This window comes from Streptomyces sp. NPDC088387, from assembly GCF_044753385.1.
Taxonomy (GTDB): domain Bacteria; phylum Actinomycetota; class Actinomycetes; order Streptomycetales; family Streptomycetaceae; genus Streptomyces.
Window position 1 is genome coordinate 646,055 of record NZ_JBIVNC010000002.1, and the last position, 57,671, is coordinate 703,725.

44 protein-coding genes and 2 pseudogenes (2 of these 46 running past the window's edge) are annotated in these 57,671 nt (G+C 72.3%); 27 read left to right on the forward strand and 19 right to left on the reverse strand.

Going from position 1 to position 57,671, the window contains the following annotated elements:
* Together ACIQAC_RS07395 and ACIQAC_RS07400 are read left to right on the forward strand one after the other, a co-directional pair.
* Window positions 1-455, forward strand: partial view of a toxin-antitoxin system, toxin component gene (locus tag ACIQAC_RS07395; RefSeq protein ID WP_402188209.1) — the 3' portion only. Its footprint begins 67 nt before the window's first position; 455 of the gene's 522 nt are visible here — the last part of the coding sequence; the start codon falls outside the window, past its left edge; it ends in the stop codon at window positions 453-455.
* Window positions 456-647: 192 nt separating this feature from the next.
* On the forward strand, window positions 648-887 hold the full coding sequence (locus tag ACIQAC_RS07400; RefSeq protein ID WP_402187907.1) for a hypothetical protein: 240 nt from the start codon (window positions 648-650) through the stop codon (window positions 885-887).
* Window positions 888-1,461: 574 nt separating this feature from the next.
* On the opposite strand, the gene ACIQAC_RS07405 is transcribed toward ACIQAC_RS07400, so the two are convergent.
* A complete protein-coding gene (locus ACIQAC_RS07405) occupies window positions 1,462-2,142 on the reverse strand; it encodes a 4'-phosphopantetheinyl transferase (protein WP_402187909.1) in 681 nt (226 codons plus the stop codon).
* On the reverse strand, window positions 2,139-2,999 hold the full coding sequence (locus tag ACIQAC_RS07410; protein ID WP_402187910.1) for a metallophosphoesterase family protein: 861 nt from the start codon (window positions 2,997-2,999) through the stop codon (window positions 2,139-2,141). The genes ACIQAC_RS07405 and ACIQAC_RS07410 overlap by 4 nt, the downstream gene beginning before the upstream one ends.
* 327 nt (window positions 3,000-3,326) lie before the next feature.
* On the opposite strand from ACIQAC_RS07410, the gene ACIQAC_RS07415 reads away from it, so the two are divergent.
* Entirely contained in the window at window positions 3,327-4,469 is a 1,143-nt protein-coding gene (locus ACIQAC_RS07415) for an ATP-grasp domain-containing protein (RefSeq protein WP_402187911.1), read from the forward strand.
* 70 nt (window positions 4,470-4,539) lie between these two features.
* On the forward strand, window positions 4,540-6,222 hold the full coding sequence (locus ACIQAC_RS07420; RefSeq protein WP_402187913.1) for a carbohydrate binding domain-containing protein: 1,683 nt from the start codon (window positions 4,540-4,542) through the stop codon (window positions 6,220-6,222).
* A 49-nt stretch (window positions 6,223-6,271) separates the two neighbouring features.
* Here the strand turns inward: ACIQAC_RS07420 and ACIQAC_RS07425 are convergent, their stop codons facing one another.
* The 4 genes from ACIQAC_RS07425 to ACIQAC_RS07440 form a co-directional block, all read right to left on the reverse strand.
* A complete protein-coding gene (locus ACIQAC_RS07425) occupies window positions 6,272-7,129 on the reverse strand; it encodes a sulfotransferase family protein (protein WP_402187915.1) in 858 nt (285 codons plus the stop codon).
* 170 nt (window positions 7,130-7,299) lie between these two features.
* A complete protein-coding gene (locus ACIQAC_RS07430) occupies window positions 7,300-10,356 on the reverse strand; it encodes an alpha-mannosidase (RefSeq protein WP_402187917.1) in 3,057 nt (1,018 codons plus the stop codon).
* Window positions 10,357-10,578: 222 nt separating this feature from the next.
* A complete protein-coding gene (locus tag ACIQAC_RS07435) occupies window positions 10,579-11,919 on the reverse strand; it encodes a 6-phospho-beta-glucosidase (protein WP_402187919.1) in 1,341 nt (446 codons plus the stop codon).
* Window positions 11,916-12,713 carry a DeoR/GlpR family DNA-binding transcription regulator gene (locus ACIQAC_RS07440; RefSeq protein ID WP_402187920.1) on the reverse strand — a complete coding sequence of 266 codons (798 nt, stop codon included), beginning with the start codon at window positions 12,711-12,713 and terminating at the stop codon, window positions 11,916-11,918. Before ACIQAC_RS07440 ends, ACIQAC_RS07435 begins: the two co-directional genes overlap by 4 nt.
* A 128-nt stretch (window positions 12,714-12,841) precedes the next feature.
* On the opposite strand from ACIQAC_RS07440, the gene ACIQAC_RS07445 reads away from it, so the two are divergent.
* The 7 genes from ACIQAC_RS07445 (at window position 12,842) to ACIQAC_RS07475 (ending at window position 23,793) form a co-directional block, all read left to right on the forward strand.
* Entirely contained in the window at window positions 12,842-13,894 is a 1,053-nt protein-coding gene (locus tag ACIQAC_RS07445) for a carbohydrate kinase family protein (RefSeq protein ID WP_402187922.1), read from the forward strand.
* Between the two features lie 189 nt (window positions 13,895-14,083).
* The gene (locus ACIQAC_RS07450; protein WP_402187924.1) at window positions 14,084-15,370 is read left to right on the forward strand and encodes an ABC transporter substrate-binding protein; all 1,287 of its coding nucleotides are present in this window, start codon (window positions 14,084-14,086) and stop codon (window positions 15,368-15,370) included.
* A complete protein-coding gene (locus ACIQAC_RS07455) occupies window positions 15,370-16,326 on the forward strand; it encodes a carbohydrate ABC transporter permease (protein ID WP_402187926.1) in 957 nt (318 codons plus the stop codon). Before ACIQAC_RS07450 ends, ACIQAC_RS07455 begins: the two co-directional genes overlap by 1 nt.
* 15 nt (window positions 16,327-16,341) lie before the next feature.
* Window positions 16,342-17,181 carry a carbohydrate ABC transporter permease gene (locus tag ACIQAC_RS07460; protein ID WP_402187928.1) on the forward strand — a complete coding sequence of 280 codons (840 nt, stop codon included), beginning with the start codon at window positions 16,342-16,344 and terminating at the stop codon, window positions 17,179-17,181.
* Window positions 17,178-20,105, forward strand: coding sequence for a glycoside hydrolase family 2 TIM barrel-domain containing protein (locus ACIQAC_RS07465; RefSeq protein WP_402187930.1), 2,928 nt, complete (start codon window positions 17,178-17,180; stop codon window positions 20,103-20,105). Before ACIQAC_RS07460 ends, ACIQAC_RS07465 begins: the two co-directional genes overlap by 4 nt.
* Window positions 20,106-20,198: 93 nt before the next feature.
* A complete protein-coding gene (locus ACIQAC_RS07470; protein ID WP_402187932.1) occupies window positions 20,199-22,058 on the forward strand; it encodes a LamG-like jellyroll fold domain-containing protein in 1,860 nt (619 codons plus the stop codon).
* Window positions 22,059-22,110: 52 nt separating this feature from the next.
* Window positions 22,111-23,793 (forward strand): PHP domain-containing protein, encoded by a 1,683-nt coding sequence (locus ACIQAC_RS07475; RefSeq protein WP_402187934.1) that lies wholly within the window; start codon window positions 22,111-22,113, stop codon window positions 23,791-23,793.
* A 133-nt stretch (window positions 23,794-23,926) separates the two neighbouring features.
* Here ACIQAC_RS07475 and ACIQAC_RS07480 read toward each other — a convergent pair whose 3' ends face one another.
* Complete coding sequence (locus ACIQAC_RS07480) at window positions 23,927-24,340, reverse strand: VOC family protein (protein WP_402187936.1); 414 nt, start codon at window positions 24,338-24,340, stop codon at window positions 23,927-23,929.
* A gap of 360 nt (window positions 24,341-24,700) precedes the next feature.
* On the opposite strand from ACIQAC_RS07480, the gene ACIQAC_RS07485 reads away from it, so the two are divergent.
* On the forward strand, window positions 24,701-26,104 hold the full coding sequence (locus ACIQAC_RS07485) for a glycoside hydrolase family 16 protein (RefSeq protein ID WP_402187938.1): 1,404 nt from the start codon (window positions 24,701-24,703) through the stop codon (window positions 26,102-26,104).
* 152 nt (window positions 26,105-26,256) lie between these two features.
* Window positions 26,257-26,706, forward strand: coding sequence for a hypothetical protein (locus ACIQAC_RS07490; RefSeq protein WP_402187940.1), 450 nt, complete (start codon window positions 26,257-26,259; stop codon window positions 26,704-26,706).
* Window positions 26,707-26,805: 99 nt separating this feature from the next.
* Here ACIQAC_RS07490 and ACIQAC_RS07495 read toward each other — a convergent pair whose 3' ends face one another.
* Window positions 26,806-27,699 carry a helix-turn-helix domain-containing protein gene (locus ACIQAC_RS07495; RefSeq protein WP_402187941.1) on the reverse strand — a complete coding sequence of 298 codons (894 nt, stop codon included), beginning with the start codon at window positions 27,697-27,699 and terminating at the stop codon, window positions 26,806-26,808.
* A 170-nt stretch (window positions 27,700-27,869) separates the two neighbouring features.
* Between ACIQAC_RS07495 and tkt the strand changes: the two are divergent.
* From tkt to ACIQAC_RS07540, 9 genes and pseudogenes are all read left to right on the forward strand, one after another.
* Window positions 27,870-29,939, forward strand: a pseudogene (tkt, locus tag ACIQAC_RS07500) (transketolase); the annotation flags it as partial.
* An 88-nt stretch (window positions 29,940-30,027) separates the two neighbouring features.
* Window positions 30,028-31,197, forward strand: coding sequence for a transaldolase (gene tal, locus ACIQAC_RS07505; RefSeq protein ID WP_402187943.1), 1,170 nt, complete (start codon window positions 30,028-30,030; stop codon window positions 31,195-31,197).
* Entirely contained in the window at window positions 31,194-32,921 is a 1,728-nt protein-coding gene (gene zwf, locus ACIQAC_RS07510; protein WP_402187945.1) for a glucose-6-phosphate dehydrogenase, read from the forward strand. Before tal ends, zwf begins: the two co-directional genes overlap by 4 nt.
* A complete protein-coding gene (opcA, locus tag ACIQAC_RS07515) occupies window positions 32,918-33,844 on the forward strand; it encodes a glucose-6-phosphate dehydrogenase assembly protein OpcA (RefSeq protein WP_402187946.1) in 927 nt (308 codons plus the stop codon). Before zwf ends, opcA begins: the two co-directional genes overlap by 4 nt.
* Window positions 33,844-35,505 (forward strand): glucose-6-phosphate isomerase, encoded by a 1,662-nt coding sequence (gene pgi / locus ACIQAC_RS07520; RefSeq protein ID WP_402187948.1) that lies wholly within the window; start codon window positions 33,844-33,846, stop codon window positions 35,503-35,505. The genes opcA and pgi overlap by 1 nt, the downstream gene beginning before the upstream one ends.
* Window positions 35,506-35,511: 6 nt before the next feature.
* Window positions 35,512-36,387 carry a phosphogluconate dehydrogenase (NAD(+)-dependent, decarboxylating) gene (gene gnd / locus ACIQAC_RS07525; RefSeq protein WP_402187949.1) on the forward strand — a complete coding sequence of 292 codons (876 nt, stop codon included), beginning with the start codon at window positions 35,512-35,514 and terminating at the stop codon, window positions 36,385-36,387.
* A gap of 7 nt (window positions 36,388-36,394) precedes the next feature.
* A complete protein-coding gene (locus ACIQAC_RS07530; protein ID WP_402187950.1) occupies window positions 36,395-37,000 on the forward strand; it encodes a histidine phosphatase family protein in 606 nt (201 codons plus the stop codon).
* Between the two features lie 116 nt (window positions 37,001-37,116).
* Window positions 37,117-38,583, forward strand: coding sequence for a membrane-associated oxidoreductase (locus ACIQAC_RS07535; RefSeq protein WP_402187951.1), 1,467 nt, complete (start codon window positions 37,117-37,119; stop codon window positions 38,581-38,583).
* Between the two features lie 158 nt (window positions 38,584-38,741).
* Complete coding sequence (locus ACIQAC_RS07540) at window positions 38,742-40,451, forward strand: hypothetical protein (protein WP_402187952.1); 1,710 nt, start codon at window positions 38,742-38,744, stop codon at window positions 40,449-40,451.
* Window positions 40,452-40,491: 40 nt separating this feature from the next.
* Here the strand turns inward: ACIQAC_RS07540 and ACIQAC_RS07545 are convergent, their stop codons facing one another.
* A complete protein-coding gene (locus tag ACIQAC_RS07545; RefSeq protein ID WP_402187953.1) occupies window positions 40,492-42,585 on the reverse strand; it encodes a tetratricopeptide repeat protein in 2,094 nt (697 codons plus the stop codon).
* 267 nt (window positions 42,586-42,852) lie between these two features.
* On the opposite strand from ACIQAC_RS07545, the gene ACIQAC_RS07550 reads away from it, so the two are divergent.
* From ACIQAC_RS07550 to ACIQAC_RS07560, 3 genes are all read left to right on the forward strand, one after another.
* On the forward strand, window positions 42,853-43,440 hold the full coding sequence (locus ACIQAC_RS07550; RefSeq protein ID WP_402187954.1) for a TetR/AcrR family transcriptional regulator: 588 nt from the start codon (window positions 42,853-42,855) through the stop codon (window positions 43,438-43,440).
* A complete protein-coding gene (locus ACIQAC_RS07555) occupies window positions 43,437-44,804 on the forward strand; it encodes an MFS transporter (RefSeq protein WP_402187955.1) in 1,368 nt (455 codons plus the stop codon). Before ACIQAC_RS07550 ends, ACIQAC_RS07555 begins: the two co-directional genes overlap by 4 nt.
* Window positions 44,805-44,873: 69 nt before the next feature.
* A complete protein-coding gene (locus ACIQAC_RS07560; RefSeq protein WP_402187957.1) occupies window positions 44,874-46,106 on the forward strand; it encodes a serine hydrolase domain-containing protein in 1,233 nt (410 codons plus the stop codon).
* 6 nt (window positions 46,107-46,112) lie between these two features.
* Here the strand turns inward: ACIQAC_RS07560 and ACIQAC_RS07565 are convergent, their stop codons facing one another.
* The 4 genes from ACIQAC_RS07565 to ribA all read right to left on the reverse strand — a co-directional run bounded on the left by ACIQAC_RS07565 (window position 46,113) and on the right by ribA (window position 50,216).
* The gene (locus ACIQAC_RS07565; protein WP_402187958.1) at window positions 46,113-47,267 is read right to left on the reverse strand and encodes a saccharopine dehydrogenase family protein; all 1,155 of its coding nucleotides are present in this window, start codon (window positions 47,265-47,267) and stop codon (window positions 46,113-46,115) included.
* A complete protein-coding gene (locus tag ACIQAC_RS07570; protein ID WP_402187959.1) occupies window positions 47,260-48,321 on the reverse strand; it encodes a saccharopine dehydrogenase in 1,062 nt (353 codons plus the stop codon). Before ACIQAC_RS07570 ends, ACIQAC_RS07565 begins: the two co-directional genes overlap by 8 nt.
* Window positions 48,318-49,463 carry an NAD(P)/FAD-dependent oxidoreductase gene (locus ACIQAC_RS07575; RefSeq protein WP_402187961.1) on the reverse strand — a complete coding sequence of 382 codons (1,146 nt, stop codon included), beginning with the start codon at window positions 49,461-49,463 and terminating at the stop codon, window positions 48,318-48,320. Before ACIQAC_RS07575 ends, ACIQAC_RS07570 begins: the two co-directional genes overlap by 4 nt.
* A gap of 93 nt (window positions 49,464-49,556) precedes the next feature.
* Window positions 49,557-50,216: a GTP cyclohydrolase II gene (gene ribA / locus ACIQAC_RS07580; protein WP_402187962.1), complete on the reverse strand. Its 660-nt coding sequence runs from the start codon at window positions 50,214-50,216 to the stop codon at window positions 49,557-49,559.
* Window positions 50,217-50,254: 38 nt separating this feature from the next.
* Here ribA and ACIQAC_RS07585 point away from each other — a divergent pair, with 38 nt between their 5' ends.
* Window positions 50,255-51,022, forward strand: coding sequence for a creatininase family protein (locus tag ACIQAC_RS07585; protein ID WP_402187963.1), 768 nt, complete (start codon window positions 50,255-50,257; stop codon window positions 51,020-51,022).
* A gap of 146 nt (window positions 51,023-51,168) precedes the next feature.
* On the opposite strand, the pseudogene ACIQAC_RS07590 reads toward ACIQAC_RS07585, so the two are convergent.
* The 5 genes and pseudogenes from ACIQAC_RS07590 to ACIQAC_RS07610 all read right to left on the reverse strand — a co-directional run.
* Window positions 51,169-52,107, reverse strand: a pseudogene (locus tag ACIQAC_RS07590) (lysylphosphatidylglycerol synthase transmembrane domain-containing protein); the annotation flags it as partial.
* Complete coding sequence (locus ACIQAC_RS07595) at window positions 52,104-53,087, reverse strand: class I SAM-dependent methyltransferase (RefSeq protein ID WP_402187965.1); 984 nt, start codon at window positions 53,085-53,087, stop codon at window positions 52,104-52,106. The gene ACIQAC_RS07595 and the pseudogene ACIQAC_RS07590, both read right to left, overlap by 4 nt.
* Window positions 53,084-54,265 (reverse strand): glycosyltransferase family 4 protein, encoded by a 1,182-nt coding sequence (locus tag ACIQAC_RS07600; RefSeq protein WP_402187967.1) that lies wholly within the window; start codon window positions 54,263-54,265, stop codon window positions 53,084-53,086. The genes ACIQAC_RS07595 and ACIQAC_RS07600 overlap by 4 nt, the downstream gene beginning before the upstream one ends.
* Window positions 54,262-54,660, reverse strand: coding sequence for a 6-pyruvoyl trahydropterin synthase family protein (locus ACIQAC_RS07605; protein WP_402187969.1), 399 nt, complete (start codon window positions 54,658-54,660; stop codon window positions 54,262-54,264). The genes ACIQAC_RS07600 and ACIQAC_RS07605 overlap by 4 nt, the downstream gene beginning before the upstream one ends.
* A 111-nt stretch (window positions 54,661-54,771) precedes the next feature.
* A complete protein-coding gene (locus ACIQAC_RS07610) occupies window positions 54,772-55,755 on the reverse strand; it encodes a zinc-binding alcohol dehydrogenase (protein WP_402187971.1) in 984 nt (327 codons plus the stop codon).
* 108 nt (window positions 55,756-55,863) lie between these two features.
* On the opposite strand from ACIQAC_RS07610, the gene ACIQAC_RS07615 reads away from it, so the two are divergent.
* Window positions 55,864-56,793, forward strand: a complete 930-nt coding sequence (locus tag ACIQAC_RS07615; RefSeq protein WP_402187973.1) for a CDP-alcohol phosphatidyltransferase family protein — start codon at window positions 55,864-55,866, stop codon at window positions 56,791-56,793.
* 19 nt (window positions 56,794-56,812) lie between these two features.
* On the opposite strand, the gene ACIQAC_RS07620 is transcribed toward ACIQAC_RS07615, so the two are convergent.
* Window positions 56,813-57,671, reverse strand: the final stretch of a protein-coding gene (locus ACIQAC_RS07620; protein WP_402187975.1) for a discoidin domain-containing protein. It continues 1,022 nt past the right edge of the window; 859 of the gene's 1,881 nt are visible here — the last part of the coding sequence; the start codon falls outside the window, past its right edge; its stop codon occupies window positions 56,813-56,815.

The window sequence follows — 57,671 nt, forward strand, 5'->3', positions numbered from 1 at the left end:
TGTACACGGCGCTGTGCGACGCGATGAGCAGGCGGCGAGGGCGTCCCGTGCACTTCCGGACGGCCGCGTTTCCGCAGAGCGCGGCGAGTGGGCTGTGGCTCGACATGGCCGACCAGGATCTGGTGGTCGTGGAGGAGCGGACCGCGCCCGACCACCAGTTGGTGATCCTCGGGCACGAGCTGTGGCACATGGCGGCCGGGCACCACGGGCACCATGTCGAGGGCGCGACGGTCGCCGCGCGGCTGCTGTGCGACGAGGCGGACCTGCGGGACGCCGTGCGCTCGGTCGCCGCGCGTACGCGGTTCGACCTGGCGGACGAGAGGGAGGCCGAGAGCTTCGGTCTGCTGCTCGCGAGCAAGTGCCGTACGTGGCTGGCGGGTTCGGCGCAGCGGGGTCAGCGGGACCATCTGGCGGGGCGGATCGAGGCGTCGCTGGGGTATCTCGGGCGGGAGTGAACGGCGGTCGTTCGGGAGCGGGGGTGTGCGAGCGCCTGTGCCGAGAGCCCGTCCCCTGCGCTGAGCGGGCGAAAGAACCCGTGGTCCGGGCGGATTGTCAGTGGTGGTTGGCAAGCTGGGGGTTGCGCCCCCGTTGTCCGGGTGCGTGCGTGCCCGAGGGCGCGGGTGGTCACCCAGACGAGGAGCCGACCGATGCAGACCGCCGTACTGACCGATCGCGAACGCACCGCCGTCCAGGCGTATCTGCGCCTGCTGCACACGGTTCGGGCGGCCTGTGACGCGGAGGCCGGGCCGCCTGGGGCCGCGCGACCACCCATGGTCCCGCCCGCCGTCCTCGCCGAGGCGGACCGGGCGTTGGAGGAGGCGGGCCTCACCGGCAACGAGGAGTCCTTCTTCCGCCTCCTCTCCACGTGGTGCCCTCCGGTCCGATAACCGGTTGCGGGTCCGGTGGGGGTTGTTCGCGCAGTTCCCCGCGCCCCTGACAACCGGATCCACCGGTGCGGTGAGCCCGTGCGGGCCCGGTGGGGGTTGTTCGCGCAGTTCCCCGCGCCCCTGACAACCGGGCCCGCCGGTGCGGTGGGTCCGTGCGGGTCCGGTGGGGGCTTGTCGCGCAGTTCCTCGCGCCCCTACAAGCCGGACCCGCGTTCGTACGGCCCCGCGGCCGACCCGCAGCCAGACGCCGGGGTCGCCTCCCAGGGGCGCGGGGAACTGCGCGACCAGCCCCCACCGGACCGCACGGACCCACAACGCCCGCCCACCCCAACACCGACCCGCAGCCAGACGCCGGGTCGCCTCCCAGGGGCGCGGGGAACTGCGCGGCCAGCCCCCACCGGACCGCACGGACCCGCGACGTCGGCCCACCTCGGCACCGGTTCGCAGCCAGACGCCGGGGGCGCCTCTCAGGGGCGCGGGGAACTGCGCGACACGCCCCCACCGGACCCGCACGTGCCCTCTGAGGGGCGCGGGGAACTGCGCGGTCTGCGCCCATCGGACCGCGGTGTCGGCGTCAGGTGTGTGGGATTGTTACTGCCGTGGTCGCCAGACCGGTCGCGATGGTCCAGCGGCCCTCGAAATAGCGTAGGCGTCGGCCCGACACCAGGGGCCCGGGGACGAGGAGTTCGGCGCGGAGCCGGCCCTGGCCGGGTGCGTCGGGGTCCTCGGTGAGTTCGATGTCCGCCTCGGAGAAGTCGAGCCACTTGCGCGTGAGCGGGAACCACGCCTTGTAGACGGACTCCTTGGCACTGAACAGCAGCCGGTCCCAGTGCACTTGGGGCCGCCCGGCGGCGAGCCGGGCCAGCCGGACCCGCTCGGCCGGCAGCGCGACCGCCTCCAGGACACCGTCCGGCAGCGGCCCGTGCGGCTCGGCGTCGATACCGAGGGAGGCCAGGTCGCCGGCGCGGGCCAGCGCCGCCGCCGCGTACCCGTCGCAGTGCGTCATGCTGCCGACCACCCCCTCCGGCCACGCAGGCGCACCCCGTTCACCCGGCAGAATCGCCTGCGGCGCCACCCCGAGCTTCTCCATGGCACTGCGCGCGCAGACCCGCACGGCGGCGAACTCCCCGCGGCGCTTGGCCACGGCCTGCGCCACCAGCGCCGCCTCCTCGGGGTACAGCGCCGCCTCCTCGCTCCCGTCGGAGCCGAAGGTCTCCACGGCCACCACCGTGCCGGGCAGCAGCTCCTCGATCACCGGGCCGCGACCTCCTTGGGCAGGATCCGGCGCAGCCGGCCCGGCGGATCGGACCGCTTGCGCCACTCGCGCGGGTACCCGACCGACACCTCCTCGAAGCGGATGCCCTCGTGGAAGGTGGTCCGGGGGATGTGCAGATGGCCGTAGACCATGGTGCGGACGCGGAAGCGGCGGTGCCAGTCGGCGGTGAGCCGGGTGCCGCACCACATGGCGAACTCCGGGTGCCAGAGGATCTCCGTGGGGTGCCGGTCCAGCGGGTAGTGGTTGACCAGCACGGTCGGCAGATCGCCGGGCAGCTCCTCCAGCCTGCGCTCGGTCTCCGCCACGCGCGCCCGGCACCAGTCCTCGCGGGTCGGGTACGGGTCCGGGTGCAGCAGGTACTCGTCGGTGCACACGACCCCGGTGGAGTGGGCGTACTCCAGCCCCTCGGCCTTGGTGGTGCTGCCGGACGGCAGCCAGCTGTAGTCGTACAGCAGGAAGAGCGGCGCGACGGCGACCGGCCCCTCGGGGCCCTCCCAGACCGGGTACGGGTCCTCGGGCGTGACGACGCCCAGTTCCCGGCAGAGCTCCACGAGGTACTCGTAGCGCGGCACACCCCGCAGGGTGACGGTGTCCTTGGGATGGGTCCACAGCTCGTGGTTGCCGGGCGACCAGACGACCTTGCGGAAGCGGCCCGCGAGGGTCTCCAGGGCCCAGCGGATGTCGGCGACGGTCTCCGCCACGTCACCGGCCACGAGGAGCCAGTCGTCGTCCGACTCGGGGCGCATCTGCTCGACCAGGGCCCGGTTCTCCGCGTACCCGATGTGCAGGTCGCTGATGGCCAGCAGTTGACCGGTACCGCCGGCCGTGGATGTCACCTGTGACCCCCTCCGATCACCCGAACGTGACCACGAGAACACATCTGCGGGGTGCCGGGCAAGCGCGGGCCGCCGAGTGCGGCCCGTGGCGCACGGGATCGTCGCGACGGTGAACGGGATCCGGCGTTCCAACATTCCGAGGGGGGACAACATCGGAAAATCCGTAACACGCATGTTGCACGCCGGGTCCCTTGAAACCCGTATGATCGCCCCGACACCACCGCCGCGAATCTCCTGTCACGCAGGGCGGTTTGGTGTACCTCCAACCACCCCTGGCCGGGCATGGCCTCGCTCCGCCGTGCCCGCGAACCGTGAAAGGCGGCCTGCATGGTCTCTCGCGTACGCGTCTGGCTCAACCGCACGTACGCGGAGAACGTCTTCTTCATGGATCAGCTGAGGCGAAATCCCAGCGACCGGGCCGTCGAGATCCATGCCACCCACGGTGACCCCGACTCCCCCGTGCTCGCCGCCGCCGACACCGCCGAGCTGGAGCCCGAGGGCCTCTCCCCCGCCGGATACGTCGAGTTCGCGCTCGACCAGTGCGCACGCCGTGGCATCGATGTCTTCGTGCCCCGGCTGCACCAGTCGGCGATCGTGGCGCACCGCTCCGACTTCGAGGCGGTCGGTACGGCGCTGCTCGCCCCGCCGCCCGAGGCGGTGGCCGTCTTCCACGACAAGGTGATCGCCTACGAGGCCGTGCAGGCGATCGGGGTGCCGGTGCCGCCCTGGTGGCGGGTCCGCAGCGCCGACGAACTCCTCGCCGCCGTGGAGGAGTTGGAGGCCGGCGGACACAAGGCGTGCTTCAAGCCCGCGTCCGGCGCCGGCGGCGTCGGGTTCCGGCAGATCACCCGCACCCCCTTCTCCCTGCTGCACCTCAGCGGTTTCCCCGGCCCCTATGTCCAACTCGACCTGGTGCTCCAGGCGTTGCGCGGCGCCGAGGAGCCGGTCGACTGGCTGGTGATGCCGCGGCTCGAACAGCCGGAGGTGTCGGTGGACTGTCTGACCGGTCCCGACAACCGGGTGCGGCTGGCGGTGGGGCGGACCAAGAACGGGCGGCGGCGCGGGTTCACCCTGGACGAGCAGTGGGTGGAGCCGGCGCGGCGCACCGCGGAGGGCTTCGGGCTGCACTACCTGTCCAACATCCAGTTCCGTATGTTCGGCGACCGTCCTGTGCTGATGGATGTCAACGCGCGTCCGGCGGGCGGTCTGCACCAGCTGTCCCTGTGCGGGCTGAACGCGCCGTGGGCGGCCGTGCGGCTGGCGCTCGGTGATGATCCGGGCGAGCTGGAGCCGCCGTTCCTGGGCCAGGACTACACGGTGGTGTCGGGGCCGCGCCCGGTGATGGCGGCGGCGCCGGTGGCGCGCGCGGAGGAGCCGGAGCCACTGCTGCCCCCCGCTCCGGCGCCCGCGCCGGGCAAGTCGGTCAAGGCGACGGCACATGTGCTGCCGTTGCAGCCCTTGACACCCTAATTGGTCCATACCAACTTGGACAGCGCACCACTCGTACTCCCGAACACCCCACTTCATCCAGGGAGATCGCGTGCGCAACCTACCTTTCGGACGGACCGGGCGACGTCTGCTCGCCCTGCTCGGCGCCGCCGCCCTCGCCTTCACCGGGGCAGTGGCGCTGCCCGGCACGGCCCACGCGGCCAATGTGCTCTCCAATCCCGGCTTCGAGTCCGGGGCCCTCTCGCCCTGGTCCTGCGGCGGCAATCTGGGCTCGGTCGTCTCCTCGCCCGTGCACGGCGGCTCGCGCGCGCTCCAGGGCGCCGCGAGCGCCAGTAACAACGCCCGGTGCAGCCAGACCGTCGCGGTCCAGCCCAACACCACGTACGCGGTGACCGGTTGGGTGCGCGGCTCGTACGTGTACCTGGGGGTCGACGGCGGCTCCGCGACCTGGACCACCTCCCCCTCCAGCTACGCGCAGTTGAGTCTGTCCTTCACCACCGGCGCCTCGCAGACCAGCGCCACGGTGTACGTGCACGGCTGGTACGGCCAGGGCACATACCAGGCCGACGACATCAGCCTCGACGGTCCGGGCGGCGGCCCGCCGGACTCCCAGGCGCCGACCGTGCCGGGCAGTCTGCGGTCCACCGCGAAGACCTCGTCGAGTGTGACCCTGGCGTGGAACGCCTCGACCGACAACGTGGGTGTCTCGGCGTACGACATCTACAGCGGGTCGAGCCAGGTGCTCAGCGTCTCCGGGACCAGTGCCACGGTCGGCGGGCTGTCGCCGAGTACCGCCTACAACTTCACCGTGCGGGCCAGGGACGCGGCCGGCAACGCCTCGGCGGCCTCGAACGCGGTCGCCGTGACCACCGACTCCGGCCCGGTGACTCCCGGCTTCAAGCAGGCCGCGCCCTATCTCTTCCTCGGCTGGGGCGATCCGCCGAACGCGGCCTCGGTGATGAACTCGACCGGCATCAGGTGGTACACGATGGCGTTCATCCTCTCGTCCGGCGGCTGCAACCCGGCCTGGGACGGCAGCCGTCCGCTGACCGGCGGCAACGACCAGTCCGTCATCAACTCGATCCGTGCGGCGGGCGGTGACATCGTCCCGTCGATCGGCGGCTGGAGCGGCAACAAGCTCGGGCCGAACTGCTCGACGGCCGAGGCGCTCGCGGGCGCCTACCAGCGGGTGATCGACGCCTACGGGCTGAAGGCGATCGACGTCGACATCGAGAACACGGACGAGTTCGAGAACGCGGTCGTGCAGGACCGGATCCTGAACGCCCTGCGGATCGTGAAGGCGAACAACCCGGGTCTGCGGACCATCCTCACCTTCGGTACGTCGACGACCGGGCCCACCACCTGGGGCAACCGGCTCATCGACCAGGCACGGGCGCTGAACGCGAACATCGACGTGTTCACGATCATGCCGTTCGACTTCGGCGGCGGCGCCGACATGTACGGCAACACGGTCAACGCCACCGAAGGCCTCAAGAACAAGCTGAGGTCCACCTTCGGGTGGGACGACGCGACGGCGTACGCGCACATCGGCATCTCCGGCATGAACGGGCTGAGTGACCAGCAGGAGCTGACTTCGGTGCAGACGTGGACCCAGATCCGCGACTACGCCAACTCCCGCCATCTGGCCCGGCTGGCGTTCTGGGCGGTCAACCGTGACCGGCCGTGCCCGGGTGGCGGAGTGGTGAGCAACTGCTCCGGCATCGCGCAGAACAACTGGCAGTTCACCTCGATCACGGCCGGCTTCACCGGCTGATCACCCGCTCGGTCGCGTGGGGGTGCCGGGGCCCGGGAACGTCCGGGCGTCAGTCCTCGTACCCCCACGCCTTCGCCAGCTCGACCAGGCGCGGCGGCAGTTCTATGGCGGGGTCGGCGGAGCGGGCGGACTGGATGCGGCCGGACTTGATGGTGCTGCTCCAGTCGCCGAGCTGCGGCCGGAAGGTGCCGTGGTCCTTGCTGCCGTAGTCGAGCATCGTGGACTCCCAGCGGACGCCGAGGTGGTCGCACAGGGCAAGGGTGGCGGCCTGCGGGTCGCCGGTGAGGTGCTCGTATCGGACGATGTGGGCCCCCGGCAGTCCGGTGCGGGCCTCTTCCAGCCGCTCGCCGTAGTTGAGGACCTCGGTGCGGATCTGGTCGAGGTCGGGGTGGGTGCGGCGGCTCATCAGGGAGGTGATCACGGCCCCGGGGTGGCGCAGCAGCACGATGAAGCGGGCGTCGGGCCAACATCGGTGCAGCCGGGGCCAGATGAGGGTGTTGGCCGGGGTCTTGTCGACGATGACGCTCTTGCCGCTGCGGGACAGCTCCAGATGCAGCACCCGGTCCCACAGGACGTGCTCCAACTCCTCTTTGTCCAGGGCGAGTTCCTTCATAGCGGTGGCCGTGAAGTCCCGGCCGAGCCGGACGTGCAGGGTGCGCAGGTGCATCTCGTGCGGGGCACGGATCCGGCTGTGGCTGTTGAGCAGGACCCGCAGCAGGGTCGAGCCGGAGCGCACCGAGGACAGCACGAAGACGGGTGATTCCACCAGGCGCGGGGCGCGCGGGGCGACATAGCCGTCCTTGGGCCGTGGCTGGCTCGGTACCGCGTCGAGCCGGCGCCGGGGCGGGCTCATGGCCTCGGCCATCAGTCTGCCGCGCCGTTTGAGACCCTTCCCGATCGCGGACATACGTGGATCCCGCACCGTGACACCTCTTCTCGCTCGCCTGCCTCCGGCATCTCAGGCAAGCAAAGCAAACTCCAGGTGTCGCGGAGGCAACGAATCCGGTTCACGGCGGCCCCATCGGCCGCCGTGAACAGCCGTTTTACCGCTTCCTTAATTCTTGATGGGAAACGTCCTCACGCTTCCCGTACGGACAGCCGCAGTGTCTGCACCTCGAAGGGCCGCAGGGTCACCCCGACCGTGTCGCCGTCCCGCGCGACCGGCCCGAGCGGCCGCTCCAGGAGGTCGGTGAGTTCGGCTCCGGCCAGCGGGAATCCGGTGCGCAGGGTGCCGGTGGCGCGTCCGCCGCGGGACTCGTAGAGCCGTACGACGACATCGCCGGAGGTGTCGTCCGCGAGCTTGACCGCCTCGACGGTGACACCCTCGCCGGTCACGGAGACCACCGGGGCCGGTACGCCGACCGTCTCCGCCACGCGCAGCGGGAGGTTGAGGGCGTAGCCCTCGGCGACGGCGTCCTCGATGGTCGCGCCGGGCAGCAGGGCGTAGGTGAGCCGGTGGTGGCCCTGGTCCGCCTCGGGGTCGGGGACGCGCGGCGCGCGCACCAGGCTGAGCCGGACCGTGGTGGTCGTACCCCCGTCCTCGCGGACCGTGCGGGAGACGTCGTGGCCGTAGGTGGAGTCGTTGATGACGGCGACGCCGTAGCCGGGTTCGGCGATGTGCACCCAGCGGTGGCCGGAGACCTCGAAGCGGGCCGACTCCCAGCTGGTGTTGGTGTGGGTGGGCCGCTGGACGTGACCGAACTGGATCTCGGCGGAGGAGTGCGGGGCGCGTACGTCCACCGGGAAGCCCGCCTTGAGGATCTTCTCGGCCTCGTGCCAGTCGATCTCGGTCTCGAAGTCGATCCGCGGGCTGCCGGCGCGCAGGGTGACGGTCTGGGTGATCCGGGAGCCCCGGCCGAAGGTCCGCTCGACGCGGAGCGCGCCGCGCAGCGGGTCCTCCTCGACGACCGTGAGGGAGGACGGGTCGAGCAGGTCCGTGAATCGGTTCTGGTAGTGCTTGTCGATGTCCCAGGCGTCCCAGTAGTTCGGCAGGTCGCTGTGCAGGCGGAGCAGGTTGCCCTGTCCGGCGAGGACCTCGCGCCCTGCGCGCAGGTCGCGGACGGAGGCGAGGGTGCCGTCGTCGGCGAGTTCGACGCGGACGAGGCCGTTGTCGAGGGTGCGGGCGGTGGTCGTGACCGGGTGCGCGGGCGTCTGCGGGGTGAGCGGGGCGCTGCCGTTCGCGGGGACGGTGACCTGCGCGAGGGTGCCGTCGGGGGCGCGGACGACCTCGGTGCGGTCGTAGGGGCTGGTGTTGAGGACGGCGGGGGCGGGGGTGCCGGCCGCCGCGAGCGCGGCCAGCGACTCGCCGGTCAGCTCCTCCAGTTCCTTCGCCACCCGGGCGTACTCGGCCTCCGCCTCCCGGTGCACCCACGCGATGGACGAGCCCGGCAGGATGTCGTGGAACTGGTGCAGCAGGACCGTCTTCCACAGCCGGTCGAGACGCTCGTACGGGTAGGTGTGGCCCGGCACGTGCAGGGCGGCGGTCGTCGCCCACAACTCGGCCTCGCGCAGCCGGTGTTCGCTGCGCCGGTTGCCCTGCTTGGTGCGGGCCTGGGTGGTGTAGGTGGCGCGGTGCAGCTCCAGGTAGAGCTCGCCCGCCCAGACCGGCGCGTCCGGGTACTCCTCGCGGGCGGCGGCGAAGAAGGCGTCCGGGTGCTCGACGCGGACCTTCGCGGAGCCCTCCAGGTCGGCGAGGCGCCGGGCGCGCTCCAGCATCTCGCGGGTGGGACCGCCGCCGCCGTCGCCGTGGCCGAAGGGCGCCAGCGAGGTCGTACCGCGGCCCTTGTCCTGGTAGTTGCGGACGGCGTGGGCCATCTCCTTGCCGGAGAACTCGACGTTGTAGGTGTCGACGGGCGGGAAGTGGGTGAAGATGCGGGTGCCGTCGATGCCCTCCCACCAGAAGGTGTGGTGGGGGAACTTGTTGGTCTGGTTCCAGGAGATCTTCTGGGTGAGGAACCAGTCGTTGCCGGCGAGCTTGGCGAGCTGCGGGTAGGCGGCGGTGTAGCCGAACGAGTCGGGCAGCCAGACGCCCTTGGTCTCGATGCCGAAGTGGTCCATGAAGAACCGCTTGCCGTGGATCAGCTGCCGGGCGAGCGCCTCGCCGCCGGGCAGATTGCCGTCGGCCTCCACCCACATGCCGCCGACGGGGGCCCAACTGCCGTCCGTGACGGCCTTCTTGATGCGCTCCCACACCTTCGGGTAGTGGTCGCGGACCCACTCGTACTGCTGGGCCTGGGAGCAGGCGAAGACGAACTCCTCGTACTCGTCGGCCAGTGCGGTGACGTTGGAGAAGGTCCGGGACGTCTTGCGCTTGGTCTCGCGGATCGGCCACAGCCACGCGGAGTCGATGTGCGCGTGGCCGACGGCCGAGAGGGTGTGGGCGCTGGCGTGCGCGGGCTTGGCGAGTACGGGTGCCAGGACTTCGCGGGCGGCGGCCGCGGTGCCGGGGATGTCGTCCAGGTCGAGGGCGTCGAGGGAGGTGTCCAGCGCGTGCGCGATCTCGTGCCGGCGCGGGTCGTGCTCGCCCAGCTCCAGCATCAGTTCCCGCAGCACCTCGATGTCGAGGGAGAGGTGCCAGACGTTCTCGTCGAGGATCGCGAGGTCGGCGCGGCGGAAGGTGTAGAGGGGCTTGTCGCCGGCGGTGAGGACGTCGCCGAGCGGGGTGGGCGCCGCGAAGTCGTTGGCCAGGATGTCGGGGTTGGAGGCCGCCTCGACCAGATAGGCGACCGTCTCCCCGCCCGCCGCGGGGCACGCGACCGGCACGTACTGGTTCTGCGGGTTGACCGCCTTCAGCGGGGTGCCGTCGGGCAGGTGGACCAGGGCCTCGGCCTGGTTGCCGGGCCAGTCGCCGACGAACCCGAGGTCGATGACCGTCTCGACGCGCCGGCCCGCCCAGTCGGCGGGCACCTCGCCGCGCATCCGGAACCAGGTGGTGCCCCAGGGCGGGCCCCACGGGGTGTCCATGGCGAACGGCTCGTACGTGGCCGCGGCGGCATCCGAGAAGGACACCGGCTCCCCCGGCGTGTGCCAGGCCTCGACCGTGAGGGGTGTGGTGGCCGCGTAGATCGCCGGCTTGATGCGCTGGTCGTGGACGCGGGCGACGCGCTCCTCGATCCGTCGGCGTTCGTCGTGCATGGGACAACCCCTCCCGAGGTCTCTGTACGTGGTCTTGCGGGTACCGCACGAGGCGGCCGGGGCGGCGGATGCCGGGTGGTACGGGCGGAGCCGCGGGTGCCGGGTGGAACAGGCGGGGCGACGGGTGCCGGGTAGAACAGGCGGGACCGCGGGGGCCGGGTGGAGCAGGCGGGAGCGCGGGGTCCCGAGTGATGCCGGCGGGGCCGCGGGGGCGGACCCGGTCTACGTGAGGTACGCGAGGCCCGGGTGGACCGCGGTGTAGCCCTCGACGAGCCGCCGGGCCACGTTGACGGAGTCGACCAGCGGGTGCAGCGCGAACGCCTTCACGGCGGTGGCGCGGGACGCGGACTCGGCCGCCGCGAGGACCTCCCGCTCGACCGCCTTGACCGCGCAGACCAGCCCGTTCGCGTGGTCGGGCAGCGGGTCGACGGCGACCGGGTGGGCGCCGTTGGCGTCGACGAGACAGGGCACCTCGATGACGGCCTGCGGGTCGAGGACGGACAGGGTGGCGCGGTTGCGGACGTTGAGGATCAGCGTGGTGCGCTCGTCGCGGGCGATGGCCCGCATCAGCGCGAGGGCCACCTTCTCGTAGCCGCCGGACAGGTCGTCCGCGTCGCGCTCGCCGGCGCCGGCCGTCTCGCGGTTCTCGGCCATGTAGGTGGCCTCGCGTTCGGCGCGGGTGCGGTCCCAGGCGGTGAGCGCGCCGGCGTCGGGGGCGCGCATCTCGTCGTAGAAGCGGGCCTGCTGGTCGCGGAGGAAGGCGCCGCGGGTCTGCTCGGCCTGCTGGTAGGCGCGGACGGCCTCGCGGTTGAAGTAGTAGTAGTGCAGGTACTCGTTGGGGATCGCGCCGAGCGACTGGAGCCAGTCGGTGCCGAAGAGCTTGCCCTCCTCGAAGGAGCCGAGCAGATCGCGGTCGGCGAGCAGGCGCGGCAGTTCGTCGCGGCCCGCGACACGCAGGCCGCGGACCCAGCCGAGGTGGTTGAGGCCGACGTAGTCGATCCAGGCCTCGGCGGGGTTCTGCACGCCGAGGACACGGGCGATACGGCGGCCGAGGCCGACCGGTGAGTCGCAGATGCCGATGACACGGTCGCCGAGATGGCGGGACATGGCCTCGGTGACCAGGCCCGCCGGGTTGGTGAAGTTGATGACCCAGGCGTCGGGCGCGAGCCGCGCCACCCGGCGGGCGATGTCGACGGCGACGGGCACGGTCCGCAGCCCGTAGGCGATCCCGCCCGCGCCGACCGTCTCCTGGCCGAGGACGCCCTCCGCAAGGGCCACCCGCTCGTCGTTCGCGCGGCCCTCCAGGCCGCCGACGCGGATCGCGGAGAAGACGAAGTCGGCGCCGCGCAGCGCCTCGTCGAGATCGGTGGTCGCGCTCACCTCGGGGGCGTCGGGGACACCGGCCGCCTGCTCCGCGAGGACGCGGGTGACGGCGGAGAGCCGCCCGGCGTCCAGGTCGTGCAGCACGACCCGGGTGACCCGGCCCTCGGCGTGGTCGCCGAGCAGCGCCCCGTACACCAGCGGCACCCGGAATCCGCCGCCGCCCAGAATCGTCAGCCTCACGCCGTCTCCGCCTCTCCTGCCACGTTCTTTCCCGCCGCCTTCTCCCCCGCGACGACCACCTCGACGCCCGCGTCCTCCAGGGCGGTGCGGGTCGCCGCCGCGACGGGTCTGTCCGTCACCACCATGTCCAGATCCGCGGGACCGCAGACCTGTGCCATGCCCGTGCCCGGGAACTTCGCCGCGTCGGCGAGCAGTACCACCCGGTCGCCCGCCGCGATCATGGCCCGCTTGACCGGCACCTCGACGACGGTGGTGTCCATGACCTGTCCGCCGGGCCGGACCCCGCTGGTGCCGAGGAAGAGCCAGTCGGCGTGCAGCTGGCGCAGGTTGTCCTCGGTGAGGAAGCCGACCAGGGAGCGGTACTCGCGGCGGACCATGCCGCCGAGCAGCACCAGTTCGATGCCCTCGTCGTCGGCGAGCTCCTCGTAGACCACCAGGTTGCTGGTGATCACGGTGAGGCGGCGGCCGTGCAGTTGCCGGGCGAGGCGGTAGGCGGTGGTGCCGATGTCGAGCAGCACCGACTGGCCGTCCTCGACGAGGGCCGCGGCGTGCGCGGCTATGACGTCCTTCTCGGTCACCCGTACCTCGGCGACCTCGGCGAAGGGCTGGTCGCCCTCGTCGGCGACGGCGCCGCCGTGCACACGGGTGAGCAGCCCGTCCTCCTCCAGTTTGACCAGGTCGCGCCGGACCGTGGCGGGGCTCACCCCCAGTTGCTCGGACAGGTCGGTCACGGCGGCCGGGCCGCCGGAGCGCAGGGCGCGCAGGATGAGTTGGTGTCGTCGTTCTGCCAGCACGCGCTGAACACTACTCGTCATCTTCAATCATTTCTATGCTCGGTTCTGCTCGACTATTGACCAATCACCACCCCTCGGCGCACGATTCCGGTCATCGAAATGAAGACTTTTGACGAGAGGGCGTTCATGTGGACGTTCACGAGGACGACGACCGGCCCGATGTCCTGCTGACCGGGCTGCTCTTCTACGACCTCGTCCTCACCGGGCTCGGCCGTCCGCCGGCGCCCGGCGAGGAGATCTGGACGTCCGGCATGGGCTGCGGTCCAGGCGGTATCGCCAACCTCGCGGTCGCCGCGGCCCGCTTCGGTCTGCGCACGTCCCTCGCCACCGTCTTCGGCGACGACTTCTACGGCGCCCACTGCCAGGAGGTGCTCGCGGGGCAGGAGGGTGTGGACCTCGCCCTGTCCCGCGTCGCCGACGCCTGGCCCACCCCGGTCACCGTCTCGCTCGCCCTGCCCGGCGCGCAGGGCGCGGCCCACGGGCACGACCGGGCCCTCGTCACCCACGGCCAGGAACCCCCGTACTCCCAGGACACGCTGATGGGCGACCCGCCGCCGGCGCGTACCGCCCTGGTGCATCTGGAGGCGGAGCCGCGGGCCTGGCTCGCCAAGGCCGCCACGAACGGCACGCTCATCCACGCCGACGTCGGCTGGGACCCCACCCAGCAGTGGTCGGCCGCGCTGCTGGAACAGCTCGCGCTGTGCCACGCCTTCCTGCCGAACGAGGCCGAGGCGATGGCGTACACCCGTACCGACAGCGCGATGGCGGCGCTGCACGCGCTGGCCGATCTGGTGCCGGTGGCCGTGGTCACCCGCGGCGGCGACGGCGCGATCGCCGTGGACCAGACGACCGGCGAGTTCGCCGAGGTGCCGGCCCTGGACGTCGAGGTGCTGGACGCGACCGGGGCGGGGGACGTGTTCGGCGCGAGCTTCGTCGCCGCCTCGCTCGGCGGCTGGCCGCTGGAGCAGCGGCTGCGGTTCGCGGTCCTCGCGGCCGGGCTGTCCGTGGGCCACCACGGCGGCGGCCTCGCGGCACCCGGCTGGTACGGCGTGGACCAGTGGTGGCGCACGGTGACCGACCCCGGGCTCCGGCAGGCGTACGGCTTCCTCGCCGACCGGCTGCCCCCGAACGTCGGCCCGCCGGTCCGGTACGCGCCCGTGACCCCACCGGCCCGCCCATGACCACCCCCGGCACCCTCCGACCGCGAGCACCGTCGACACCCCCGACCGTGAGCACCCCCGACACCCCCCGCCCGCGCGGCACGCACCGTCCCCCACCGGCCGCCGCCCGCGCGGCGTGACCCCTTCTCCGATGCCCCACACCCGAGCAGTACGCGACGACCCGAACAGATCCGAAAGGCGGTGGGAGCGGTGCGGCTCTCACGAAGAGGCCTGCTGCGCGCCGGACTGGCCACCACGGCCGCCTCGGCGCTCGGCGGTCTGACGGCCGGCTGTGCCGTCCCGACCGGCTCGACCGGCCGGAACATGGTCCTGTGGTACTGGAGCGGCGGCCTCAGCGACACCGTCGTCAAGAACGCCACGGCCCGCTACGACGCCGACGTCGACCTCAAGGCCATCCAGATCGGCGGCTACTACCGCTCGAAGCTGCTCACCACCATGGCGGGCGGCGCCCACATCCCCGACATCGCGGGCCTCAAGGGCGAGGACATGGCGTCCTATCTGCCCAACGCCGACCAGTTCGTGGACCTGCGCGACCTCGGCGCCGACCGCTACCGCGACCAGTACCTGCCGTGGAAGTGGGACCAGGCGATCGCCGACGACGGCTCGATGATCGGCTTCCCGATCGACTGCGGCCCGGTCGCGCACTACTACCAGCCGGCGGTCTTCGAGAAGGCCGGACTGCCCTTTGAACCCGCCGACGTCTCCCGTGAACTCGACACCTGGGACGCCTTCTTCGACGCCGGTGAACGGCTGAAGCGGGCGCTGCCGGGGACGTACATCCTCACGGACGTCACCAGCGTCTTCGACATGTCGGTCAACCAGGGCACCAGGCGGTACGTCGACAAGGACCGCAACTTCATCGGCGACGGCGAGCACGTGCGCACCGCCTGGGCGCGGGCGGTCGACGCCAAACGGCGCCGGATCGTCTCCGACCTGGTCAGCGGCACCCCCGACCAGCTCTCCGCGGTCGAGGACGGCAAGCTGCCGAGCCAGCTCAACGCCTCCTGGAACACCGGCGACCTGAAGCTCGGGGTGCCGAAGACCAAGGGGCGCTGGCGGGTCGCGGACTGTCCGGGCGGGCCCTCCAACATCGGCGGCTCGTTCCTCGCGATCACCCGGGCGTGCCGGGAGCCGGAGCGGGCGTTCGAGATCATCACCTGGACGCTCAACGCGGCCAACCAGGCCCAGGGTTTCGTGGACGCGGGCCTGTTCCCGTCCAGCCCGGCCTCGTACACGCTGCCCAAGCTGCGCGAGCCCGACCCGTTCTTCGGCGGACAGGCCACCATCGACGTCTTCGGTCCGGCGGCCGAGAAGATCCCGGTCGCCTACAACAGCCCGTACGACGTGGCTCTTTCGACTCCGATCAAGGACGAGCTGAAGAACGTCGGCGTCCTCGGCAAGAACCCCGAGCGGGCCTGGGAGGACGCGATGAGCAAGTGCCGGCGCATTGCCAAGCACCTGGGGGTGAGCTTCTGATGGCCGTCCTGGAGGAGACCCCGTCCGCCGTCGCCCCGCCCCCCGCGCCGCCGCGCAGGCCGGGCCGGATCCTGCGGCACTGGCGGCTGTACGCCGCGATCTCGCCGTTCTATCTGCTGTTCCTGGCCTTCGGGCTGATCCCGGTCGGCTTCTCGCTGTATCTGTCCCTGCACCGCTGGGACGGGCTCGGCGCCATGGAGTGGGCGGGGCTCTCGCAGTACGAGTACCTGCTGACCGACAGCGACTTCTGGTCCTCGATCGGCACCACGATCGTCATCTGGGCGATGGCCACCTTCCCCATGATCTTCCTGGCGATGGTGACGGCCGTGATGCTCAACTCGGCGGTCCGCCTCAAGAACCTCTACCGCTTCGCCTACTTCCTGCCGAACGTCACCTCGGTCGTCGCGATCGCCATCGTCTTCGGCTCGGTGTTCTCCACCAACTTCGGCCTGGTGAACGCCCTGTTGCAGGCCGTCGGTCTCGACCAGATCGCCTGGCTGAACACCCCGTGGGGCATCAAGATCGCCATCGCCACGCTGATGACCTGGCAGTGGACCGGCTACAACGCGATCATCTTCCTCGCCGGACTCCAGACCATCCCCGGCGAGTTGTACGAGGCGGCCCGCATCGACGGCGCCGGGCCCGTGCAGACCTTCTTCCGGGTCACCCTGCCGCTGCTGCGCCCGGTGCTGCTCTTCGTGCTCGTGGTCTCCACGGTCACCGGACTCCAGAGCTTCTCCGAACCGCAGGTGCTGCTCCAGAACACCGCCAACGAGTCGACGTACTCGGGCGGTCCCGGCCACGCGGGCCGCACGATGGTCCTCTACTTCTTCCAGCAGACCTTCGACAACAACGACTTCGGCTACGGGGCCGCCGTGGCCTGGGGCATCTTCCTCGTGGTCGTGCTCTTCTCGGTCATCAACTGGCGCCTGCTCCAGCGCCGGGACGAGCGATAGGGAGACCTGGCCACCATGACCACCGTCAAGGGATCCCGGCGCCGCGGCGCCGCACTGCACGGCGCACTCGTCGTCGGACTGCTGCTCTCGGCCTTCCCGTTCTACTGGGCCGTGATCATGTCGACGCACACCTCGTCGGAGATCTTCTCCTACCCGCCGAAGCTGCTGCCCGGCTCGCACTTCATGGAGAACGTCCGCAACCTGCTCGACGCGATCGACTTCTTCGGGTCGATGTGGAACTCGCTGCTCGTCGCGACGACCGTCACCTTCCTGGTGCTGCTCTTCGACTCGCTCGCGGCGTTCGTCTTCGCCAAGTTCGAGTTCCCGGGCCGCCGGATGCTGTTCGGCATGATGATGGCGATCTTCATGGTCCCGGCGCAGCTCGCGGCCATCCCGCAGTTCGTGATCATGGCGAGGATCGGCTGGATCGGCTCGATGACCGCGCTGATCGTGCCGGCGGCGGCCAACGCGTTCGGCATCTTCTGGATGCGCCAGTACATGAAGGGCGCCATCCACGACGAACTGCTCGACGCGTCCAAGCTCGACGGCGCCGGTTTCCTGCGCCAGTACTGGCACGTGGCGCTGCCGGTGGTCCGGCCGGGCCTCGCCTTCCTCGGCATCTTCACGTTCATGGGCCAGTGGAACGACTACGCGTGGCCCCTGATCGCCCTCACCGACCCGGGCAACGTCACCCTCCAGGTCGCCCTGTCCCAGCTCAACGGCACCCACGGCACCACCGACTACGGGATGGTCATGACCGGCGCCCTGCTCGCCCTGATCCCGCTGCTGGTCGTCTTCGCGATCGGCGCCCGGCAGATCATCGGAGACCTCGCCAAGGGAGCCGTCCGCGGATGACCTCGCCGTTCTCCTGGCTGCGCCCCTGGGAGTCGCCCGAGGTGACCTCCTGGGGGAGGCTGCCGATGTCCGCCGTGGACCGGCGGGAAGGGGCCCTGCGCCTGGACGGCGACTGGCGCTTCCAGCTGCTGCCCTCCCCCGACACGGCCGTCTCCGGGCGGTGGTCGTCGGCGTACGTGCCGGGCGCCTGGACCGTGCAGGACACGGGCGACCCGCCGTGGTACACCAACGTCCGGACGCCGTTCGCCGAGTTCCCGCCGTACCCACCCGCCGCCAACCCGACGGGGGTGTACGAGCGGGAGGTGGACGTGCCGGCCGAGTGGGCCGGGCGGCGGATCGTGCTCCAGGTCGGGGCCGCCGAGAGTGTGCTCCTGGTGGAGGTGGACGGGCGGCCCGTCGGGATCTCCAAGGACTCGCACCTGGCCGCCGAGTTCGATCTGACGGCCGTGGTGCGGCCCGGCTCACCCGCCGTGGTCCGCCTCACCGTCGTGAAGTGGTCGGACGCCACCCATGTCGAGGACCAGGACCAGTGGTGGCACGCCGGGATCACCCGCCCGGTGCTGCTGTACGCGACGGATCACCTACATCTGGCCGACGTACGCGTGCGGGCGCGGCGCGACGGTGAACTGCGCGTGGAGTGCCGGGTGCGGGACACGGGCGGCGCACTGCCCGACGGGTGGTACGTCAGCGGGGAGCTGGACGGGCTGCCCCTCGCGCAGGACACGGAGTTCGACCGGGCCAACGCCGAGGACGACCGGGTCTCCGACTTCCTCGGCGAGGCCCTGCTGCGCACCCATGTCCCGGACGTGCGGACCTGGACCGCCGAGACGCCCGAGCTGTACGGCCTCACGGTCCGGCTGCACCGCGCCGACGGCTCCGTCGCCGACACCTCCCACCACCGCACCGGCTTCCGGGACGTCGAGATCAGCGGCCGGGACCTGCTGATCAACGGCGAGCGGGTCTTCATCAGGGGCGTCAACCGGCACGACTTCCACCCCCTGACCGGCCGCACGGTCTCCTACGACGAGATGCGCGCCGACCTCTGTCTGCTGAAGCGGTTCGGCTTCAACGCGGTCCGCACCGCCCACTACCCGAACGACCCGGCGCTCTACGACCTCGCCGACGAACTCGGCCTCTACGTCGTCGACGAGGCGAACGTCGAGTCGCACGACCACGCCCACGAGATCGCCGACGACCCCCGCTACCTCAACGCGTTCGTGGACCGCGTCTCCCGGATGGTGCTGCGCGACAAGAACCACCCCTCGGTGATCGTCTGGTCCCTGGGCAACGAGTCCGACTACGGGGCGAACCACGACGCGGCCGCGGGCTGGGTACGCCGGCACGATCCGACCCGGCCGCTCCAGTACGAGGGCGCCGCCAAGCTCGGCTGGGCGGATCCGGACGTCGCCTCCGACATCGCCTGCCCGATGTACGCGCCGATCGAGGAGTGCGTGGCCCACGCGCTGTCCGGCACCCAGACCAAGCCGCTCATCCAGTGCGAGTACTCGCACGCGATGGGAAACAGCAACGGCACACTGGCCGACACCTGGGCGGCCATCGAGGCCACCCCGGGACTTCAGGGCGGCTTCATCTGGGAGTTCTGGGACCACGGCATCCTCCAGCGGGTGAGTGACGGCAGACCGGCCGGGCGCACGGGCGCCGGCCTGTACGAGGAAGGCGTCGCCGCGCCCGGGTACCGCTGGGCGTACGGCGGCGACTTCGGCGAGGCGTTCCACGACGGCGCGTTCGTCGCGGACGGTGTGGTGTTCCCGGACCGCACACCCAAGCCGGTGCTGTACGAGCACCGGGAGATCGCGGCACCGGTCCGCCTGGAGTGCTTCCGGCACGAGGGCCCGGTCGTCCGCAACCACCAGCACTTCCGGACCCTGGAGTGGCTGCGCGCGGAGTGGGTGCTCTCGCTCGCCGAGGGCGGCACCCGTACGGCACCGGCCGAACTCCCGGACCTGCGGCCCGGCGAGACGGGCCCCGTGCCGCTGCCGTTCGAGCTGCCGCAGGACGGCGGCGAGGCCTGGCTGACGCTGAAGGTCACGACCGCGCGGGACGAACCCTGGGCGCCGCGCGGCACGGTGGTGTGTCTGCCGCAGGTGCGGCTGCGCCCGGCGCCCGCACCCGCGCGGCCGGTCCTCGCGCCGGAGCGCACGGTGGAGGTCGACGCGGACGGACTGCTGGTCCATCCGCTGCTGACGGCCGCGCCGACGCTGACGCTGTGGCGGGCGCCGACGGACAACGACGAACTGGGCGGCATGGCGGCCCGCTGGCGCGCGTGGCGGCTCGACGCCCTGGACCGCAGGCTGGTCGCCGTGCGCCGGGACGGGGCGGGGGTCGGTGTGCTCTGCGAGTACCGGGGCGCGGACCGGATCGTCGTCCGGCACGAGCAGGTGTTCACGGCCGTCGAGGGCGGCATCCGCGTCGAGGAGTGTGCCGAGCTGCCCGCCGTCCTGGACGACGTGGCCCGTGTCGGGTCGGTCTTCGAGACGGTGGCGGGACTGGACCTGCTGGAGTGGTTCGGGCAGGGGCCGTGGGAGTCGTACCCGGACCGCAGTACGGGCGCGCCGGTCGGGCACCATTCCCGGGCCGTCGACGAGCTGTTCACGCCGTATCTGCGGCCGCAGGAGAGCGGTGGCCGGCACGGGATGCGCCGGTTCACGCTGTCCGCGCCGGACGCCACCGGGCTCGCGGTGGAACTGGACCGGCCCCTCCAGGTGGGTGTCACCCGCTACCGCGCCGCCGACCTGGCGGCTGCCGCCCATCACGACGAACTGACGCCCCGCGACGGGTGCGTGGTGCATCTGGACGCGGCGCACCGGGGCCTGGGCACGGCGTCGTGCGGGCCCGACACCTCACCGGAGTACCTCGTGCCGACGGGCACACACCGCTGGGCGTGGACGCTGCGAGTGCTCTGACCCGCCGGTCCCCTCCACTTCCCCTTCTCCTCACCTCTCTCACCGGTCGCCGATGACTGGCCCGAGCGTTTCCGACCCATCGACGGAGCTCCCGTGTGCACTTCGCATGACCACGACCGGTGTGAGGCCCCGCAGGCCGACGCCGGCAGACGTACCTTCCTGCGGGCGACCGCACTGCTCGGCGCCGCCACCGCCTCGGTCGCGCTGCCGGCCGCCGGGGCCGAGGCGGCGACCGGGGCCGAGGCGGCCACCGCGGGCGCCTGGCGTCCGGACCCGGACGGCCGCCGCTTCACGCTCGCGGTGATGCCGGACACCCAGTACCTGTTCGACGGGCCGAGCATCGACGCCGAGCCGATCGAGGCGTCCCTGCGTTATCTCCTGGAGCAGGGCCGGGAGGAGAACATCGTCTTCCTCTCCCACCTGGGCGACCTCACGGAGAACGGCGCGGAGGCGGAGGTCGGGGCGGCGAGCCGGGCGTTCCGGATCCTGGACCGGCGGGGCGTCGGCTACAGCGTGGTCGCCGGCAACCACGACGTGCGGTCCTCGACGGACGACCAGCGCGGCGCGACACCGTTCCTGGAGGAGTTCGGTCCCGACCGGTTCCGGGGGAAGCGCACCTTCGGCGGTGCCTCGCCCGACGGCTACAACTCGTACCACCTGTTCGAGGCGGGCGGGCGGCAGTGGATGGTGCTCGCCCTGGACTGGCGGCTGTCGGACAAGGGTTTCGCCTGGGCGGAGCAGGTCATCGCCGCCCACCCGAGGACACCCGTCGTCCTCACCACCCACGAACTGGTCCACGGCGACGACGCGTTGTCCTCGTACGGCCAGACGCTGTGGGACCGGCTGATCGCCGGGCACGACCAGATCTTCCTCACGCTCAACGGCCACTACTGGCCCGCCGCCCGCGCGGTGCGCAGGAACGCGGCGGGCAACGACGTCCATCTGCATCTGACGAACTACCAGAACCGCTACTACGGCGGCGCGGCGATGATCCGCCTCTACCGCTTCGACCTGGACCGCAACACCATCGACGTCGAGACGGTGTCGCCGTGGATCCTGGGCCGTGCCGCCAAGGGGCTCAACGCGCTGGAGCGGCAGGAGCTGGAACTGACCGGCGACGAGGACCGGTTCTCGGTGCCGATCGACTTCGAGGAGCGGTTCGCCGGCTTCGCCCCGGTGCCCGCGCGGCCCGCCCGCCCCACGTCGGCGGTGCTGGTGCGCGGCACGCAGGCGTACTGGCGGTTCGACGGCCACGAGGCCGGCGCCGCGGTCACCGGCACGGTCCGTGACCTGTCCGGCCACGGCAACGACCTGACCCTCCAGCGGGTCCTGGACGGCACCCTCACCTGGTCCGCGGATCATCACCCGGACCAGCCGGGCCACGGCAGCCTGCGCTTCGACGGCGACAAGTCGCCGCTGCGGGGCGCCTATCTGCGTACGGTCGAGGGGGCACCGCTCAACGCGGCGACGTTCCCGCGCGGTTACACCGTCGAGGCGTTCTACAAGACGCCCGCCGACTGGAACGCGTCCCGCAACGCCTGGGGCGGACTGGTGGGCCGGTCCGGCACCGGCGGACAGGCGGGCAGGACCGAGGGCGACCCGGACGAGCCGCCGGCCACGCTGTCCCTGTCGGACGGCCCCGGCCCGCAGTGGGCGGTACGCCCGGTGAACCAGCAGGGCATCGCCACCAACTGGGGCCACGAGACCGCCCGGGAGGTCTGGTGGCACGTCGCCGTCGTCAACGACGGCCGCCACACCACGATGTACGTCGAGGGCTGCCCGGTTGTCCGCAACCCCACCGCCCGTTCGACGGGGCTCACCTCGGTCGGTCTGCCGTGGCTGGTCGGGGGCTACGAGTACGGGGGCCGGATCGACCAGATCCACCAGGGCTGGCTCGGCGACGTGAGGATCGTCGACCGCGCGCTGCCGGTCACCCAGTTCATGAACCACTGACGCCACACCACCGACGCCCCTGACGCCCCGCAGACCTTTTTCGAGGACTCTTATGACCGAGCAGCAGCTGCCCGCCTGGGCCGACCCGTCCGTCACCCCCGACACCCTCGACTCTCAGGGCTCGTCCCGCCGCCGACTCCTGCGCCGGGCAGGCCTGTTCGGAGCCGCGTTCGCGCTGGGTCCGGCCGCGACCCCGGCACTGGCAGCCCCCTCGTCTTCGCCCGACCGGGGCTACGGCGGCGAGGACCCGATCCTCGCCCACCTCGTCGGCGACCACCACATCCACACCGTCTACAGCCACGACGCGAAGTACACGTTCTCGCAACTGGCCGCGAAGGGCGCCGGGTTCGGTCTGGACTGGATGGTGTTCACCGAGCACTCCAATTTCGGGCACGCCAGGTACGGCGCAGAACTCGAACACCAGGAGATCCGACGGGCGCGCGCCGAGAACCCGCGCCAGCTGATCTTCCAGGGTCTGGAGTGGTACATCCCGGCCGCCGAGCACGCCACCGTCATCACCGCGCCCGGCCGCAACGAGGTCGACCTCCTCACCCGCTTCGAGAGCGCCTACGACGGCAAGCTCCTCGGCTACGACAAGGGCGGCGCCGCCGACCAGGACACCGCCCGCAACGAGGCGCACGCCGTCGCCGCCATCAAGTGGCTGGCACGGCAACGCCGTTCGGGCTATGTCGACGACGTGCTGGTGCTCGCCAACCACCCGCTGCGGCTCGGCATCGACTCCCCGCACGAGATGCGCGCCTGGCGCGACGCGGCCCCCGAGATCATGATCGGCATGGAGGGCGCACCCGGCGCCCAGGGTGCGGCCATTCCGGGCCGGCGCGGTACGAACTCGATCCGCGGCGAGTACGAGAACAGGCCGTCCGCACAGTCCTGGCCCGGCTACCCGGCGGAGGCATACCTCACGTACGGCGGATTCGACTGGGCGACGGCGACCGTCGGCGGCCTGTGGGACTCGATGCTGGCGGAAGGACGCCTCTTCTCGATCACCACGAACTCCGACGCCCACCGGATCGTCTTCGACACCTGGAAGAACGGCGACTGGCCGCCGGGGCAGGACTTCGACAACACCGGCCGGCTGCCCGACCCGGTGAACACCGACACCCCGCAGCCCGGCAGCGACTTCTGGCCGGGCCAGTTCAGCCGCACCCACGTCGGTGTCACCCGCTACGGCTACGGCGCCGTGATGGCGGGCCTGCGGGCCGGCCGGGTCTGGCTGGACCACGGGCATCTGCTGGACGGCCTCGACGTGCGGCTCAGGCGCGAGCACGACCACGGACGCGGCGTCACGCTGGGCGGCCGGCTGCGAGTACGCAAGGGCGAACGCCTGACCCTCGACATCACGGTGACCGGCGCCTCCCGCCCCAACCCCGAGGGCATCCTGCCCGACCTGGCGCACGTCGACGTGATCCGGGGCGCCGTGCACGGCCCGGTCCGCGACCGGGACGCCTGGCGGGCGCCGGACACCCGGGTCGTCGCCACGAAGGACGTCTCCGGCCGCAGGGGCACGTACACCCTGCGGATCCCGGTGGCGGCGGGCGACGAGTCCTTCTACGTCCGCCTGCGCGGCAGCGACGGCAACCACCATGGCCCCGGCCACCTGGGCACATCGGTGGACCCCCACGGCCCGATCCCCCACACCCCGGGCAACGGCGACCCGTGGAAGGACACGTGGTTCTACACGAACCCGATCTTCGTAGACGTGGCAGGCCACTGACCGGCCTGCTTCCAGCCCGTCCGGCGCTTGAGGACAAGGCCCTTTCGGGGCCGAAGGGGGGTCTGGGGGCACAGCCCCCAGGAACGGGACGGGAAGGGGCGGCGGGGGCGAAACCCCCACGCCCCGCGCCCGACTACTCCCCCAACTCACTGAACAACGTGAGCTGCAAACCCCCCGGCCCCTCAAGCCGCGAATTGAGCGAATTCCACGGCGTACGAGTGGGCGGAGCCACCACCTCCGCCCCCGCGTCCGCCAACCGCGAGGTCACCCCCACGGAGTCGTCCACCTCGAACGCCACCCGAAGATGCCCGGCGACCCGCCGCCCCACCTCGACCTCGTCAATAAACGCCGCATGGTTGGGATCCGTGATCTCCAGCGTCGCCCGCCCCGCCTCAAGAATCGCCACCCGCCCGTCCGGCGAGGAGTACGCGGCCCGCTCGGGCAACCCCAGCACGTCCCGGTAGAACCGCAACGCCTCCTCGTAACCCTCGGCGGACTCGGCGGTGACGACAAGCCGCAGTTCACGCACGGCGGGTATGTCGGACATCAACACTCCTCGGTCGGTGGACGTACACCCCCCAACTCCCCACCGCCCCCGACGATTCCTCCCCGGGCCCCCGTATCTCGCCCGCAGGAGAGACGACCCCCGCCTCTCCCCCGTACGACGGACCCCTCAAACCGCCGCCCCCGCCGAGGATCCGGCGTGGTCACCGGGCTGCGCCGCAGGGGGCGCGAGCCGCTTCACCGGATGAACTCACCCTTGATCCAAGGGAATTCACGGCTTCACCTCTTGACGGCCGCAGTGACCGCGAGCACATTGGGCGGACCTGAGAGCGCTCTCAAGCGTGCTCCCGGGACCACTTCCCACGCCCGTCCGCGCTCAACCCGTACCCGAGAGGGACCCCCCATGAGCGACACCACCGGCACCCCCGGCACCACCGGCAGACCCGGCCGCGTCCGGCGCGCCCTCGTCGCCGTTCTCGGCACCCTCGCCCTGACCGCGGTCGCCGCGACCGCCGCGAGCACCTCGGCGAACGCCACCGCTCCCCCGCCCCCGTCCGGCTGGACCGAGGTCTTCACGGACGACTTCAACGGCGCCGCGGGGACCGGCGTCAACACCGCGAACTGGCAGTACGCGACCGGCACTTCGTACCCCGGCGGCCCGGCGAACTGGGGCACCGGCGAGATCGAGAGGATGACCAACAGCACCGACAACGTGGCCCTGGACGGTTCCGGCAACCTGCGCATCACCCCGCGGCGCGACGCGGCCGGCAACTGGACGTCGGGCCGGATCGAGACCAACCGCACCGACTTCCAGCCCCCGGCCGGCGGCACCCTGCGTGTCGAGAGCCGGATCCAGATGCCGAACGTCACCGGCACGGCCGCGCGCGGCTACTGGCCGGCGTTCTGGATGCTGGGCACCCCCTTCCGCGGCAACTACTGGAACTGGCCGAGCGTCGGCGAGCTGGACATCCTGGAGAACGTGCAGGGCCTGAACAACGTCTGGTCGACGATGCACTGCGGCACCTCGCCCGGCGGCCCCTGCAACGAGACCACCGGCATCGGCGGCTCCACCCCCTGCCCGGGCTCCACCTGCCAGTCCGGCTTCCACACCTACCGGATGGAGTGGGACCGCTCGACGGCGGTCGAGGAGATCCGCTTCTACGTCGACGGCCTCAACTACCACACCGTGCGCGCCAACCAGGTCGACGCGACCACCTGGGCCAACGCCACCAACCACGGTTTCTTCATCATCCTGAACGTGGCGATGGGCGGCGGCTTCGTCGACGCGTTCGGCGGCGGACCCGACGCCAACACCGTGCCGGGCCATCCGATGGTCGTCGACTACGTGCAGGTGCTGTCCTCCGGCGGCGGCACGACCCCGCCGCCGACCGGCAACCGCAACGCCTACAGCCCGATCCAGGCCGAGTCGCGCGACACCCAGTCCGGCACGGTCACCGAGACCACGACCGACTCGGGCGGCGGGCAGAACATCGCCGCGCTGGCCAACGGCGACTGGGCGCACTACCGGGGTGTCGACTTCGGCTCCACGGCGGCCCGGCAGTTCGTGGCGCGGGTGGCGAGCGGCGCCGGGGGCGGCGTCAGCGGACTGGTCGAGGTGCGGCTGGACAGCCGTGGCAACGCGCCGGTCGGGAGTTTCGCGGTGGGCAACACCGGGGGCTGGCAGTCCTGGCGGACCGTGCCGGCCAACATCGGGGCGGTGACCGGTGTCCACGACGTGTATCTGACGTTCACCAGCGGACAGCCGGCCGACTTCGTCAACGTGAACTGGTTCAACTTCGCCCGCTGAGAAGCGAACCGAGCGCCGCGGACCAAGGGGTCCGGTCGCCCTGAGATGTCTCAGGTACCGGCCGGGCCCCACGCCCCATAGGGTCCGGGGCGGGGGCGGCGACCGGTGCGGTCGTGGACGGCTCCCGCACGCCGACACGGAAATGAGGGCTCATGCGCAGCCGTTCGCTCACGACTCTGCTCGCCGCCTCGGGGGCCGCCGCGGTGATGGCGCTCGCCTCCGTCCCCGCCCAGGCCGCCTCCTTCTCCGGCGGGAACTACGGGGCCTACGGCAACGAGGGCCAGTACCCGACGACCTCCTTCTGCAACGGCACCTTCAACCAGGTGGGTGCCACCCAGTTCCACTCCGGCATGGCGCTGAAGTACTTCTACTCGTCCAAGTGCGGTTCGTTCGCGCGGATCGAGAACTCGCGGGCCAACTGCGCGGCCGTGCTCCAGCGTTCCAACAGCGGGGCCGGCCGGGTGGACGGCTGGGTCTCCGAGACGGTGGACCCCGGCATCAACTACGCGTACTCGAAGATGGGCAACAACCTCAACGGGCGGGTCTCGCGCGCGGTCCTCAGCTGCGACGGCCACGACCTCGCGTGGACCGCCTGGTACTGATCCCGACCGGTCCAGGGCCGCCTCTTTCAGCTCCCCACGCGCTGAAAGCGGCGGCCCTTCGCCATGCCCGGGTTACGGCCCCGGACGCCCCGCGCCCGCTCAGCGCAGCTCCGCGCGGAACGCCGCCGGTGTCTGGTCCGTGTGCTGGTGGAAGAACTTGGAGAAGTTCGCCGCGTCGGGGAAGCCGACCGCGACACCGACCCGGCCGATCGGCACGTCGGTGTGGGCGAGCAGGCGCTTGGCCTCCAGGACGACCCGTTTGTCGATGAACGCCTTGGGCGTCTCGCCGGTGGCGGCGCGCACCACACGGACCAGGGTGCGGCGTGAGTAGCCGAGCGCGTCGGCGTAGGCGCTGACGCTGTGGTTGGTGGCGAAGCCGCGCTCGACGGCGTCCCGGAACAGGGTGAACGGGCTGTCCGCCGGCCCGTGCGCGGCCTCCGCCGAGCTGGCCGCGAGATGCGCGAGGCGCAGCAGGAACGCGGTCAGGGAGTGCCGCAGCACGGCGGTGTGCAGGCTGAGCGGCAGGGTGGTGGAGTCCTCGTACTCGCGGCGCAACTGGCCGAGGGCGGCGGTCAGCCCGGCCAGTTGGCCGGCGTCCGGGTGCAGCAGGGGCGGCAGGTCGTAGCGGTACAGGCCGGTGGCCTCGACGGTGGCGCGGGGCAGGAAACCCGGCTGCATGGTCAGGACGGTTCCGCGGTACCCGCTGGTGGCGGAGAAGCGGTGCACCTGTCCGGGCCGGATCCACAGCAGGTCGCCCGCTCCCGCCTCGTACTCGTCGAAGTCGACCATGTGGCGGACCGGCCCGTCGGTGAAGAGCATGACCACGTGGAAGTCGATGCGGTGGACCCGGTGCAGCGGCGCCTCGCTCGTCCAGGGGCGGTCCGGGCCCATCGGATCGACCTGCATGCCCACACCGGAGACGCTCCGGTCGATCGGGAAGGCGAAGGTCCGGATGCCGTCACCGTCACCCGCTTGGATGGTTCTGTCCGCCATGTCCCTCACGTGCCGTCCCGATCGCGCGCGTCGCCCCGGTGGATGTCCCACTTTCACCACAGGCTGGCACACCCCAACCTACCGGCCGAAAAGTCTGACTTTTAAGGTCGAACGCGTCCGACCAGCGGTAACGCTGACTTCGTTGACCTTTTGAAGGGGACAGACTTCAGATGAGCACGCAGACGCCCGAGCCCTTCGAGTGGACCGCACTGGACCGGCGTGCCGTCGACACCGCCCGCCTCCTGGCGGCCGATGCCGTACAGCGGGTCGGCAACGGGCACCCCGGCACCGCGATGAGCCTCGCCCCGGCGGCCTACACCCTCTTCCAGAAGGTGATGCGACACGACCCCGCCGACCCGGAGTGGACCGGCCGCGACCGCTTTGTGCTGTCGCCGGGCCACACCTCGCTGACCCTCTACACCCAGCTCCACCTCGCCGGGTACGAGCTGGAGCTGGACGACCTCAGGGCATTCCGCACCCACGGCTCCAAGACACCCGGCCACCCCGAGTACGGCCACACCGCGGGCGTCGAGACCACCACCGGACCGCTCGGCCAGGGCGTCGCCAACGCCGTCGGCATGGCGATGGCCGCCCGCTACGAACGCGGCCTCTTCGACCCGGACGCCCCCGAGGGCACCTCCCCCTTCGACCACACCGTCTGGGCGATCGTCTCCGACGGCGACCTCCAGGAGGGTGTCTCCGCCGAGGCGTCCTCGCTCGCCGGCCACCAGCGGCTCGGCAACCTGGTCCTCCTCTACGACGACAACCACATCTCCATCGAGGGCGACACCGCGACCGCGTTCTCCGAGGACGTGCTGGGGCGCTACGCGGCCTACGGCTGGCACACACAGCGCATCGAGCCGGCCGAGGACGGCGACGTCGACGTACACGCCCTGCACGCCGCGCTCACCGCGGCCAGGGACGAGACGGGCCGGCCCTCGATCATCGCGATGCGCACGATCATCGCCTGGCCCGCCCCGAACGCCCGCAACACCGAGGCCGCGCACGGCTCGGCGCTCGGCGCGGACGAGGTCGCCGCCACCAAGCGCCTCCTCGGCTTCGACCCGGAGCGCTCCTTCGAGGTCGCCGACGACGTCCTCGCGCACACCCGGCGGGCCCTGGACCGGGGCGCCGAGGCGCACACCGGCTGGGACAAGCGGATCGCCGAGTGGCGCACCGCCGCCCCGGAGCGCGCCGCCCTGTTCGACCGGATCGTGGCCGGTCAGCTGCCCGAAGGCTGGGAGGAGTCGGTGCCCGTCTTCGAGGAGGGCACGTCCGTCGCCACCCGCGCCGCCTCCGGCACGACCCTCCAGGCGCTCGGCGCGGTCCTGCCCGAGCTGTGGGGCGGCTCCGCCGACCTGGCGGGCTCGAACAACACCACCATCGACAAGACGTCCTCGTTCCTGCCGGAGGGCAACCCGCTGCCCGGGGCCGACCCGTACGGGCGCACGGTCCACTTCGGCATCCGCGAGTTCTCGATGGCCGCCGGGATGAACGGCATCGCCCTGCACGGCAACACCCGTGTCTACGGCGGCACCTTCCTGGTGTTCTCCGACTACATGCGCAACGCCGTGCGGATGGCCGCGCTGATGCAGCTCCCGGTGACCTACGTCTGGACGCACGACTCCGTCGGGCTCGGCGAGGACGGCCCGACCCACCAGCCGGTCGAGCACCTGGCCGCCCTGCGCGCGATCCCCGGGCTGAACGTGGTCCGCCCCGCCGACGCCAACGAGACGGCCGTCGCCTGGGCCGAGATCCAGCGCCGGCACGCCACCCGGCCCGCCCCGCACGGCCTCGCCCTCACCCGTCAGGGCGTACCGGTGTACGCACCGAACCAGGACGCGGCGCGCGGCGGCTACGTACTGCGCGAGGCGTCGGCCGGCCGCCCCGACGTGATCCTGATCGCCACCGGCTCCGAGGTGCAACTCGCCGTCGGGGCACGGGAGTCGCTGGAGGCCGAGGGGATCGCGACGCGGGTCGTGTCGATGCCGTCGGTCGAGTGGTTCGAGGAGCAGCCGCGCGAGTACCGCGAGCGTGTGCTGCCGCCGTCGGTGAGGGCGCGGGTCGCCGTCGAGGCCGGAGTGGGCCTGACGTGGTACCGGTTCGTGGGTGACGCAGGACGCATCGTCTCCCTCGAACACTTCGGCGCCTCCGCCGACGCGAAGACGCTGTTCGCCGAGTACGGCTTCACCGCCGAGCACGTCGCCGCGGCCGCGCGCGAGTCCCTGACCACGGCCCGGGACGCCCTGGGCGCCGGCGGGGACGCCCCCACCATCGCCGGGGAATCGGCCGCCGCCGCCCGCGGTTGAGCACAACGCCAGAAAGAAGATGATCACTGTGACCGAAGCAACCGCCACCGCGGGAGCCCTGAAGAAGCTGTCCGACGCGGGGGTGTCGATCTGGCTGGACGACCTGTCCCGCGGCCGGATCGCCTCCGGCAACCTCGCCGGACTCGTCGCGCGGCGCCATGTCGTCGGCGTCACCACCAACCCCTCCATCTTCCAGGCCGCCATCGGCTCGGGCACCGGCTACGAGGAGCAGCTCGCCGACCTCGCCGTCCGCGGTGTCACCACCGACGAGGCCGTACGGATGATGACCACCGCGGACGTCCGCGCGGCGGCCGACGTACTGCGGCCCGTGTACGACGCGACCGGCGGCCGGGACGGCCGGGTCTCCATCGAGGTCGACCCGCGGCTCGCGCACCGCACCCGGCCGACGATCGCCGAGGCCAAGCAGCTCGCCTGGCTGGTGGAACGCCCGAATGTCATGATCAAGATCCCGGCGACCAAGGCGGGCCTCCCGGCCATCACCGAGGTCGTCGGGCAGGGCATCAGCGTCAACGTGACCTTGATTTTCTCGCTGGAGCGCTACCGCGAGGTGATGGACGCCTACCTCGCCGGCCTGGAGAAGGCGCAGGCCGCGGGGCTGGATCTGGCTAGCATCCATTCCGTGGCCTCGTTCTTCGTCTCCCGCGTGGACAGCGAGATCGACAAGCGCCTGACCGCCCTGGGCACCGAAGGGGCACTCGCCCTCAAGGGCCGGGCGGCGCTGGCGAACGCACGGCTCGCCTACGAGGCGTACGAGGAGGTGTTCGGCTCGGCCGGCAACCCGACCCGGGCAGGCGCGCGCTGGACCGCCCTGTCCGGCGCCCGCGCGAACAAGCAGCGCCCGCTGTGGGCCTCCACCGGCGTCAAGGACCCGGCGTACAAGGACACCCTGTACGTCGACGACCTGGTCGCGCCCGGCACCGTCAACACGATGCCCGAGGCCACACTGAACGCCGCCGCCGACCACGGCGACATCACCGGGGACACGGTGACCGGCGGTTATGCCCAGGCCCGCGCCGATCTCGCGGCCGTCGAACGGCTCGGCATCTCCTACGACGAGGTCGTGCGGGTGCTGGAGGACGAGGGCGTCGCGAAGTTCGAGGCGGCCTGGCAGGACCTGCTGGACACGGTGACGAAGTCCCTCGACAGCAAGGGAGTTGACGGGGAATGAGCAAGGACCTTCCCGCACAGGACGGGACGCGGACGACCACCGCGGGCCCGGACACGGGAGCCGGCGCGGCCGGGGCGGCGGAGGCAGTGACCGCACCCACGGCGACCGCACCCGCCCCCGAGGCTGCCGCACCGGCCGGCACGGCGACCGCTCCCGCGCCCGCGCCCGCGCCCGCGGCGACCGCACCCGCCGCACCGGCACCCGACTGGTCGAACCCGCTGCGGCACGCCCAGGACCGCCGCCTGCCCCGTATCGCGGGCCCCTCCGGTCTGGTCATCTTCGGTGTCACCGGCGACCTGGCCCGCAAGAAGCTGATGCCGGCCGTGTACGACCTCGCCAACCGCGGGCTGCTGCCGCCGGGCTTCGCCCTGGTCGGCTTCGCCCGCCGGGACTGGGCGGACCAGGACTTCGCGCAGGTCGTGCACGACGCGGTCCGCGAGCACGCGCGCACCCCCTTCCGCGAGGAGGTCTGGCAGCAGCTCGCCGACGGCATGCGGTTCATCCCGGGCGACTTCGACGACGACACCGCGTTCAAGCAGCTGCGGAGCGCGATCGACGAGCTGGACGCCTCGCGGGGCACCGGCGGCAACCACGCCTTCTATCTCTCCGTACCGCCGAAGTTCTTCCCGAAGGTCGTCCAGCAGCTGAAGAAGCACGGCCTGGCCGACGGGCCCGAGGGGGCCTGGCGGCGGGCGGTCATCGAGAAGCCGTTCGGGCACAACCTGGCGAGCGCGCGCGAGCTGAACGCGATCGTGCACGACGTGTTCGAGCCGGACCAGGTCTTCCGGATCGACCACTACCTGGGCAAGGAGACCGTCCAGAACATCCTGGCGCTGCGCTTCGCGAACCAGATGTTCGAGCCGGTCTGGAACCGGTCCTTCGTCGACCATGTGCAGATCACCATGGCCGAGGACATCGGCATCGGCGGCCGGGCCGGCTACTACGACGGCATCGGCTCGGCCCGTGACGTCATCCAGAACCACCTGCTCCAGCTGATGGCGCTCACCGCGATGGAGGAGCCCGCCTCCTTCGACGCGGAGTCGCTGCTGGCGGAGAAGCTGAAGGTGCTCAAGGCCGTGAAGCTGCCGGAGGAACTGGGCGACCACACCGTGCGCGGCCAGTACGCGTCCGGCTGGCAGGGCGGCGAGAAGGTGAGCGGCTACCTCGAAGAGGACGGCATCGACCCCAAGTCGACCACCGACACCTACGCGGCGGTCAAGCTGAACGTCGACAACCGCCGCTGGGCGGGCGTCCCGTTCTATCTGCGCACCGGCAAGCGGCTGGGCCGCCGGGTCACCGAGATCGCGGTCGTCTTCCAGAGCGCACCGCACTCCCCGTTCGACTCCACCGCCACCGAGGAGCTGGGCAAGAACGCCATCGTGATCCGGGTCCAGCCGGACGAGGGCGTGACGGTCCGGTTCGGCTCGAAGGTGCCGGGCACGTCGATGGAGATCCGGGATGTGACGATGGACTTCGCGTACGGCGAGTCGTTCACCGAGTCCAGCCCGGAAGCGTACGAGCGGCTGATTCTGGATGTCCTGCTCGGCGACGCCAATCTGTTCCCCCGTCACCAGGAAGTGGAAGAGTCCTGGAAGATCCTCGACCCGATCGAGGTGTTCTGGGCGACCCACGGCCGGCCGGCGCAGTACGCGTCGGGCAGCTGGGGTCCCGCGGAAGCCGACGAGATGCTCGCACGAGACGGACGGAGCTGGCGCAGGCCATGAAGATCGACCTGACCGACACCACGGCAAGCAAGATCAACAAGGCGTTGGTGCAGGGTCGCCGCGCCATCGGCACGCCTGCCGTGGGCATGGTCCTGACGATGGTGATCGTCACGGACGAGGAGAACGCCTACGACGCGATCAGGGCCGCCGAGGAGGCCTCGCACGAGCACCCCTCGCGCACCCTGGTCGTCATCAAGCGGCACGCCCGCACCCCGCGCGACCGCACCCAGTCCCGCCTCGACGCCGAGGTCCGGGTGGGCGCCGACGCCGGCACCGGCGAGACGGTGGTGCTGCGCACGTACGGCGAGGTCTCCGACCACGCCGACAGCGTGGTGCTGCCGCTGCTGCTGCCGGACGCGCCGGTCGTCGTGTGGTGGCCGGTGGACGCGCCGGAGAACCCGGCGAAGGACCCGCTGGGCGCACTGGCCCAGCGCCGGATCACCGACCTGTACGCGGTGGAGAACCCGCTCCGGGTCCTGGAGACCCGCAGGAAGTCCTACGCGCCCGGCGACACCGACCTGGCCTGGACGCGGCTCACCCCGTGGCGCTCGATGCTGGCCGCCGCCCTCGACCAGGCCCGGGTCCCGGTGATCTCGGCGGCCGTGGAGGCCGAGGAGGAGAACCCGGCCGCCGAACTGCTCGCCCGCTGGCTGGAGGCCCGCCTCGGCGTCACCGTCGACCGGGTCGTCAGCGCCGGACCGGTCGTCACGGCCGTGCGGCTGGGCACCGCGAGCGGCGAGGTCGTCATCGACCGCCCCGAGGGCCCGCTCGCCACGCTCTCCCTGCCCGGACAGCCGTCGCGCACCCTCGCGCTGAAGGTACGACCCACCTCCGAACTCATCGCCGAGGAGCTCAGGCGCCTCGACGCGGACGAGATGTACGCCGTGGCCCTGCGGGGCGAGGCCGCCAAGGAGACCGTCTGATGTCCGACTACCCCAACCTCACCCGGCGCCCCGAGTGGACCGCCCTGGAGGACCACCGCGCCGAGTGGCACGCCCATCTGCGTGACCTCTTCGCGAAGGACCCGGCCCGCGCGGAGCGGTACGTGGTGACCGTCGGTGACCTGCGGATCGACTACTCCAAGCACCTCATCACCGACGAGACCCTCGCCCTGCTGGGCGAACTCGCCGCCGCCACCGGCGTGTCCGGCCTGCGGGACGCCATGTTCCGCGGCGAGAAGATCAACACGACCGAGGACCGGGCGGTCCTGCACACCGCGCTGCGCGCCCCGCGGGACGCGGTGATCGAGGTCGACGGCGAGAACGTCGTGCCGCAGGTGCACGCGGTCCTCGACAAGATGGCCGCCTTCGCGGACCGGGTCCGCTCGGGCGAGTGGACCGGCCACACCGGCAAGCGGATCAGGAACGTCGTCAACATCGGCATCGGCGGCTCCGACCTGGGCCCCGCGATGGCCTACGAGGCACTGCGGGCCTTCACGGCACGGGAGCTGACGTTCCGGTTCGTGTCGAACGTGGACGGCGCCGACCTGCACGAGGCGGTCCGGGACCTGGACCCGGCGGAGACCCTGTTCATCGTCGCGTCGAAGACCTTCACCACGATCGAGACCATCACCAACGCCACCTCGGCCCGTGCCTGGCTGCTGGACGCGCTCAGCGACGAGAAGGCGGTGGCGCGGCACTTCGTGGCGCTGTCGACCAACGCCGAGAAGGTCACGGACTTCGGTATCGACCCGGACAACATGTTCGAGTTCTGGGACTGGGTCGGCGGCCGCTACTCCTACGACTCCGCGATCGGCCTGTCGCTGATGATCGCGATCGGCCCGGACCACTTCCGCGAGATGCTCGCCGGTTTCCACACCGTCGACGAGCACTTCCGCACCGCCCCCGCCGAGGCCAACGCCCCGCTGATCCTCGGCCTGCTGGGTGTCTGGTACGGCAACTTCTTCGACGCCCAGTCGCACGCCGTGCTGCCGTACTCGCACTACCTGTCGAAGTTCACCGCGTATCTCCAGCAGCTCGACATGGAGTCCAACGGCAAGTCCGTGGACCGCGAGGGCCGGGCCGTGGAGTGGCAGACCGGTCCGGTGGTGTGGGGCACACCCGGCACCAACGGGCAGCACGCCTACTACCAGCTGATCCACCAGGGCACCAAGCTCATTCCGGCCGACCTGATCGGATTCGCCCGCCCCGTAGGCGAGTTGAGCGACCGGCTCAAGGCGCAGCACGACCTGCTGATGGCGAACCTGTTCGCGCAGGGCCAGGCACTGGCCTTCGGCAAGACGCCCGACGAGGTACGGGCCGAGGGGGTGCCGGAGGAGCTGGTCGCGCACAAGACGTTCAAGGGCAACCACCCCACGACCACGATCCTCGCGCGCGAACTGACCCCCAACGTGCTCGGCCAGCTGATCGCCCTCTACGAGCACAAGGTGTTCGTCCAGGGAGCCGTCTGGCACATCGACTCCTTCGACCAGTGGGGCGTGGAGCTCGGCAAGGTCCTCGCCAAGCGCGTCGAACCGGCCCTCTCCCAGACCTTCACATCAGCCGCTGCCGCGGCGGGCTCCGTCCCCGGTCTCGATCCGTCCACCGCCGGCCTCGTGGCCGCGTACCGCTCTCTCGGGAAGTGAACTGACATGCAACTGGGCCTGATCGGTCTCGGCAAGATGGGCGGCAACATGCGCGAGCGCATCCGCCGCGCCGGCCACACCGTCGTCGGATACGACCGCAACCCCGACGTCACCGACGTCGCGAGCCTCGCCGAGCTGGTCGGCGCGCTCGACGCCCCCCGCACCATCTGGGTGATGGTGCCGGCCGGCGGCGCCACCCAGTCCGTCATCGACGAGCTGGGTGACCTCCTGGAGTCCGGCGACACGGTCGTCGACGGCGGCAACTCCCGCTGGACGGACGACGAGAAGCACGCCGCCGAACTCGGCGAGAAGGGCATCGGCTTCGTCGACGCCGGCGTCTCGGGCGGCGTCTGGGGCCTCCAGAACGGCTACGCGCTGATGGTCGGCGGCGACAAGGAGCACGTCGAGCGGCTCCAGCCGATCTTCGAGGCGCTCAAGCCGGACGGGCCGTACGGCTATGTCCACGCGGGCAGGGTCGGCGCCGGGCACTTCTCGAAGATGGTCCACAACGGCATCGAGTACGCCATGATGCAGGCCTACGCCGAGGGCTGGGAGCTCCTGGAGAAGGTCGAGTCGGTGGACAGCGTCCGCGAGGTGTTCCGGTCCTGGCAGGACGGCACCGTCATCCGGTCCTGGCTGCTCGACCTGGCCGTCAACGCGCTCGACGCCGACGAGCACCTCGACAAGCTGAAGGGCTTCGCCCAGGACTCCGGCGAGGGCCGCTGGACCGTCGAGGCCGCCATCGACAACGCGGTGCCGCTGCCCACCATCACGGCCTCGCTCTTCGCCCGGTTCGCGTCCCGCCAGGACGACTCGCCGCAGATGAAGATGATCGCCGCGCTGCGCAACCAGTTCGGCGGACACGCCGTCGAGTCGAAGTAGCCCGGTCGTGGGGGATCTCCTGCTGGTCCGGCACGGGGAGACGGAGTGGAGCGTGTCGGGACAGCACACCAGCTGGACCGACCTGCCCCTCACCGCGCACGGTGAGGAGCAGGCCAAGTCGCTCGCTCCGCTCCTGTCCGGCCGGACCTTCGCGCTCGCGCTGACCAGCCCGCTGGGACGCGCGGTCCGCACCGCCGCACTGGCGGGCGTCACCGGGGCCGTACCCGACCCCGACCTGCACGAATGGGACTACGGGGGCTACGAGGGTGTCACCACCCACGAGATCCACCGCACCCGTCCCGACTGGTACCTGTGGACCGACGGTGTGCCGCCGGGCCCCGAGGGCCACCCCGGCGAGTCGCCGGAGGAGGTCGGGGCCCGCGCGGACCGGGTGCTGGCGCGGGTGAGCGCGGTACTCGACTCCGGCACCGGCACCGGCTCCGGGGATGTGGTCCTCGTGGCGCACGCCCACTTCCTGCGGGTCGTCACGGCCCGCAGGCTGGGGCTGCCACCGGCGGACGGACGGCTGTTCCAGCTCGCGACCGGCACGCTCAGCCGGCTGTCGACGGAACACGACCGGCCGGTGATCGCGGAATGGAACACCAGGCCGTGACGCCGGGCCGTGACGCCGGGACACCCGACGGCGTGACCACACGGCACCCGCCGGTGTGACCGCGCCGAAGTGCCCGGGTTGACACCCGCGTTCGGCCGCGTCAGAGTCCCCTCCCGATGGAGATCAACGACCTGACGCCGGCCGAACTGCGGGTGTGGCGGGCCTTCCCCCGCGGGGAGACCGTGGACTTCCGCACCGCGGACGACGAGGACGCGGCCGACGGCGCCGGCTGGGGGCCCGAACGCACGCTGCGTGCCTCCGTGCTGAAGGCGCTGCTGGTCAGCGGCGACCAGGAGGACGGCGAGGTGTCGCTGCTCCGGGTCGTCGGCGCCCGCGTCACAGGTCCGCTGGACCTCACCCACGCCGTCGTCGACCACGCGGTACGCCTGAGTCACTGCCACTTCACCGACGCGCCCTGCTTCTACGGCGCCCAGTTGCGCCGGCTGAGCCTGCGCGGGTCGCTGCTGCCCGCCGTCGACCTCGGCAACGTACGGATCGACGGCGTACTCCAGCTGTCGGACTGCCGGGTGCGCGGACGGATGCATCTGAACAGCGCCCAGATATCCAGCACGGTGTACCTGGCGCGCGCCGAACTCACCACGCCGGACCCCACCCGGCCCGCGCTGCGGCTCGACCAGACGGTGATCGGCGAGGACCTGTCGGCGCCGGGACTGCGGGCCACGGGCGAGGTGCGGTTCAACGGGGCCACCGTCAGCGGGAACGTCGACCTGTCCGACGCCCGCCTCGACCGGCCCGGGGGCGGTCTCGCCCTGGACGGGCAAACCCTGGTCGTGGAAGGCGACTTCCGGATGAAGCGCGCCCGGGTGAACGGCTGGGTGGGTCTGCGGGGCGCACGGATCGCGGGCCGCCTCGACCTGTCGTACGCCGAGCTGTCGAACCCGGGCGAGTCGGCGCTGCGGGCCAACAGCTGTACGTTCGGGGAGCTGTGGCTGCGCAGGGGCGCGCCCGTCCAGGGGCGGGTCAGTCTCCGGCACACTCGGACGGACGTGCTGTTCCTGGAGCCGGAGAAGGTCCCGGACACCGTCTATCTCGACAGCCTCGTCTACACGTCTCTCATCCCCAACGAGCCCGCCGAGCGGCGGCTGCCGCTCCTGGAGCGCGACGGCGACGGCTATGTCCCGTACGCCTACGAGCAGTTGACGGCCGCGTACCGTCGCAACGGCGACGACGCCGCGGCCCGTCGTGTCCAGCTCGCCAAGCAGCGCAGGCACCGCGCCACCCTCGCCCGGTACGCCCGCACCTGGGGCCTGCTCCAGGACGCCACCGTCGGCTACGGCTTCCGCCCGCTGCGCGCCTGCGGCTGGCTGCTGTCCCTTGTCGCCGTCGGCGCGGTCACCTTCGCGCTGCGTCCACCGCGTGCGCTGAAGCCGTCCGAGGCGCCGGAGTTCGACCCCGTCTTCTACACCCTGGACCTGCTGCTGCCGGTGATCTCGTTCGGCCAGGAGTCGGCGTACGCGCCGGACGGCTGGTTCCAGAAGCTGTCGTACGTCCTCGTCCTGGCGGGCTGGATCCTGGCGTCCACCGTGGTCGCGGGCGTGGCGCGGGTGGTGAACCGGCAGTAGGGCGCCGCGCCCCCCGGCGACTATCGTGGGCCGATCACAGGGGCGGACGGCACACGAGGGGTGGCGAGGACGTGGCGGGGGCCGGGTGGATACGGGTACCGGTCGGGGACGACGCGGCGCGGTGGGCCACGCGGGGCGGGACCCGCAAGGTGCTGCTCGTGGTGCACAACGTGACCTCGGCGACCCGGCTGCTCGACGTGGTGCCGCTCTTCCACGACGACTTCCGGGTGCAGTTGCTGGCCACGTGCACCGGGTCGTCGGCGTTCCGCGCGGGGATCACCGAGCTGCTCGCGGATCTGGCGGTTCCGGTCGTGCCGTGGGAACAGGTCGGGCACGTACCGGTCGCGTTGGCGATATCGGCGAGCCTGGGTGGTCAACTTGCGGCCATTGATGGACAGTTGACCGTCTTGTCACATGGAATCGGATATACTAAGAGGCTGGCGACACCCGACACCCGACACCCGACACCCGACACCCGACACCCGACACCCGACACCCGACACCCGACACCCGACACCCGACACCCGACACCCGAGGGCCGGGGGGTGGGCGGGGGCGCGGATCCGGTCTTCGGGATGTCTCCAGAGTGGCTGCTCACCGAGGGCGGTGTCCCGGTCGCGGACACGCTGGTGCTCTCCCATCCCGAGCAGTACGAACGTCTGCGCACGGCCTGCCCCGAGGCTGCGCCGACCGCGGTGCTCGCCGGTGATCCCTGCTGGGACCGCATCCTCGCGGCCCGTCCCCACCGCGACCGCTTCCGCCGCGCCCTCGGTGTCCGCCGCGGCCAGCGGCTGCTGCTGCTCAGCTCCACCTGGAACCCCGACTCCCTCTTCGGCGACACCGGCGACGACCGCCTGCCGGCCCTGCTGCCGGAGCTGGCCGCCGAGTTCCCGGCCGACGAGTACCGGCTCGCCGCCGTACTGCACCCGAACGTCTGGCACGGTCACGGCCCCGGGCAGATCCGCGCCTGGCTCGACCGGGCCCGGCGCTCCGGACTGACGCTGGTCGATCCGCTGCACGGCTGGCGGCAGGCGCTGCTCGCGGCCGACGCGGTGCTCGGCGACCACGGCTCGGTCACGTACTACGCCGCCGCGCTCGGCACCCCCGTACTGCTCGGCGCCGCTCCGCTGTCCGGGCTGGATCCGCGGGCGCCGGTACACGACTTCGTGCGGCGGGCGCCGCGCCTGGACCCGGGCCGCCCGCTGCGGGCCCAGTTGGACGGCCTCGTCGAGGCCCACCGCCCCGACCCGCGCCCCGCCGCGTTCACCAGTTCCCTCCCCGGCGAGTCCGCGGCCCACCTGCGCCGCGTCTTCTACGACCGGATCGGACTGCCCGAACCCGTCGGCCCGGCCCTTCTCGAACCACTCCCCCTGCCCGGGTACGAACCGCCCGCGTACACCGTCCCGCAGCTCGTCCGCACCCGCCCGACCGGCCCCTGCGAGATCGAGGTCACCCGGTACACGGGACGGCCCACGGCACCGGCACGCGACGACCACGAGGCGCACACCGCCGTACACGAGGACACCCGTGACCCCGGCGAACTCGCCCTGGCCGACGTGGTGTTCCGGCAGGCGGACCCGGCCGACCCGCGGTTCGGCACCCCCGCCGAGTGGACGGCCGAGATCCTCGCCCGGTACCCGCACTGCGCGCTCGCGGTCCACATCGGCGGCCCCGGCACCTGCACGGTACGCACCCGCTCGGACACCCTGCTCGACCTGCGGGTACACGGCGACGCCGACCCGCTCACCGGCGCCTGTGCGCTGCACGCCTGGCTGTCGGCGGGAAAGGGCCTGGACGAGGTGCTCGCACAGGGGCTGACCGTCCGCACGGGACCGGTGACCCACCGGGTGGAGCTGACGCTTCGGTGAGCCCCGCCCACCGGCACCCCTCGCCCCCGTCCGTCACCCGTCACCCGTCGCCGAGGCACCGCTCCCTCAGCCCCCTGAGATACCGCACCTGGTACTCCGCCTTCTCCCGCTCCAGCGCCCCGAGCGCCTCCTCGGCCAGAGGCAGGGCCAACTGCCGCTCCCCCGCGTCCAGTCGGGTCTCGGCGAGGTCGGTGAGGGTCCGGGCGGCGTTGTACGCCTCGCCGGTCTCCCGGAAGAAGCGCAGCGCCCCCTCCAGGTGCTCGACGGCCTCCGTCCAGCGGCCCAGGCCCCGCAGCGCCCGCCCTCGGTGGCGTAGCAACAGGGCGCGGGCGCGCGGCAGATCGGCGGCGCACTCGTCGCCGGGGCCGATCGCGTCTAGTACACGGCTCGCCTCCTCGAAGCGGTCGTACGCCTCCGTGAACCGCCACTGCCGCAGCCGCAGCAGTCCGAGGAACTCGACCGCGGAGGCGTGGCCACGGACGTGTCCGGCCGTGCGCTCGGCGTCGGCCGCCGCGACCGCCTCGCGCTCGGCCTCGTCCCAGCGGCGCAACTCGGTGAGCGTGTGGGCGAGTTGGGCGTGCAGTGCTGCGGCGGTGCGGGAGCCGGGGAGGCGTTCGTCGGCGACCCGTGCGCCGGTGCGCAGGGCCGGCAGCAGGATCTCGTGCTGCCCGGCCTTGAGCTGGAGCGGCCACAGCGCGCGGCACAGCAGCGTGACGGTGTCCCGGTCGCCGAACTCCTCGGCCGCGGCGACCGCCTGCACCAGGTTCTGTGCCTCGGCGGTGAGTGCGGCGACGGCCCGGCCCCGGTCGGCGAAGACGGCCTGGTCGGGCAGTTCGGGCGGGACGCGCCAGCTCTCCGGGAGTGCGGCGCGGGCGGCGCCGACCGCGAGGCGGACGTAGTGGTCGACGGTCCGGGAGACGGCGGCGGAGCAGGCCGCGATGCCGTCGACGGTCGCGGCCAGCCGCTCGGCGTGGGCGCGTACGCCGGGCCGGTAGCGGTGGCGGCCGGTGTCGACGTGGTCGAGGAGGAGGGCGCCGGTGAGTTCCTCCAGCAGACGGGTGGCGGTTTCCTCGTCGACGTCGGCGGCGCGGGCCGCGGCGGCCGGGTCGAGGGCGGGCCAGGGGCGCAGCGCGGCCAGCCGGTAGAGGCGGGCGGCGTCCGGGGCGAGCGCGCGGTAGGAGTCGTCGGCGGCGGCACGCAGTGCTTCGGCGCCGGCGGGGACGCCGCCGACGGGCGCGGTCAGCCGGGGTGCGGCGGCGCGCAGGGCGTAGGGCGAGCCGGCACAGCGGTCCAGCACGGCGGGCAGACCTGCACGGGCGGCGGACATCGCGGGTCTGCCCACGAGGTCGGTGAGCAGTCGTTCGGCGTCCCGGCGAGCCAGTGGGCCGACCGGCACCCGCAGGGCGTCGAGGCCGGTCAGCGGCTGCCGGGCGACGACGACGGTGAACACGTCGGGTGCCGAGGTCAGCAGCGGCCCGACCTGTGCGGCGGAGCGGGCGTGGTCGAGGACCAGCAGCAGCCGTCGGCCGGCCAGTTGGCGCCGGACCAGTTCGGCGCGGTCCTCGGCGGCCGGCGGTATCTCCTGTTCGGGCACGCCGAGTTGGCGCAGCAGGCGGGCGGGGGCGGCCTCGGGGGCGAGGGTGCGCAGGTCGGCGTAGAGCTGGCCGTCGGGGAAGCGGGTGGTGTTGCGCCAGCCCCAGTGCACGGCGAGGGTGCTGGTGCCGATGCCCTCGGGTCCGTGCAGCAGGGCGAGGCGCGGGCGGCCCTCGAAGGGTCGGGCGGCTTCCTTGTCGAGGAGTTTCAGGGCTTCCTGGCGGTCGGTGAAGAAGCGCGGGGCGTGGGGCAGGCAGGACACCGGGGCCCGGTCGGCGGATCCGCCGGGCTGCGGCACGCGGGCCGCGAACCGGGACCAGGCGCGGGCCAGTTCCGGGTCCGCGTGCACCCGCTGGTGTACCAGGCGGGCCACTTCGTCGAGGTCACCGGCTCCGGCGGGTGCGGCCACCTCGCGTCCGGCGATCCGGCGGACGAGTCCGCCGGCCGACTCCCAGGCCCAGCGGCCGGCCTCGTTCGCCATGCCCATTCCGACGGCTCCGAGCACCGCGCCGATGGCGCCCAGCGAAATCGGGTCCAGCATGCCGCGAACTCCCCTCCCACCCAGGGCTGTTGTGGATCAACCCTAGCCGTGCGGAGGCGGGGTGACGGCGATTCACCCCGATCCGGGTGTCTTCGGCGCCCGTCGGGAACGGCATGCGGCCCGGCGGCTCAGCAGCGCGTCCTGCGCGGAGTCCTGAGTCATGCGGGTGGTAACCGGCGGTGCCGGTCGCACATTCCACGACAGTGGTCCGCGGCGGACTGCCGGGGACGGGTAGACAGTGTCTACTCCTTGCGGTAGACACTGTCCATGACTGATTCCGAGGAGCCGGGCGGCCTGCGGGCGCGGCTGGTCGACGTCGGTGTGGAGCTGCTGGACGCCGAGGGCACGCAGGCGCTGACGCTGCGCGAGATCGCCCGACGGGCCGGCGTCTCGCACGGCGCCCCCCGCCGCTACTTCCCGACCCATCTGGAGCTGCTGTCCGCCATCGCGCGCCGCGGCTTCGACGAACTGGGCGAGCGGGCGCGCACGGCCCTGGACGGGGCCCCGGCCGACCCGCGCGGCCGACTCGCCGTGCTGGGGCGGACGTATGTGGCGTTCGCCCTGGACCGGCGTGGCATGTTCGAGCTGATGTTCCGGCACGACCTGCTCGAAAGCGGCCGGCTCGGACTGCGGGACACCAGCCTGCCGCTCTTCGGCGTCCTGGTGGACCTCGTCGGCCGGGCCCGCCCCGGCGCCGACGCACGGGTCGTCGCGGGCGCGCTGTGGGCGAACCTGCACGGCATCGCCCAGCTCTGGGGCTGGGGCAGCCTCCAACTCGCCACCCGGGCCGACGACTTCACCCCGCTGCTGCGCGCCGCCCTCGACGCGCACCTCGGGCCCGAGGAGCGGGCGTGAGGCGCCTGCCGGTCCTCGCCGGCAGCATCACGGGCGCCGTGGTCGTCGCCTTCGACGGCACCGTGCTGACCGTGGCCCGGCCGAGTCTGCAAGAGGAGCTCGGGGCGTCGCTCGCCCAGGTGCAGTGGGCGAGTACGGGCTATCTGGTCGCCGTGGCCGGTCTGCTGGTCTTCGCGGGACGGCTCGGCGACCGGTACGGGCATCAACGGCTCTTCGGCATCGGCATGCTGGGCTTCGGCGTCACGTCGGCCGCGCTCGCCGTGGCGCCCGGCATCAACTGGGTCGTCGGACTGCGTGTCGTCCAGGGCGTGTTCGGCGCCCTGCTGCAACCCGCAACCCTCGGGATGCTCCGTACCGCCTACCCGCCCGACGCCCTGCGCCGCCCGATCGCGCTGCGGACGGCGGCCATCGGCGTGGCGGCGGCCGTCGGACCGGTGGCGGGCGGGGCCCTGGTGACCGGTCCCGGCTGGCGGACCGTCTTCCTCGTCGGCGTCCTGCCGACCGTCGCCTTCGGCGCCCTCGCCCTGCGCGGCGCCGCACCACGGCCCAAGGCGCCCCCGGCCCCCCTCGACCTCCCCGGTGCCCTTCTTCTCGCCGTCACCCTCGGCAGCCTGGTGCACACCCTCGTCGCCCTGCCCGACACCGGCTGGACGGCCGCGAACACCGTCGCCGCGGCCGTGGTGGCCGTGGCCGGATCCGCGTTCGTACGGCATGAGCGGCGGGCCGCGAGTCCGCTCGTGCCGCCCGCGCTCGTGTGGTCGTCCGCCGTCGGTGCGCCGCTCGGCATGCTGGTCGCGGTGTCGGCCGCGCTCCAGGGGACGCTGTTCGGCTGTGTGTACCTGCTCCAGGGGCCGTTGGGCCTCGATCCGTTCCAGAGCGCGCTGCGGAGTGTGCCGTTGGCGGTGCTGATGATCGCCGCCGCGGCGGGGAGCGCCGTACTGCTGCGGCGGTTCGGGGCCCGGCGGACGGCCACCGTGGCGGCCGCGGTCCTCGCGGCGGGGATCACGGTGTTGTCGCAGGCGTCCGGGACGTTCGCGCTGTGTACCGGGTTCGCGCTGGCCGGGGCCGGGTTCGGCACGGTGATGGTGGCGGGCACGCATGCCGTCGTACAGCGGGCCCCGGCGGAGTCGGCCGGGGTCGCGGGTGGTCTCCAGCAGACCGCGCTGAACGTCGGGCCGGTGCTCGGCATGGCCGTGACCGCGGCGCTGATGGCCGCCGGCGGGGTCCGCGCGGGCCTGCTGCCGATGGCCGTACTCGCCGTCGCCGGGATGACGGCGGCCTGCGCACTGCCGGGAGCAACGGGCGCCGCGCCGGGAGATCATGGCCGTACGGCGGACCCGGCACGTGCTCCTGCGCGACGATGATGTCTGAGGTCGCCGGGGCGGGGTATGCCGAATCGCACCTCGACGGACGGAAAGTGGTGGAGGAGAGCGATGGCAGGACTGCGACAAGAGGTCGACCCGGCGGAGGTCGGCCTGGACGCGAAGGCGCTCGACCGCCTCGACCAGCACTTCGCGCACCACGTCGACGAGGGGACCCTGCCCGGCTTCCTGGTGTCCGTCGCCCGGGGCGGCCGGGTCGCCCATCTCGCGGCGCACGGCCGGCGTGACATCGCCGCCGGACTGCCCGTCGAGCCGGACACGTTGTGGCGGATCTACTCCATGACCAAGCCGGTCACGGCGGTCGCCGCGCTGATGCTGGTGGAGGAGGGCCGGCTCTCGCTCGACGACCCGGTGGCCCGGCACCTGCCGGCCTTCGCCGACGCGCGGGTCCACGTCGACGGGTCGGGCGACGACGTCCGGACCCGGCCCGTGGAGCGGCCGATGCTGATCCGGCATCTGATGACCCACACGGCGGGGCTGACCTTCGCCTTCTACCACTCCCACCCGGTCGACGGGCTGTACCGGGCGGCCGGTCTGGAGTCGTCGGTGCCCGCGGGCGCGAATCTCGCCGAGACGATCGACGTGTACGCCAGTCTGCCGCTCCAGTTCGAGCCGGGCACCCAGTGGAACTACTCGGTCGCCAGCAACGTCCTCGGCCGGGTCATCGAGGTGGTCTCCGGGCAGCCCCTGGACGCCTTCTACGCCGAGCGGATCTTCGGCCCGCTCGGCATGACCGACGCCGGTTTCGAGGTCACCCCGCAACAGTCCCCGCGGCTCTCCGAGTTGTACGGCGAGCGGGAGGACGGCGGGGGCATCCAGCGGATCGTGGGGCTGCCGCTGAAGGGGCGGCCGCGGTTCCTGTCGGGCAGCGGCGGCATGGTGGCGAGCGCCCACGACATCCATCGCTTCATGGAGCTGCTGCGCCGGCGCGGCGAGGTCGACGGCGTCCGGCTGCTGTCCCCGGAGACGGTGGACCTCATGACGTCCAACCAGCTGCCCGGCGGCGTCGATCTGCGTGCCTTCGGCAGCCGGCCCGCCCATGACGAGCCCGGCAACGACGGTGTCGGCTTCGGCCTTGGTGTCTCGGTGGTGATCGACCCGGAGCGTACCCGGGCACCCGCCGGCATGGGCACGTACGGCTGGACGGGTGTGGCGACCACGACGTTCTTCGTGGACCCGGGCCGGGACCTGGGTGTGCAGTTCTACACCCAGGTCCGGCCGCGTACGTCGCACACCGTGTTCACCGACCTCAAGCGGCTGGTGCACGAGGCGGTGCTGGACTGACGCCGGTCAGGGGTGACCCTCGTAGCGGAACTCCAGCCCCTGTGCGGCCAGTTCGGCCAGCCAGCGCTCCGAGCGGGGCGCCGTCTCGGCGGCCCGTGCGAGGCCCGGCGGCAGCTCGCCGTCGAGGATGTGCCCGACGGCGAGGGCGAGCGGGCGCGAGACACAGCGGGCCATCGCGCTCTCCTCGGCCGTGCCGACCAGGTCGAGGAGGTACTCGCCGGACCAGTTGCGACCGGTGTCCGCCTGTACCTCCAGGGCGACGCCGAGGACCACGCGGTCCCGGTCGGCGTCCGTCGTCGGGTACCGGTCGGCCAACTCCCGGGCCAGTGCGGCGATCCGGTCGTCGTCGCCCGCCTTCAGCTCCTCGAAGACGGCGTCCCAGGCGCGCAGCCAGCCCGCCGGGCGGAGCGTGCCGCGCACGAAGGTGTCCGCCCTCCAGGTGTCCGGCAGTCCGTACTGCGCGACGAACGGCACGCTGTCGCGGTTGGGGTACACCTCGAAGGTCTCCCCGTGGACGGTGTGCTCCCGGGTCGCCTCCCACGGCCGAGCGGCGACCGCCTCGGCTCCGCCGTCGAGGTAACGGGCGGGCGAGCGCAGGGCGTTCAGCACTCCTGCGGGCGCCCAGCTGAAGCGGTACCGGAAGTCGTTCAGGACCGCCGGGATGCCACCGCAGTAGGAGGTGAAGGTGTACGTGGCGGGGGTGTCGTCGCCGATGGCGCGGCGGGCGCGGGCGACCAGGTCGTGGGCGAAGAGATGGTCGATGCCCGGGTCGAGCCCTGCCTCGGTGAGGACGACGAGCCCCGCCTTCTCCGCCTCCGGGACCTGTTCGAGGACCGCGTCGGACACATAGCTGGAGCAGGCGAAGTGGGCGCCGGCCCGGACGCAGGCGGCGAGCAGCCCGGCGTGCTCGGGCGCGGGCAGCATCGACACCACGGTGTCGCCGGGGGCCAGTCCGGCCGTGAGCGCGGGCAGTGTGTAGGCGCGGGGCTCGGCGCGGCCGGTGAGGTCCAGCCGGTCGAGGGCCTCGGCCGCGCGGGCCTCGGTGCGGTGCCACAGCCGGACCCGGTCGGCGCTCTCGCACAGCGCGGCGAGGCCGCTGCCGGTGGAGAGTCCGGCGCCGATCCAGTGCACGGTGCCGCTCGCGGGGACGCGGTCAGACATGGCGGAACTCCCCGTCGGTGATGCCGAGTTCACGGCGGGCCTGCTCGAAGCGGTCGCGGCAGCGGCCCCACGGACCGCCGGTCGTGAGGTCGAGGAGCAGCGGGGTGAGGGCGGCCGAGAAGTCGGTGCTGGACTCCTTCGGCAGCAGGGACGGCAGGTTGTCGATGGCGATGAGATCGAGCGGGGGCGCCGCGCGCAGTCGGCGTACCGGCTCCGCCCAGTCGGTGACGCGGTCGTAGACCGGCAGGACGTTGAGCGGTGAGCCCACGTCGCAGGTGACGTCCGAGAGGGTGCGCAGCGCCCGTCCCGGGTCGTCCAGGTCCTGTTCGCGCACGAAGGGCGGGATGGGGCTGGTGGCGAGGACGGCGTTGACCATGACGTCGTGGGCGAGGAGGGCCGGCCGGTCCAGGGTGCGGGTCTCGGCCAGGTCCCAGCAGGTCGGCTCGATCCCGGCCGCCATGAGCGCCACCCGGGCTCCCCGGCCGCTGCGGCCGAGGGCGCCGACGACCAGCGCGGTCGGCTGCGGCTCCCCCGCGGCCGGGCGCAGCCGCGCCTCCAGCTCCTCCTGCGTGGTGGGCTCCAGCGGTCCGGTGAGTCGGCCCCGGTGCTGGAGTACGGCGAGGGCGGCGCCGAGGTAGCCCGCCCAGTAGCCGAAGGCGGCGAGCCGGCGGCCCGTGTCGTCGACGAGGTACTCCAGGTCGAGCAGGGTGCCGCCGCCCGCGGTGAACCGGCGCAGCAGCTCCTCGGCGCCCGGCTGCTTCTTGTAGGCGTGGCCGAAGTAGATGTGCTGATGCGTCAACTCGACGGGTCCGTCGGGGAGTTCCTTCAGTCCGAGGATCACGGCGTCCTCGGGTGCCGACACCCAGGTCCCCGCGGGGACGATCGTGCAGCCCGCGGCCGCGTACTCCTCGGTCGGGTGGATCCGCTGCGGTGACTCCTCCACGGTCAGTGTCACCCCGTCCGCGACCAGGCGGCGGGCGTCCGAGGGCACCACGGGGGTGCGTCGCTCGGTGGTTCGGGACTCGTGGCGCAGCCACAGATGCGGCTCGGTCATACGCGGTTGACCTCCGGGCGCGGGGCGTCGGCCGCGAACCGGCCGGCGCTCAGGGGACGGACGTCCACGAAGGGTACGCGGCCGAGGTACAGGTCGCGGACCACTTCGCCGACGGCCGGACCCTGGAGGAAGCCGTGGCCGGAGAAGCCGGTCGCGTAGAGGAACCGGGAGGGGGAACCGGCCTCGCCGATCAGCGCGTTGTGGTCCGGGGTGATCTCGTAGAGGCCCGCCCAGCCGCCGGTGCGGCGCAGGTCGAGCAGAGCCGGCGCCCGGTGTGCCATGGCCGCGCCGAGTGCGGGGATCCAGCGGTCGTGGGTGTCGGTGGCGAAGCCCGGGGTCTCGTCCGGGTCGGACATGCCGACGAGAAGCCCCGGGCCCTCGGTGTGGAAGTAGAGGCTGCTGGTGAAGTCGATGGTCATGGGCAGGGTGGGCGGCAGTCCGGGCACGGGTTCGGTGACCGCGATCTGGCGGCGCAGCGGTTCGACCGGCAGGTCGACGCCGACCATCGCGCCGATCGCCCGGGACCAGGCGCCGGCCGCGCAGATCACCGTGTCGGTGGCGATCCGGCCCCGCGTGGTCATGACGGCCGTGATGTCGTCGCCGCGCAGTTCGATGCCGGTGACCGCGCAGTGCCGCAGGATCGTGGCGCCGTGCCGGCGGGCGTCGGCGGCGTAGCCGTGCACCACGGCCTCGGGGGTGCAGTGGCCGTCGTCCGGCGAGAAGGCGGCGGCGAGCAGTCCGTCGGTGGTGATCAGCGGCGACAGGCGCTGTGCCTCGGCCGGTTCGAGCATCCGGCTGGGCACGCCGAGCGCGTTCTGAAGCCGTACGGACGTCTCGAACGCGGAGACCTCCTCGGGCGTCGACAGCAGGAACAGATAGCCGACCTTGTGCAGCCCGATGGGGTGCCCGGTGTCCTGCTCGAACCGGTCGAACGCGGCCAGGCTGCGGGCGCCGAGCCGGATGTTCAGCTCGTCGGAGAACTGGGCGCGGACCCCGCCGGCCGCCTTCGACGTGGAGCCCGAGGCCAGTTCGTCCCGTTCGACGAGGACGACGTCACGGACTCCGGCGCGGGCCAGGTGGCGGGCGATGCTGGTGCCCATCACTCCGCCGCCGACGACGACGGCCGAGGCATGTGTGTTCACGCGGACTGCTCCTTCCGGCGGGCGGTGCCGGGGCCGGCCCGGTGGATCGGGCCCGTTTTCTTCTCTGTCCCGGGGACACCGCCCGCAACCGGATCAGGACCAGTGGGCCACGGCGTCCAGGTGGGGCAGCCGGTGGTCCAGTCGCTCCCGCTTCGTACGCAGATACGTGATGTTGTTCTCGCACGGCGGTATGAGCAGCGGGACCTCTTCGGCGACCTGCACGCCGTGCCGCTGCAACGCCTCGCGCTTGCGCGGGTTGTTCGACAGCAGCCGCACCGAGCGCACGCCGAGGTCGCGGAGCATCTCGGCGGCCACGCCGTAGTCGCGGGCGTCGACGGGGAGTCCGAGCGCGAGGTTCGCCTCGACCGTGTCGAGTCCCTCCGCCTGGAGGGCCATCGCGCGCAGCTTGGCGAGCAGACCGATGCCGCGGCCCTCGTGGCCCCGCAGATAGACCACCACGCCGGCCCCCTCGGCGACCACGGCCCGCAGCGCGGAGGCCAGCTGGTCGCCGCACTCGCAGTGCTGCGAGCCGAAGGCGTCGCCCGTCAGGCACTCCGAGTGCAGCCGGGTGAGCACGTTCTCGGCGCCGATGTCGCCGTAGACCAGGGCCACTTGTTCGTCGCCGCGATCGTGGTCGAGGTAGCCGACCGCCTGGAATTTGCCGTACACGGTGGGCAGCGGGGCATTCACGACCCGTTCCACACCGGTCCGCGCGGGTGACTTCGTGCCGAGTACGCCGATTTTATCTGTCATGATCTGGTTCCTAAGCAGAGACGAAAGGCCGGGGAAAGATGAGCGATTCGGGAATACGGTCGGCGGCTCACGGCCCGCTGCCGGCGGACACCACGGAGGACGTACGGAACCGTGGTGCGGGCCTGTCGGCACAGGTCGCGGTACTGCCCGTCGGGAGCTTCGAACAGCACGGGCGGTACCTTCCGCTGGCGACCGACACTCTGGTCGCCTGTGCCTTGGCCCGGGAACTGGCCGGCGCGTACCCGGTGCACCTCCTTCCTCCGGTGACGATCTCCTGCTCGCACGAGCACGCGGCCTGGCCGGGGACCGTCAGCATCTCCTCCGTCACCCTCCACGCGGTGGTACGGGACATCGCGGCCTCACTGAGCCGCTCGGGCGTCGACACGCTGGTTCTGGTCAACGGCCACGGCGGGAACTATGTCCTGGGAAACGTCGTTCAGGAAGCCTCCGCGCGAGGTGAGCGGATGGCGCTGTTCCCGGCCGCGGAGGACTGGGAACGGGCGCTGGAACGGGCGGGGGTGGCGACTTCGTTGCTCACCGACATGCACGCGGGGGAAATTGAGACCTCCATCCTTCTGCACACTCATCCGGAATTGGTGCGGCCCGGATATGAGTCCGCCGATTTCGTGGCCGACGACCGTCGTCATCTTCTGACTCTCGGTATGTCCGGCTATACCGATTCGGGTGTCATTGGCCGTCCTTCCCTGGGATCCGCGGAAAAGGGGAAGGAACTCCTGGCGAGCCTCACGGATTCCTTCGGCGCGTACTTCTCGCTGCTGACGGAGGAGAAGGACACGGGGAGATAGGCGGGGGCGTCGGAGGCGTCGGGGGCCTCGGCGACCGCCGGGGCCTGCGGGGCCCCGGGTGCTTCCGCCTTACGGGCTTCCGCCTTGCGGCGCAGGTCCGTTGCCCAGCGGGCGACGAGGACCAGGGCGCCGGGCAGGCTGGCCGCGAAGCTGAGTACGCCGTAGACGACCGCCGTCGCCAGTCCGCTGCCGGCGCCGAGCCCGGCGGCCGAGAAGGCCCAGGCGGTGGCGCCTTCGCGGGGGCCCCAGCCGCCGACGTTCAGCGGCACGCTCATCGCGAGCAGCGCGAGGACCGCGAGGGGCAGCAGGACCAGTACGGAGGCGGAGGCGCCGGCGACCCGGGCCGCTACGACGAACAGGGCGACGTGGCCGACCAGGACGAGGGCGGACGAGCCGATGACGCCGGGGGCGTTGCGGCGGGACAGCAGGGCCTCGCGCGCCTCTTCCAGCAGGGCGCGGCGCTTGCGGTCCGTGCGGGGCCGGTTCAGCCGGAACGCGGCGAACACGGCGGCGGCGCCGGCTGCGGCGATCAGCACGAGGAGGCCGGCGTGGCGGGCCTCGCCGAGTACGGGTGACGGGACGGTCAGCAGTACGGCCGTACCGGCGACGGCGAGGACGAGCTGGCCGGCGGTGCGCTCCAGGACCACGGCGCGGACGCCCCGGCGGATGTCGCCGGAGCTGCGGCCGTGGTGGACCGCCCGGTGCACGTCGCCAAGGACGCCTCCGGGGAGGGCGGCGTTCAGGAACAGGGCGCGGTAGTAGTCGGCGACCGCGGCGGCCAGGGGGAGGCGGATGCGGAGGCCTCGTGCGACCAGTTGCCAGCGGTAGGCGCTGAGGACGGTGGTGATCAGGCCGATGGCCAGCGCTGCCGCGAGGGCGGGGGGGTCGATTCGGCGCAGGCCGTCCAGGAAGACGCCGGTGCCGAGGCGCCAGACCAGGGCGGTGAGGATGGCTGCGCCGATGATGGTGCCGAGGTGTCTGCGCAGGCTGCGGGTGCGTCGGGGCTTGTCGCGTCCACGCGGCGGCAGCCGCACATCGGACACTGCCTCGCGCCCCTGGGGTGGCGTTCTTGTTGCTGTTGTCATGAGGTGCTGCCTGTGGGGCGGGAGAGGGCCAGGAGGTCTGTGTGGTGGACCTTTACCGTGAGTTCGCCCGCGGCGGCCGCGGCGAGGCGGGCTGCCAGGTACTTTTCCGCGCGGGGCTTCAGGTCGGGGCGTTCCTCGATCGCTGCGGCGACCCAGCCGCGTAGCCACTGGGCGGTGAGGGGTGCCTCCGCGGGGCCGAGGCGCCAGGGGCTCGGGCGGACGTGGACCGTGGCGCCGCGTTCCGAGAACGCCTCGCACGCGGCGGTGACGGCGTCGGGGCCGAGCAGGCCGCCGCGGCGCTGGTGGGCGTTGAACGCCTCGGTGATCTCGGCGTCCAGCGGGTCCGCGGGGGTGAGTTCGACGCGGCCCGCGACGGAGAGGGTGAGCAGGGCCGGGCAGCCGGCGCCGGTGCAGGCCGCGGCGAGGGCGTCGATCTCCTCGCGGTTGAGGACGTCCAGCAGTGCGGACGCCGTGACGAGGGAGGCGCCGGACAGGGCGTCCGGGGTCAGCCGGGCCACGTCGCCGCGCCGGGTCTCGACGGTGACGCGGCTGCCGTCGGCGGCGGAGCGCGGGGAGCCGACGGCCGCGAAGTGCAGCAGGTAGGGGTCGCGGTCGTGCAGGGCCCAGTGCTGGGCGCCGTCCAGGCGGGGCGCCAGCCAGCGGCCCATGGAGCCGGTGCCGCAGCCGAGGTCGTGCACCACGATCCCGGCCCGGCCGGGCAGGTTGGCGAGGCGGATGCGGAGTGGGTCGAGGAGTTCGGCGGAGCGCGCGGCGGCGTCGGCGGGCTCGCGCAGCTGGAGCCACTCGGGCGCGTAGCGGGGCGGCTCCTCGGGACCGTTGTCGCGCAGGCGTACGGTCGGACGCTCGCCGGGGCGGGTGACCGGGCCGGCGCCGGCGACGGGGCCGTCGGCCGGGCCTGCCGCGTCGCCGGGGCCGGGCTGGGCCGGGACCATGGCTGTGTGGTGCGTCTGCGCGGTCATGCCGCCCTCCGGGGTTCGCTCGGTAGCCGGCCGAGTACGCCGGCGAGGGACTTCGCGGTGGACGCCCATCCGTCGAGGGCGGCCCGGCGGCCTCTGGCGGCGGCCTTGAGCCGGCGTCGTACGTCCGCCTCGCCGAACCAGCCGCGCAGTTCGGTGGCGAGGGCGTCCGGGTCCTCCGGCGGGACGAGGATGCCGGGCACCCCGCCGTCGGGGGCGCGTCCGACCGCCTCGGGGAGGCCGCCGACGTCGGTGGCCAGGACCGGGATGCCGCGTGCGAGGGCCTCGGTCACCGCCATGCCGTACGTCTCGGCGTAGGAGGTGAGGACCATGAGGTCGGCGGCGGCGTAGCTCGCGTGGAGTGCGGCGCCCGTCCGGGGGCCCGCCAGCTCGATGCGGTCGGTCAGGCCGTGGCTGTCGATGAGGGTGCGCAACTGCTCGACGTACTCGGGGTCGTGTCCGAGCCCGCCGACGCACACACAGCTCCACGGCAGGTCGGCGACCCGGGCGAGGGCCTCCACCAGCCGGTGCTGGCCCTTGCGGGGCGTCACGGCGGCCACGCACAGCAGCCGGGAGACGCCGTCGGTGCCGGAGGCCAGGGGCGCGATGTCGGCGCCGGGGGTGGCGACATGGACCCGGTCGGGGGCGAGGCCGTGGTGGGAGACGAGGCGGCGGGCCGCCCAGTCGCTGGTGGCGATTACGGCGGGGACGCCGCGCAGCACCGCCCGTTCGCGGGCGTCCAGGTCGTCGGCGACGGCGCGCGCGAGGCCCTTCTCGTCGCCGAGCGGGAGGTGGACGAGGACGGCGAGGCGCAGCCGTTGTGCCTCGGGGAGGACGGCCTCGGGGACACCGCAGGCGACGATGCCGTCCAGCAGGACGACCGCCCCGTCGGGCAGGTCGGCGAGTGCGCGGGCGAGCCGGTCGCGGTCGGCGGCGTCGGGACGGGGCCAGCTGCCGGGCACGAGGAGCTTGTGCACCTGCCAGCCGAAGCCGGGCAGGTCGAGGCAGACGCGCCGGTCGTAGGCGTTGCCGCCGCTGGGGGCGGCGGGGTCGTCGACGCCGTCCGGCATCACGAAGTGCACGGAGCGCAGGGACATGGGGATGATCTCGCCGTTCGTGGGAGCGGACTGCACGGGCACGTAGGTGAGCCGTGCGGGCTGCTCCATGGTCGTGTCGGTCACAGGGCACGCTCGTAGCTCGCCCAGGCGACGTGCGACTCGTGCAGGGTGACCGAGATGCCGGTCAGGCCGCGGGCGCCTTCGCCGAGGGCGCCCTTGTGGACCTGTTCGGCGAGCCGGTCGGCGATGACCTTGGCGAGGAACTCGGTGGAGGTGTTGACGCCGGCGAAATCGGGTTCGTTGTCGAGGTTGCGGTAGTTCAGCTCGCCCACGACGGCGCCGAGCTCCTGCGAGGCGAGGCCCATGTCGACGACGATGTTGTCGTCGTCGAGCTGTTCGCGCCGGAACGTGGCGTCCACCAGGAACGTCGCCCCGTGCAGGCGCTGCGCGGGACCGAACACGTCGCCGCGGAAGCTGTGGGCGATCATGATGTGATCGCGGACGGTGACACTGAACAACGGGCGACCCTCCAGGTGCGGGACACGGATGCCGACTAGTACGGCTCGAGTCCTTCCCTTGTTCAGCGGGCCGTACGTCTTTTCTCAGGTCAGGCGAGTTTCGTGGCCTGATCAGGCCGGGTCGGGGTAGCGGACCCGGTGGCACAGCGCCGGGATCGTGCCGGCGGCGAGCCGCGGCATGACCTCGGGAAGTTCCTCGAAGGCGCACTCGCCGGTGATCAGTGCGTCGAGCGCCGGATCGGCGAGCAGGTCGAGGGCGAGGGCGAGCCGGTCGGCGTAACCGCGGCTGGCGCGGCGGGCCGGGGAGACGGTGCCGACCTGGCTGCTGCGGATGACCAGGCGCCGTGAGTGGAAGGCCTCGCCGAGCGGCAGGGAGACCCGCCGGTCGCCGTACCAGCTCAGTTCGAGGACGGTGCCCTCGGGTGTGAGGAGTTCCAGGGCGCGGGTGAGGCCCTGCTCGGTGGCGCTGGCGTGCACCACGAGGTCGCAGCCGTCGAGGGCGTCGTCGGGGGCGGCGAAGTCCACACCGAGTGCCTGGGCGACGGTGGCGCGTGCCGGGTCGGCGTCGACCAGCTGCACCCTTACGCCGGGGAAGCGGGCGAGGAGCGCGGCCACCGAGCAGCCGACCATGCCGCCGCCGACCACCGCGATCCGGTCGCCGACCAGCGGGGCGGCGTCCCAGAGCGCGTTGACGGCGGTCTCCACGGTGCCGGCGAGCACGGCCCGTCCGGCGGGCACGGAGTCGGGTACGGGGGTGACGGCGGCGGCGGGGACGACGTACCGCGTCTGATGCGGATAGAGACAGAAGACGGTCCGGCCGGTGAGTTCGTCCGGCCCCTCCTCCACCACGCCCACGTTGAGGTAGCCGTACTTGACCGGGGCCGGGAAGTCGCCCTCCTGGAACGGGGCGCGCATCGACGCGTGCTGGCTGTCCGGGACGCCGCCCCGGAAGACGAGTGTCTCGGTGCCGCGGCTGACGCCGGACCACAGGGAGCGCACGACGACATCGCCGTCGGCCGGGTCCGGAAGGACCACGTCGCGGATCTCGCCCTCCCCCGGGCGGCCGAGCCAGAACGCGCGTGCGGTGCGCTTCATCCGCATCCTCCTGAACGATCGGGAAGCTGTTCACGTACCGAGGTGTGCACAGGCCGCGCACAGTACGCGGCGGTGATCGACTCTGTCACACGGCCGGAGGAATGATCGGTGGCCCTGAACAACACTTTCGTAGCTAGGCCGGTAATGCAGGAACCCGCCGTGGGCGCGGGTGCGCAGATCCTGCTGCTGGCCCTGCTCGGTACGGCTTTCGGCTTGGGGCCGGCGGGCTGGCTGAGTGGTCTGGTCTTCGCGATCGTGATGTGGGCGGTGCTCTCGGTTGCCGTGCACCGCTCCCGGCTGCGCAGCTTCGGCCCGGCCAACCGGGTCACCCTCGGCCGCGCCACCCTCGTCGGCGGGGTGACCGCGCTGGTCGCCGAGTCCTTCGAGAGCGCACCGCAGGTGTCCCTGCTCGTCGGGCTGACGGCGGTGGCGCTGATCCTGGACGGCGTCGACGGCAAGGTGGCCCGGCGCACGGGCACGTCGTCCGCGCTCGGCGCGCGCTTCGACATGGAGGTCGACGCGTTCCTGATCCTCGTCCTGAGCGTCTACCTGTCGATGTCGCTGGGCCCGTGGGTCCTCCTGATCGGCGGCATGCGGTACGCCTTCGTCGCCGCGGCCCGCGTCTGGCCCTGGCTGAACGCCCCCCTCCCCCCGAGCACCGCCCGCAAGACGGTCGCCGCCCTCCAGGGTGTCTTCCTCCTGATCGCGGGCGCGGACGTGCTGCCGCAGGCGGCGAACGCGGCGGTGGTGGCCCTGGCCCTCGCCCTCCTGATCTGGTCCTTCGGCCGCGACGTCCTGTGGCTGCACCGGACTTCACGGGGCGGTACGGAGGCCGCGGTGGAGCGGGCGCCGGCGGTGACCCCGGCGGAGCCGGCGCCGGCGGGCGCCCCGGCGGAGCGCGTGCCGGCGCAGCTCCCGGCGAAGCGGGTACACGTGGAGGTCCCGACACCCGCGTCGGCGGAGATCGCACCGGAGCACACGACCGTCCGTCCGAGGCGGATGTCGGAGCAGCCCACGCTGGAGCCGGTGGCGGGCTAGCTCGACGGACCCTGGCGGGTCAGCGCTTCTGTTCCACCCGCACCCAGTCCACCTCCGCCTGTACCCCGCCCGCCGCGATGCGGTCGACACTGGACTGGGGGAGGCCCCAGTACGGGGTGGTCACCTGGTTCCAGCCGGCGGGGTAGGCGCCGCCGAGGGCGAGGTTGAGGATGACGTACTGGTTGTGGCCGAAGACCCACTGGCCGCGGGTGGATTCGAGCTTGTTGCGGGTGGTCTCCTGGACCAGGGTGCCGTCCAGGTAGAAGCGCATCCCCGTGGGTGTCCACTCCACCGAGTAGGTGTGCCAGGCGTCGGCCCGGCCGCCGCCCGGATAGACCGTGCGGGCGCCGATGTTGCCGTCGGCCGAGTAACCCGGGCCGTGCAGGGCGGTGCTGGTCCAGTCGGCGTAGCCGATGTTCTCCATGATGTCGGTCTCGCCGGACGCGGGCCAGGAGACGGACGGGTCGTCGACGTCGCTGCCGAGCAGCCAGAACGCGGGCCAGAAGCCGTCGCCGACGGGGAGTCTCATACGGGCGCTGACCCGGCCGTAGGTGAAGTCGAACTTGGTGTTGGTGTCGATCCGGCCCGACGTGAAGTCGTAGGTGCCGCCGCCCGCCTGGGTGCAGTCGTTGCAGTACCGGGGGCGCAGTTGCAGCAGGCCGCCCGAGACGGCGATGTTCTGCGGGGAGTCGACGTACGCCTGCGCCTCGCCGTTGACGGAGCCCATCTCCGTTCCCGTCCGGACCACCCGCCACCGGTTGCGGTCGAGCGCGGTGCCGAGGAAGTCGTCGAAGAACGTGGTGGTGTAGTTGCCCGGCTGCTCGCCGGCGAGCGCCGGGTACGCGGCGGCCGCGCTGCCGCCGGTGCCGTAGACCTCG

Bases quoted from the DNA above. Each gene is read 5' to 3' on its own strand.
- gnd (WP_402187949.1), top strand. From the start codon at position 35,512: ATGCAACTGGGCCTGATCGGTCTCGGCAAGATGGGCGGCAACATGCGC.
- ACIQAC_RS07535 (WP_402187951.1), top strand. From the start codon at position 37,117: ATGGAGATCAACGACCTGACGCCGGCCGAACTGCGGGTGTGGCGGGCC.
- ACIQAC_RS07560 (WP_402187957.1), top strand. From the start codon at position 44,874: ATGGCAGGACTGCGACAAGAGGTCGACCCGGCGGAGGTCGGCCTGGAC.
- ACIQAC_RS07430 (WP_402187917.1), bottom strand. From the start codon at position 10,356: ATGCACGACGAACGCCGACGGATCGAGGAGCGCGTCGCCCGCGTCCAC.
- ACIQAC_RS07545 (WP_402187953.1), bottom strand. From the start codon at position 42,585: ATGCTGGACCCGATTTCGCTGGGCGCCATCGGCGCGGTGCTCGGAGCC.
- ACIQAC_RS07485 (WP_402187938.1), top strand. From the start codon at position 24,701: ATGAGCGACACCACCGGCACCCCCGGCACCACCGGCAGACCCGGCCGC.
- ACIQAC_RS07480 (WP_402187936.1), bottom strand. From the start codon at position 24,340: ATGTCCGACATACCCGCCGTGCGTGAACTGCGGCTTGTCGTCACCGCC.
- ACIQAC_RS07400 (WP_402187907.1), top strand. From the start codon at position 648: ATGCAGACCGCCGTACTGACCGATCGCGAACGCACCGCCGTCCAGGCG.
- ACIQAC_RS07595 (WP_402187965.1), bottom strand. From the start codon at position 53,087: ATGACCGCGCAGACGCACCACACAGCCATGGTCCCGGCCCAGCCCGGC.
- ACIQAC_RS07570 (WP_402187959.1), bottom strand. From the start codon at position 48,321: ATGACCGAGCCGCATCTGTGGCTGCGCCACGAGTCCCGAACCACCGAG.
- ACIQAC_RS07495 (WP_402187941.1), bottom strand. From the start codon at position 27,699: ATGGCGGACAGAACCATCCAAGCGGGTGACGGTGACGGCATCCGGACC.
- ACIQAC_RS07565 (WP_402187958.1), bottom strand. From the start codon at position 47,267: ATGTCTGACCGCGTCCCCGCGAGCGGCACCGTGCACTGGATCGGCGCC.
- ACIQAC_RS07610 (WP_402187971.1), bottom strand. From the start codon at position 55,755: ATGAAGCGCACCGCACGCGCGTTCTGGCTCGGCCGCCCGGGGGAGGGC.
- ACIQAC_RS07550 (WP_402187954.1), top strand. From the start codon at position 42,853: ATGACTGATTCCGAGGAGCCGGGCGGCCTGCGGGCGCGGCTGGTCGAC.
- opcA (WP_402187946.1), top strand. From the start codon at position 32,918: ATGAAGATCGACCTGACCGACACCACGGCAAGCAAGATCAACAAGGCG.
- pgi (WP_402187948.1), top strand. From the start codon at position 33,844: ATGTCCGACTACCCCAACCTCACCCGGCGCCCCGAGTGGACCGCCCTG.
- ribA (WP_402187962.1), bottom strand. From the start codon at position 50,216: ATGACAGATAAAATCGGCGTACTCGGCACGAAGTCACCCGCGCGGACC.
- ACIQAC_RS07475 (WP_402187934.1), top strand. From the start codon at position 22,111: ATGACCGAGCAGCAGCTGCCCGCCTGGGCCGACCCGTCCGTCACCCCC.
- zwf (WP_402187945.1), top strand. From the start codon at position 31,194: ATGAGCAAGGACCTTCCCGCACAGGACGGGACGCGGACGACCACCGCG.
- ACIQAC_RS07465 (WP_402187930.1), top strand. From the start codon at position 17,178: ATGACCTCGCCGTTCTCCTGGCTGCGCCCCTGGGAGTCGCCCGAGGTG.
- ACIQAC_RS07585 (WP_402187963.1), top strand. From the start codon at position 50,255: ATGAGCGATTCGGGAATACGGTCGGCGGCTCACGGCCCGCTGCCGGCG.
- ACIQAC_RS07415 (WP_402187911.1), top strand. From the start codon at position 3,327: ATGGTCTCTCGCGTACGCGTCTGGCTCAACCGCACGTACGCGGAGAAC.
- tal (WP_402187943.1), top strand. From the start codon at position 30,028: ATGATCACTGTGACCGAAGCAACCGCCACCGCGGGAGCCCTGAAGAAG.
- ACIQAC_RS07490 (WP_402187940.1), top strand. From the start codon at position 26,257: ATGCGCAGCCGTTCGCTCACGACTCTGCTCGCCGCCTCGGGGGCCGCC.
- ACIQAC_RS07455 (WP_402187926.1), top strand. From the start codon at position 15,370: ATGGCCGTCCTGGAGGAGACCCCGTCCGCCGTCGCCCCGCCCCCCGCG.
- ACIQAC_RS07460 (WP_402187928.1), top strand. From the start codon at position 16,342: ATGACCACCGTCAAGGGATCCCGGCGCCGCGGCGCCGCACTGCACGGC.
- ACIQAC_RS07425 (WP_402187915.1), bottom strand. From the start codon at position 7,129: ATGTCCGCGATCGGGAAGGGTCTCAAACGGCGCGGCAGACTGATGGCC.